We start from the raw sequence: 55,366 nt of genomic DNA on the forward strand, positions 1-55,366 counted from the left end.
CGCGGCCACGGAACTGCCACGCCGCGAACGCGTACGCCGCCAGCAACGCCACCAGCAGCTGCGCGATGCTCGTGCACACCGCCACCACGAAGGTGTTCACCAGCAGTTTCCCGATCGGGAGTACCTGCCAGACGTACTCGTAGCTGGCGAAGGACAGCGGCCACGGCAGCGGGGAGGTGTCGAGGACGTCCTCGGGTGCGCGCACGGACGTCGCGTACATCCAGTAGATCGGGAAGATCGCGAACAGGGCCAGCACGGCCAGCACGACATGGCCGGCCACGGACCGTCGGCGAGTGTTCTCCCCGACGGGCTTCTGTCCCGGCTCGGCCGGTGGTGGCCCCTGCGTGGGTTCGTCGGCCACGGGCTCGGGCGCGGCCAGTACGGCGAGTGGCATGGGGTTCCTCAGTTGTCGTAGAAGCTCAGCTTGTTGGACAGCCAGACGAACAGCGCCGCGACGAGGCCGAAGCCGACGAAGAACACGGTGCCCGCGGCACCGGCGAACCCGGCGTCGAAGTTGCGGAAACCGTACTGCCACAACAGGTAGTAGACGTTCGTCGTGGCACCGTCCGGACCGCCCTGGGTGAGGATGTCGATCAGCGGGAAGGTGATCTGCACGGACAGCAAGGTCGTCGTGAGCACCAGGAACAGCACCGTCGGCGAGAGCAGCGGCAACGTGATCAGGCGCGTGATCTGCCACCGCGAGGCACCGTCGAGCGAGGCGGCGGCCGGATAGTCGTCGTTGATCCCGGCGAGTCCGGCGGAGATCACCAGCGTGGCGAAGCCGAGCAGGCTCCAGCCGGAGATCAGGATGATCGCCCCGATCGCCACGTCCGGGTCGCGCAGGAAGTTCAGCGGCTCGGCGCCCAGCGCCGTCAGTGCCTTGTTCACGGGGCCGCTCGACGGGTCGAGCAGCCACCGCCACACCGCCGCGGCCGCCACCGGGGTCACCAGCGTCGGCGCGAAGATCAGCGCCTGGTACAGCGTGCGGGAGCGGCCGGGCAGCCGCCGGGCCAGGAGCGCCACGGCGGCCGGGATGAGCACCGTGAACGGCAGCAGCGCGAGGATGTAGACCACCGTGTTCCACACGGCCTGGCCGAGTTCGGGCAGGCCGAGCACGCGGGTGTAGTTGTCCGTTCCCGCCGGGGTCATCGGCGAGGTGGGCAGCAGGTTCCAGTTGAAGAACGACAGCTGGAACGTCTGCCCCAGCGGACGGTAGGTCCACAGGTAGAGGAACAGCAGAGCGGGCGCCAGGTACGCGAGCGGGGGCAGCCAGCCGCGCAGGCGGGCCGTGACCGAGGGCCGGGCGGGCCTGCCCTCGGTCACGGCCTGGGCCTCGGGGATCTCGACCAGCACGGGTGGTCAGCCCTCGTGCGCGTAGGCCTCGGCCATCGCGCGCATCTGCTCGGCGTCCATCTCGTACACCACGTCGTCGGCGCCGATCGGCACGGAGGTCGCGATCGCGCTGCCGGCGAACACGTCGATGCGGGTGCAGTGGGCGCCGACCACGCCGCGGATCGACGTCGAGGGGATCAGCACGTCCTGGCTGTAGGCGTTGGCTCCGCTGATCCACACCGGGATGCCCGCGAGCACCCCGGCCGCCGGGTGGTGGGCGTGCCCGCTCACGACGAGCTTGACATCGGTGCCGCCGATGACCTCGCCGAGTGCGTCGGCGTTGCGCAGGCCGAGATCGGTCATGATGGTCAGCGCGGAGGGCAGCGGCGGGTGGTGCAGCGCGAGCACGGTGCCCGCCGGGGCCGGGGTGGCGAGCTCGTCCGCCAGCCACGCGAGCTGCTCCTCGGTCAGCTCGCCGTGGTGGTGTCCGGGCACGGTGCTGTCGAGCACGATGATCCGCAGGTCGCCGACCATACGGCTGTAGTCGTACGGCTCGACGCTCGGTTCCTCACCGAGCAGGCCCACGCGGAACGTGGCTCGCTCGTCGTGGTTGCCCATCATGTACAGCACGGGGATCCCGGCGCGCTCGGTGAACTCGTCCACCTGCGAGCGCAGGCGCCGGTAGGACGGGGCGTCGGCCTTGTCGGCGAGGTCTCCGGTGAGCACGACGGCCTGCACGTCGTCGCCGATCCGCTCGACGGCGGCGAACGCGGCGGCGAGGTTGGCCGTGGTGTCGACCTTGTCGTGCAGCAGCGTGCCTTCGGGGACGATGTGGGTGTCGCTGATCTGGACGACGGTGTGGGTGGGACGGGACATCATTCCTCCGGGTTCTCGACGAGGGCGGTGCGCAGCGCGGCGAGCTCGTCGCTCGTCGCGCCGTGGGCGAGCAGGAATTCGGCCACGCTGCCGTGTCGCTCGTTGACGCGCTCGAGCGTGCTCAGGATCAGCTCGGGCGGGCAGGCGATCGCGTGGTCGCGGACATGCTGTTGGGACAGGCCGAGCGCGGCGATCCGGCGCTCGATGTCGGCGAGGAACTCCGCGCCCAGGTACCGGGACGTGAGCGCGTAGTCCTCGGCGATCACCTCGGGTGCGACCCCGGCGACCGACAGCGCGAGCGCCACCACCACGCCCGTGCGGTCCTTTCCCGCGCTGCAGTGCACGATCGCGGGCAGGGCGCCGGGGCGCGCGAGCGCGCGCACCGCGGCGGTGAGCGCGTCGCCGAAGTCCTCGACCATGTGCTGGTAGATCCGCTCCAGCGGGACGTCGGCCGCGACGGCGAGCCGGTCGGCGAAGATCGGCAGCGAGCGCAGCTCGAGCGTCGCGCCGTCGAACGCGTCAGGCGCGGCCGCGCGTTCGCCGTCCTCGCGCAGATCGAGCACCGTGCGCACGCCCAGTTCGGCGACGGCGGCCAGCGCTGCCTGGTCGAGCCGGTGCAGCGCGTCGGCCCGGATGAGCGTGCCCCACCGGATCGTGCCGCCCGACGCCGTCGGGTAGCCGCCGACGTCGCGCACGTTGTACGTGCCGGCGAAGGAGAGGTGCCGTTGCGGGGTCAGGTTTCCCAGAGTGCTCATGAGGCCGGCATCAGCTCACTGGCGCGGTTGCGCGCCTCGGTGAGGGTGGACGTCGCGTCCTTGCCCTGGAACACCACGTTCTCGACGGCCTGCATCATCAGGTCCCGGATCTGTACGTAGTTGTCGCCGGGGAAGGACACCCACGGTTCGAGTCGCTCCAACTGCTCCAGGTTCGGCCGGATGAGCGGGTTCTGCTCGGCCCACGCCTTCAGCCCGTCCGGGTCGTCGACGAGTCCAGTGCGCAGTGGCAGGTAGCCGATCTCCGACGAGATCGCGGTGTAGGCCTCGGAGCTGGTCATGAACTTGATCAGTTCCCACGCGGCGCGCTGCTTGGCCTTGTCCTCGGAGAAGATGAACAGCGCCGAGCCCGAGTTCGTGGGCACCGGCTCCCGTTCGCCGAAGGACGGCATCGGCGCGGCGCGCAGGTCCCAGTTGCCCTCGGCCTGGGCCTGCAGAGTGCCCTGCAGCGCGCTGGTTTCCAGGAACATACCGAGCTGTCCCCTGCCCATCGCGTCCATCGCCTGCGACTGCGCGAGGTCCGGCATCGCACCGGAGGAGACCATCCGCTGGAACGTCGCGATGGCATCGACGGCGGGCGGCTCGGCGAAGGTCAGGGTCTTGCGGTCTCCGGAGATCACGGTGCCGCCGTTGGACCGCACGAGCGCCTGCATGCACCAGTCCACCGCGACCTTGGTGAGACAGTCGGCGTAGGCGCCGTCGGCTCCGGTGGCCTTCGTGATCGCGTGCGCGTACTCCTCGACCTGTGCCCACGTGGTCGGCGGCCGCTCCGGGTCGAGCCCCGCCTTGCGGAACAGGTCGGCGTTGTAGAACAGCACGGGCGTCGAGAAGACGTAGGGCATCCCGTAGACCTTGCCGTCCATCGCCGCCAGGTCGCGGGCGCGCTCGGCGATCGGGTGCTCGCCGCCGAAGGCCGCCTGCACCTCCTCCTTGCCCGCGACGTCCTCGACGGCCTTGGGCTTGAGCTTGTGCACGGCGTAGTCGAGCTCGCCGAAGGTCAGCTGAGCCACGTCGGGGGCCTTGCCGACCATCAGCTGACTCTGCACGCTCGCGGCGGTGTTGCTGCCCGCGGTGCCGCCGCCCTGGGGCGGTTGGCCGTGCACGGTGATGTTGGGGTGCAGCTCCTCGAACCGCTCCAGCAGACCGTTGATCGTCTTGGTCCAGGTGGCGTTGGCGAGGTTGTAGCTTTCGAAGGTGATCTCGACCTGCTGGCCGGGTTCGAGCTCGGGAACGGGACCGGACGAGGCCGACTCCGCGGTCGTGCTGCCAAGCCCACCGCAGGCGGTGGTCAGCAGCGTGGCGGCGGCGAGCAGTGCACCCGCGCCGTAGCGGCGTAGCGTTTTCACGGGTTCTCCTTGCGGAACTGGGGTTTCTCAGGCAGTGGCGAATGCGGGTTCGGGCTGCCAGACCAGCCGGCGGCCGGACCCGGCGTCGAAGAGGTGGACGCGTTCCTGGCGAGCGGTGAGCGCGACGGTCTCGCCCTCGACCACGCCGAGTGGGCGTGCGCCACGCACCGCGACGGTCGTGTCACCGACGGCGCAGAACGCGATCTCCTCGCTGCCGAGGTTCTCGATCGTGCAGACGGTGCCGCGCAGCAGCGGGCGGGCACCGGGCTCCTCGGTGAGCGGGGCGAAGGTGAGGTGCTCGGGCCTGATCCCGAGCGTGACGTCCTGCTCCGGCGTCTCACCGGTCCACAGTGGAACGTCAACCCCTGCGGCGGTGACGAGCACCCGGCCTTCGTCGGTCCGCACGTGCGCAGGCAGCAGGTTCATCGGTGGGGAGCCGAGGAATCCCGCGACGAACACCGACGCCGGTTCGTCGTAGACCTCCGCGGGTGTGCCGACCTGTTCGAGCCTGCCCGCGTTGAGCAGTGCGATCCTGGTGGCCATCGTCATGGCCTCGACCTGGTCGTGGGTGACGTAGACGAACGTCGAGCCGAGCCTGCGGTGCAATGCGGCCAGCTCGGCGCGAGTCGCCGTGCGCAGCTTGGCGTCCAGGTTGGACAGCGGCTCGTCCATCAGGAACGCCTTGGGATCGCGCACGAGTGCGCGACCGAGTGCGACGCGCTGCCGCTGGCCACCGGAGAGCTCCTTGGGGCGGCGGCGCAGCAGGGCACCGAGTTCCAGCTGTTCGGCCACTTCGGACACCCGGTCGGCGATCTCCGCCTTGGAGCGGCGGCGGACGCGCAGCGGGAACCCGATGTTGCTCGCCACCGTGAGGTGGGGGTAGAGAGCGTAGCTCTGGAAGACCATCGCGAGGTCGCGCCTGCGGGGCGGCACCTCGGTCACGTCCTCGTCGTCGACGAGGATGCGGCCCTCGCTTGGTGGCAGCAGCCCTGCGATCATCCGGAGCAGGGTGGTCTTGCCGCAGCCGCTGGGACCCAGCAGAGCGACGAAGTCCCCGTCCTCGATGTGCAGGCTCACGCGGTCGACGGCGGTCGTCGCGCCGAAGCGGCGGGTGAGCTGGTCGAGTTCAATCCGTCCCACGACTCCTCCTGTGAATCCACGTTCCAGAGATTTCTTCGCCTCTGGTACGCGCTTACACGAGGCAGTGTTGGCGAGGGACGTGAACGGAAGGTGGCCGGGGACCGAGCAACACCCGACGGTCCGGCCAGGACTCGATCAGCGCGGGTGAACCTCAGTCACCGCGCGTGTCCGGCGCCATGACGCGCCAGACCTCCTCCATCACCTCGGCGGCCCGGTCGCCACGGCGGAAACTCGTGGTCAGCTGCAGTGCCACGAGCAGTGCGAGCTGGGTCATCGGCCCGGCCATCACGTCGCGCTCGGCGACGGGCGGCGCGGTGCCGGTGACGAGTGTGAGATCGGCGACGGCGCTCAGCGGGGCCCGCGCGAAACCGGTCACGGCGATCACCGTGGCACCCGCTTTCCGCGCCGCCTCGGCCGCCCGCACCGTCAGCTCGTTGGAGCCGCTGGAACTCACGGCGACGCACACGTCCTCGCCGCCCAGCATCCGCGCCGAGACCCGTTGCAGGATCGAGTCCTGAGGGGCCTGCACGGCGCAACCCGCGGTGGTGAACCGCAGTGCCGCGGCCTGAGCGGGGAACGACGAACCCCCGTTGCCGACGAACAGCAGCATGCGGGCGCCCGCGAGCACGTCGGCCGCCGCCCGCAGCGCCCTCGGCTCCACGGTGCTCATTCCCTCCGCGATCACCGCACTCACCGTCGCGAAGACACCCGCCGCGACAGCCTCCGGCGGATCACCCGGACCGAAGTCCGGGTTCACCGGCTGGACCCCGGCGCCGACATCCTTCGCGAGCAGCAACCGCAACTGCTGAAACCCACGGAAGCCCAGGTGCTGGCACGCCCGGACCGTGGTCGCCGAGGACGTGCTCGCGGCCGCGGCCAGATCGGCGACCGACCAGTCGATCACCTCTGTCGGCCTGGCCAGCACGACCTCGGCGACACGCTGTTCGCTGGGAAGCAGCGACGGCAACGCGGCCCTGATCCGGGCGAGTGTGCTCCCGGTCTGCTGCTCGGGCAAGTCATCCACGGCCTATGCATACCATCCACGTCCTCGTCAGGTACCGCTCCCGGCACGGTCGGTCAGGCCGACGGTGAGTTCGGGCGCAGACGGCGCACCGATGGTCCCCCTGTTCGACGCACCGGCCGGTGAAGGTGACCGGGTCCTAACCGGACCGGTGGCTTGTCGCGTCTCCAGGCGTCGACGATGGCATGCGCCCAGTCGGTGACGCGCCCGGGGAGGCCGTCGGCGGGAACGTGCCGTCCACGGCGACGTCGGACGGCCTCGGGCGAACCTGCGCCGCGGTGGCGGCGGCCTGGCAGGCCCGTTCCGTGAACCGGGTGGCCGCGGCATGACCTCCGTCGAGGCAGGCGTGCAGCGTGGCCCAGGGCCGGGCCGTGGCGTCCTCCGGCAGGCGGCGGGCTCCGCATTCGGGCCAACGGGTCACGTGCACCTCCGTCAGGACTCGGTGCCCTGGCTGGTCTTCGGCATGAGGTAGCCGCTGATGAAGGCGACGAGGCCGAAGACCACGGCGGCGGTGATGCTGGGTGTCAGCAGGGCCTGGGATGCCCAGCTGACCCAGCCGGGCCGCATGAGGACGACACCGGCGAGCTGCGTGCCGACCAGGATTGTGGCGAGGGCCAGAAACACGAGCAGGGTCGTGACGAACGCTGCCCGGCAGACGGTCCTCGCCCGGTTCAGGGTGGTGGTCATGGCGGTTCCTTTCGCGTCGGGGCGGGGTCAGGAGAGGACGGGCAGCACGCCCCAGGCGATCAGGCAGCCGATGAGCATGATCGGGACCATGTAGTAGGCGATCAGGGGCAGGAAGGTCTTCTCCGGTTTGGCGCCGGTGAGCCCGGCCGCGACGAAGATCGAGCCCGAGGCCGGGGGCGAGGCGCCCTCGGTGGAGGCGAACACGAGGATCGCGGTGACGGCCAGTACCGGGTCGACGCCGACCGAGACCAGCGCGAACAGGGAGACCTGCCCCACGGCAGTGAGCGTGGCCGTGGAGGACAGCGGCCCGGCGACGACCGCGACGAGAACTCCTACCAGCAGCGCCATCACGTACTTGTTCAGCTGGAAGTCGGCCAGGATGGCATCGATGTCGCCGGCGAGCCCGAGCTCGCTGAGGATGCCGCTGGCGGCGACGGCGAAGAACAGCAGGGCGCCGATGCTCGTGAAGCGGGGCATCGCCTCCGCGAGCCATCCGGCCCAGGCCCGGGTACCGCGTGGGAGCTCGCGGCGGCCCACGAGCAGGGCGAGCGCGGTGACCAGTACCGGGATCCAGGTCAGGATCGAGATGTCCTCAATGGACTCCCCCAGCGGGCTCGAGGTGGTCAGGAAGTCCGCGAGCGGACCGACCGTGAGCGCGATGGGGACGAGGGCTCCAAGCACGATGATCAGGGCGGTTCCGCCCTCGCGCAGCACGCGCCGCAGCGGCTGGAGTTCCTCGTCGGGCGCGCGCTGGATGCGGTCCCGCCTGACGAAGTAGGCGACGAGCAACACGCGCCAGACGACCTGGTAGATACCGGCGCACAGCAGGGCGAGGTAGATCTGGCCGGTGGTGACCATCGAGCCGGCGAAGCCGATCATGATGACCATGGAGGCGCTCGGCGGTAGCGCGGCGCCGAGACCACCGTTGCCGGCCAGGACGGTGGCGCTGCGTTCCGGGCTCCAGCCGGTCCGCACCATCCAGGGCCCGGTGAAGGCCCCGGTCGCGGCCGTGTTGCCGGAGTTGGATCCGGACAGCGCGCCCATGACGGCGGAGCCCGCGGTGTCGACGAGCGCCGGACCTCCCCTGACCCTGCCGACGAGGGAGTTCAGGATCGCCAGCAGCTTGTGGATGAGGCCGGTGCGGTCGACGACGTAGGCCATGAACACGAACGCCAGCGCCGCGTAGAGCACCTCCTCGTCGAGTGCGCCGCGCAGGCCGCCGAGCAGCGCCTCCGGCGCGTCTGCTCCGGCGAACGCCGCGGTGGTGAGGAGGCCGAGCAGCATGGCCTCGCCCATGTTCCGTTTGAAGACGACGTTCCAGACGATGATCACGGCGATGAACGCGCCGAGCGCGATGAGTGCGGCGGGCATGGGGATTCCCCTCTGCGGCGGTGAAGCGGGGTGGACGGGGGCGGGGTGGTCAGCCGGCGCGTTCGCTGAGGATGCGCTCGTACCGGGCGGCTTCGTCGGCGAGGACGGCGCGGGCGTCGGCGAGGGTGCGTTCGGCGTCGGCCAGTGGCACGACGATGACGCCGTCGGAGTCGGCGACCACGATGTCGCCGCGATGCACGACGACGCCGCCGACGGAGACGTCGGTGCCGATCCGGTAGGGACCCGCCTTGTAGGGACCGGCGGGCGATGCGCCCACCGCCCACACCGGGAAGCCCGCCTCGCGCAGGGCGCCCACGTCGCGCACGGCACCGTCGATGATCATGCCGCGCACTCCGCGGTTGAGTGCGCGGTGTGCGATCAGCTCGCCGATCAGCGCCCGCGAGGGGTCACCGCCGCCGTCGACCACCAGGACGTCGCCGGGTCCGGCCACCGTCAGTGCCTGGTGGATGCCCTTGTTGTCGCCGGGGCGGCACAGCACGGTCAGGGCGCGGCCCGCGAGGCGCGCGTCCGGCCACATGGTGCGTACCCGAGGATCGACCACGCCGAGCCGGTCGCGGGCGTCGCCGATGGCCGCGGTGGGCACCTCGGCGTAGGCGGCCAGCAGCCGCTCCAGGTCGCGTGCGGGCTCGGCACTGAGCGCCCGGTGCCGGTTCGCGACCCCGGTGGTGACCAGGGGTGAGACACCGAGGGAGGCAAGCAGCTCGGCCGCGGCCTCCGACTCGTGGGCGCGCCGCAGGGCGTGCTTGCGCGTGCCCCGGTCGAGCCGGTCGAGAGCCTGGTCGCCGCCGATGAGCGCGCCCGAGATCTGCGCGCGGACCCACTCGACCTCGCCTGCGGCGGCACCGGCGTCCATGGCTTCCGTGATCACCGCGCCGAGTCCCTTCATGAAGACGGTCCGCAGGATCTTGCGGCGCGAGGCGTCTCCGGGCAACCCGCCGATCGCCTCCACGGGAGCGCCGAGAGCGCGGAACGCGGACGCCACCGGCTGCGCGGCCGGGCCGGACACGATCAGCGCGGTCCGTGGTCCGAACTGGGGCACCGAGCCGATCACGGCGACGTCGGCGAAGCGCTCCGCGGCGTCCCCGAGGGCCTCCGCGACGTCCTGTTTCCGTTGCGGTGACGCGGCGTTGAGATCCGCGTACGCGGTCGCGGAGCCGAGGTGCGGTGCCACCTCGGCGGCCACCTCCACCGCGTGCGCCGCGGTGACCAGGCTGAGCACCAGATCCGCCTCACGCACGGCCTCCACAGCACCGTCGGCCCTGGTGACGCCGTAGGGCGTCGGGGCGTCCGCCGGGTCGAAGCCCGTGACGGTGGCACCGGTCGCGGCGAAACCCGCCGCGTAGATCGTCCCGGCTTCCCCCAGGCCCAGCACTGCGATCCTCATCGACCATCCTTTATCACTCTATGATAGCTCAAATCACTTGCTGAGAGTGTTAATCATCCTGCGAGCACAGGTCAAGAGAACGAGCCAAAGATGAGCGAAGTTCTCATACGGTGATAGAGTTCGGCCTCATGGCCACCGCCAACACCAACAGTCCGATGCGCTCGGTTCACCGCGCGTTCGAAGTGCTCAAGGTTCTCGAGCTGGCCCAGCAACCGCTCCGGCTGACCGACCTGGCCCAGCGCACCGGACTCCACGTCGCCACCACCCAGCGACTGGTCAACGTCCTCACCGAGCACGGCTACGCCAGCCGCCACGCCAACGGCTACACCGCGGGGCCCGCGGCGCTGTCCACGGCCCACGCCTTCGCCACCACGAGCCCGCTCCGCCTCGTCGCCCGGCCCGTGCTCGAGGAGATCGCCACCGCCAGCGGGCTCACCGCCTCGCTCTACGTCCGCGTCCAGGACAACCGTGTCCTCATCGACCGGGTCGAGGGAGGTCAGCGCCCCCACTACTCGCTGCCCATCGGGGAGCGGCTGCCGCTCTACCCCGGAGCCGCGGGCAAGGTGTTCCTCGCGTGCGACCCCGGCCACGACCTCGACGCCACCGCGCGGCGACTGCAACCGGTCACCCTCGCCAACGGCACCGTCCTCGACGCCACGGCGATCCGCACCGACCTCGAGGACGCCCGCGAGCACGGCTTCGCGGTCTCGGCCGACGAACGCCAGTTCGGCACCACCGCCATCGCCGCGCCCATCACCGACGCCGCGGGCCGCACCCTGGGCTCGCTCGGCCTCAGCGGCGCCACCCATTCCCTCCGCGACGTCCAGAGCACCGCGTTGCCCGCCGACGTCCGCCGCGCGGCCCACACCATCGGCGCCCGCGTCCCGGCCGCCGGCTGAACCCCGAAGCGCACACGTGAAGCCAGTCTGCAGTGAAGGCCACCTTGCCTGCGTTGAACGCAGGCAAGGTGGCCTTCACTGCAGTGTGCGGAGCGGCACTGAGGCAGCGCGGGTTCGGGGAGGTCAGAACTCCGCGGTGAGGGCGACCTTGAGGCGGCCGGCGGCGGGCTGGGCGTAGGTCTCGTACGCCTCCTGCGCCCGGCTCATCGGGAACACGTGGGTGATGTAGGAGGCCGACAGCTCCGGGTGCTCGTGAACGTAGGCCTCCGCCTCGGCCAGGTAGCGGCGCCAGTCCACTGTGGTCCCCGCCTGCAGGGTGAGATGCTTGCGGAAGAACGGCCGCATCGGCAGGACGTAGTGGTCCTCGGGCAGGCCGAAGACGAACAGGTGTCCGTGCGGGGCGAGCGCGGTGATCGCGTCGGCGACGATCTCCTGCCGGTGACCGATCGCCTCCACGCACACGCTGGGACGTTTGTCGTCGTCCCAGTCGGTGTCGGCCCACTGCCGGGTGTTCGTGGTGACGAGCTCGTCGACGCCGAACGTGGCGGCGACATCGGAACGGTCGACCCGGTCGACACCGATCACACGGTCGGCGCCCCGGCTCTTGAGCGCGTGGGTGAACAGCAGGCCCAGCGGGCCGAGGCCGAGCACCGCGACCCTGGCGCCCCGCACGTCGGGCATCCGGTTGAGCGTGCTCAGCGCCGTCGCGACCGGCTGCACGATCGTGGAGCGCACGTCGTCGAGGCCCCCGTCCAGGCGGTGCAGCAACGACGCCGGGTTGATCAGGTACTCGGCCAGCCCGTGCGAGGTGCGGGCGATGCCCACCACGCGGCATCCCGGGGGCAGCGCGTCCGCACGCGAGGCGACGACCTCCGCGACGATCTCGTGCAACGGCACGCCCACGTGGCCCGTGTACGGGTTGTCCGGGTCGAGATGCCCCAGGAACTTCGGCACGTCGCTACCGCAGATCGCGCCCGCCTTCAGCCGCAGCAGCACCTCACCGTCGCGAAGGTCCCCGGCGGTCGGCGCGGGCACCTCCACGCGCTCGAACCGGCCCGGCCCAGGTTGCCGCAGAGCCCACATCAAACCCACTCCCTTTCCCTTACCGGCCACAGAACATCGGTCGTCACCTCGCGCACCGTCGTCACCCCGCACAGCGCCATCGCCATCTCCAGCTCGGTCCGCAGCACGTCCACGACGTGCCGCACCCCGGCCGCCCCGCCGACCGCGAGCCCGCACAGCGCGGGACGTCCGATCAGGACCGCGCAGGCGCCGAGGGCCAGCGCCTTCAGCACGTCGGTGCCGCGCCGCACGCCGCCGTCCAGCAACACCGGCACCCTTCCGGCGACGGCGGAGGCCACGTGCGGCAGCGCGTCGATCGCCGCCGGGGCCGTGTCGAGGTTGCGGCCACCGTGGTTGGACACCCACACCGCGGCCACGCCGAGCTCGACCAGCCGCGCCGCGTCGTCGCCGCGCAGCACCCCCTTCACCACCACCGGAACCGGACACGCGGCGATCAGGCGAGCCAGGTCCGCCCAGCCGAACCCGGCGTCGAGCGCCGGACGGTGGATGGCTCCTGCCTTCGGCCGCAGCCCCGCGAGCGCACCGAGCATCGGATACGTCAGACCCTCCGGCAGGTCCAGGCCGTTCCACCGCTGCCGGTTCCGGGTACCGGGGACGGGCGTGTCCACGGTGACCACCACGGCGCGCGCACCGAGCGCCGCGACGTCCCGGACGATCCGCTCCTGGAACTCCGGGTCGGGCAACGGATTCAGCTGGAACCACAATGGACCGTCCGTCGCCGCCGCGATTTCGGCGAACGACGTGGTGCTGTAGCTGCTCACCACATAGGCCGCGCCCGCCTGCGCGGCGCCTTCGGCCGTGGCGAGTTCGCCTCGGGGGTGGAACAGCCGGTGCGCCCCGGTGGGCGCCAGCATCACCGGGTGCTCCAGCCGGATCCCCGGCACCTCGGCAGACGTGTCGAGGTGGCGTACATCGGTCAGCACCCTCGGCGCGAGCCGGATGTCGGCGAACCGGCCGGTGTTGGCGCGCAACGTGTGCTCGTCCGCCGCGCCACCCAGCAGGTAGTCGGCGACCGGCCCGGCGAGCCGCTCCAGCGCGGCGCGTTCGTACTCGCCGAGCGTGCGCGGCCCACTCGCCCCGTGCTCCTCCGGGGCGAGCGGGTGCACGGGCCTCACGCGGGGACGCAGGTCAGGCCGGCGTCCTCCAGGATCGTGCGGATCCTGTGCAGGGCCGCGGGATCGTCCACCGGCAGCTTCGGGCGGCGCGGGTAGCCGCCGGGCTGGCCGAGCAGGTTCATCGCGGCCTTCAGCGTGGGCTGCATGCCGCCGAACGCCCAGTTGTAGCCGTCGGCGCGGGCGCCGAGCAGGCCGGCCATCAGGTGCTCGAACTTGTCGACGATCTCGATCGCCCTCACCGTGTCGCCCCGCCACGCCGCCTCGAAGAACTCCGGCATCTCCCGGCCGAGCAGCAGCCCGCTGCCGAAGTGCCCGTCCCCGCCGTAACCGGAGGTGATGAGCGCGAGCCCGAGCCTGCTGAGCAGGTGCCCGAACACGACCAGCCGGTCGCCGACCCGCTCGATCGTGGCGAGCAACTCGCGGGTGTCCGCAGTGGACTGTTTGATCGCCACGACGTTCGGGATGTCGGCGAGGCGGTCGATCATGCTCACGCTGATGTTGTGCGCGTTGTCCTGCGGGAAGTTGTAGAGCCACATCGGCAGCTCGGTCGCCGCCGCCACCTCCTCGTAGTAGGCGACGAGCTCGGCATCGGTCGGCCGAGCCATCGGCGGCGGCGACGACATCACCGATGCGGCACCGGCGTTCGCGGCGTGCCGGGCCAGCCGGGCCGCGTCGTCGGCCCGCGAGCAGGAGACGCCGATCGTCAGCGGCACCCGCCCGGCCACGGCCTCCACCGCGACCTCGGCGACCCGCTCGCGCTCCGCCGTCGTCTGCGCGAACCACTCCCCCGTGCTGCCGTTCACCAGTATCCCGTGCACACCCTCGCCGACCGCGTACTCGATCACCTTGGCGAACGCGGGCTCGTCCAGGCGCCCGTCGGCGGTGAACGGCGTCACGGGAGCCGTCCAGTAGCCCTTCCAGTCCACGTCTTTACGGTCCATGAAACGAAGATCTCCTGTCTTCTCGTGGTTGTGTCTGTCCGAAGTGGTCTAGGAGTCGCCGCGTACGGACCAGCGCAGGGAATCGGCGAAGACCCATTGCACGAGGCGGTCGGTGAGGTATCCGCACGCGCCGAGGCTGATCATCGCCGCGATCACGTAGTCGAGCCGGAACTGGTTGTAGGAGTCGATCAGCACGTAGCCGAGACCTGACTTCGCACCGAGGATCTCCGCCACCACCACGGTGGTCCACGCGATCCCGGACGCCACCCGCAGCCCGGTGACGATGCTCGGCGACGCGGCGGGCAGCGTGACGCGGATCAGGATCTTGCGTTTCGACGCGCCCAGCATCGCCGCCGCCCGCACCAGGTTCGCGTCGGCCAGCCGCACCCCGCTCACCGTGTTCACGTAGACCGGGAAGAACGTCGCGAGCGCGGTCAGGAAGATCGCCGGGCTGTCGCCGATGCCGAACAGCAGCAACGCGAGCGGGATCCAGCCGGTCACCGAGATCGGGCGGATGGCGCTCACCGTGGGGTCGACGAGGCTGCGGCCGATCGAGCTCGCGCCGCTGAGCAGGCCCAGTGCGATGGCGAGCAGCGAGCCGATGCCGTACCCGATGAGGATGCGGAACACCGACGCGCCCATGTGCACGAGCCACGTGCCGGAGTAGATGGCAGACGGGGTGAACGCGTCACTGACCTGCCAGCCGAAGAGCCAGTCCAGCAGCGCCATCACACACGTGGACGCGGCCGGGAACAGCCCGTCGGCCAGCAGCTGCTCGCGTCCGACGTACTCCCAGATCGCGAGCACGATCACGGGCACGACGAACGGCAGCACGAACCGCCGCAGCGCGTTGCCCTTCCGCGCGGGGCGGGTCGCGGTGCGCGCGGGTGCCCGCACCGGTCCCGTCGACGCGGCGGTCTCCGTGGCGGAACTCATGCCGTCACCTCATTCCTTGCCGAGATCGTGGGCGGGTTTGCCGGTCACCTGTTCCAGGAACGAGTAGTCCAGCCGGGCGAGCAGTGCGGGGCCCGTGTCCTCCTTGATGACACCGAGCCGGTGCAGCACCCGCGGGACCGAGCGGATCTGCTCCTCGTCGAGGTGCAGTGAGGGTTTGATGTACTGCTTGGCCAGCGCGTCGACGATGCTCTGCCGGTCGGTGTTGCCGGTCAGCTCGGCGTAGGAGTCGGCCCATTTCGCGGGGTCCGCGGCGAGCTCGTCGAAACGCTCGGTGAACGCCTTCAGGATCGCCCTGGCCTGCTCCCCGTGGCTTTCGAGGAAGTCGACGTTGGCGAGGATGCCGCTGGCGACGGTGAAGGACCCGTCGTACATCCCCGCCTGGATCTCCGGGACCTCCTTGCCACCCGCGGCCACGGCCTGGCCGGACAGCGGCGGGAAGGTACAGATGGCGTCGACGTCGCCGCGCTGCAACGCGAAGTTCAGGTCGGAGAACCCTTGCATGTTGACGAACGTCGAGTCGGTGTTGAGGTCGACGCCGTGGTTGGCCATCGCGGTGGCCAGGTTGACGTACTGGGTGGAGCCGCGGACCGAGCCGATGCGTTTGCCCTTCAGGTCGGCCCACGTCTTGATGCCGCTGTCGGCGCGGGCGACGAACACGGAACCGTGCTCGCTGATGCCGGACACGTACCGCACGGACGGGTCGCTGTCGGCCAGCAGCGCGGCGACGTTGTTGTAGCCCACCGGCGCCAGCTGGATCGCCCCCTGGACGAGCGCGGTGAGGCTGTCGTTGGAGCTCTTGAACGGGACGAGCTCGATATCGACTCCGGTGTCGCCGAGCTTCTCCGAAAGACTCGCCCACGGCGCCCACGACGCGGAGGGCACCCAGCCGATCCGGACGGTGGAGCCGTCCGAGGAGTCCGGGTCGCCGAACGCGGAGGCGCCGCCGACGATTCCGGCGAGCAGGACGACCGCGAGGAACAGCCGCCAGATCCAGCTCTTCGACATGGCTACTCCCCCTCGCCGGTGTGCACGTGCCGTTCCTCGTCGCGCAGCTCGTGGAACAGCCGGTTCTTCAGCTCGACGAACGCGGGGTCGGCCATCGCGTCGTAGGACCGGGGGCGCGGCAGCGGCACGTCGAGCACCGTCTTGATCCGGCCGGGCCGGGCGGACATCACGGCCACGCGATCGCCGAGGAGCAGGGCCTCGTCGATGTCGTGCGTTACGAACAGCACGGTCTTGCGGTCGCGGTCCCACAGTTCGAGCAGCAGCTCCTGCATGGTGATCCGGGTCTGCGCGTCGAGCGCGCCGAACGGCTCGTCCATCAGCAGCACGGGCGGGTCGTTGACGAGCACGCGGGCCAGGCCGACGCGCTGCCGCATGCCGCCGGACAGCTCGTGTGGCAGGTGGTCGCCAAACCCGGCGAGGCCGACCCGGTCCAGGTAGTGCGAGACCCGCTCGTCGAGTTCTCTTCCGGAGAGCCTGCCCTGGACGCTCGGCCCGAACGCGACGTTCTTGGCGACCGTCATCCAGGGAAAGATGTTGGCGTCCTGGAAGACGACGCCGCGGTCCGGGCCGGGCCCGGTCACCGGCCGCCCGTCCACCGCCGCCTGACCCCGGGTCGGCGGCACGAAGCCTGCGATCAGGTTGAGCGCCGTCGACTTGCCGCAGCCACTCGGACCGAGCAGGCAGACGAACTCCTCGCCGGCCACCTCGAGATTGATGTCGTCGAGCACCCGTACCGTCGTCTTCGCCCCTGGCTTGGCGAACTCGACGTCGATGCCGTCAAGCACGATGCCTGCCACCCGCACCTCCCACCTTCCGCTCCTCGATCGCGCTGGTCCGCGGCCCTTTCCGGCTCGCGGGTGGGTCCAAGTTAGGTGTGAGGTGCGATACTCGTCTAATACAGAATCCCGACCGATTGATGCCCTTTATGTCATCAGACTTCACGTTCGGCCAGCTCAGAGCGTTCGTCGCGGTGGCCACGGAGCTGAGCTTCCGGCGCGCCGCCGAGAAGCTGCACACCACGCAGCCGCCGCTGTCGCGCCAGATCAAGGCGCTGGAGGAGACGGTCGGCACGCGGCTGTTCGACCGGGGCACGCGCCGGGTCGCGCTCACGGCGGCGGGCCAGGCGTTCCTGCCCGAGGCGCAGCGGCTGCTGACCAACGCCGACGTCGCCCGCCGGGCGGTCACCGAGGCCGTCACGGGCGAGCGCGGGGTCGTCCGCGTCGGCTACATCGAGCCCGCGGCGTACGACCTGCTGCCCCGCGTGCTGCCGAAGTTCCGCGAGAAGCACCCGAAGATCGACCTCGAGCTGCACGAGATGCACTCCTCCGATGCCGTGCGCCGCCTGCGCGGCCGCGACATCGAGGTGGCACTGCTGCGCCCGCCCGTCGACCAGACCGGCCTGCGGCTGGAGATCGTCTACGCCGACCGGCTGGTCGCCGTGGTCCCGGAACACCACCCGGTGGCGGGCCGTACGATCGCGCTGGCCGAACTCGCCGACGAGCAGTTCGTGAGCTTCACGGCCAACCAGGGCACCGGGGTGCACACGGCGGCCCTGCAGGCGTGTGCGTCGAGCGGCTTCTCCCCCACCATCGCCCACCTGGCGAGCAGCACCCCGATGCTGATGAGCCTGGTCGCCGCAGGGCAGGGCGTCGGCTTGATTCCGGAGCCGTTCAGGATCGCTCCGCGGCCCGGGGTCGGTTTCGCGACGATCATCGACCCCGAGGCCCGCAGTCACGTCGCCATCGCCTGGCGCGAGGACGAGTCCCGCGCCGCCTACCGGACGCTGCGCGACCTCACCCGCGACACGGCGGCCCGCTCAGCCACCCCCGCCGAGCCGCAGTGAAGGCCACCTTCACTGCAGGGTGCGGCGCAGCAAGGGGGTGATGCGGTAGTCGACGAGCTGCCGCATGACCAGTGCCGTGTTGGTGCGCTCGACGCCGGGGATGGCGAGGATGCGGCCCGCGATGCGGTACAGGTCGTCCGCATCGGCCGCGACCACCTGGATCATCAGGTCGACGGGGCCGGAGATGCCCTGCACCTGCAGCACCTCGGGAACGTCGGCGAGTGCGGCGGCGACCTCGTCCAGCAGGCGCTGGGTGACCTGGGCCGTGATGAACGCGGTCAGCGGATATCCCAGCGCGGCCGGGGAGATCCGGTGCTCGAAGGACTCCAGTGCGCCGTGTCGCTCCAGCCGGGCGAGCCGTGACTGGGCCGTGTTGCGGGAGATCCCGACGCGGTCCGCGAGCGCGAGCGTCGTCGCCCGGGGGTGCTCGGCCAGTTCGAGCAGGATCCGGGCGTCGATCGCGTCGACGTTGCCGTCATGGGGCATTGTGCTCGCCTCTCCCTCGCCTGCGCCGCCAGTGATTGAGCAGATTGCTCATTATCGGCCCGACGTGTTGAGCATCAGTCCAGCAGGTTGTTTCACTGTGAGCAACCTGCACCCGGATCGAGGACGGCCAGTGATGACCAAGCCCGCCACCACCACGCCCGGCATCGACGTCCTGCGCGCCGTGGAGGACCGGGTGCTGTGGCTGTCCAGCGCGATGATCCACCACGCGAACCGCGTGCGGCCCAACCCGTCGGGACTCAAGGTGGGCGGGCACCAGGCATCGTCCGCGTCGATGGTGTCGATCATGACCGCGCTGTGGTTCAACCGCCTGCGCTCACAGGACCGGGTGTCGGTCAAGCCGCACGCCTCCCCCGTGCTGCACGCGATCAACTACCTGCTCGGCGAACTGGACGCTTCATACCTGCCGCGGCTGCGCGAGTTCGGCGGCCTGCAGAGCTATCCCAGCCGCACCAAGGATCCCGACCCCGCCGACTACTCGACCGGCTCGGTCGGCATCGGCGCCACCGCCCCGATCTGGGGCGCGGTGTCCCGTCGCTACGTCGACACCGCCTTCGGCGGCGCGGGCACCGGGCGCCAGTACTCGCTGGTCGGCGACGCCGAACTGGACGAGGGCGCGGTGTGGGAGGCCGTGCTCGACCCCGGTGTCGCCGAGCTGGGCGAGATCGTGTGGATCGTCGACCTGAACCGCCAGTCGCTGGACCGGGTGGTGCCCAACATCGCCGCCGCCAAACTGCGCGGGATGTTCGCCGCCGCGGGCTGGCAGGTCATCCAGCTCAAGTACGGCCGCCTGCTGGAGGAGCTGTTCGCGAAACCGGGCGGCTCCGAGCTGCGGCAGCGCATCGACGGCATGACCAACCCCGAGTACCAGCGGCTGCTGCGCTGCGATGCCGCCGAGCTGCGTCACCGGCTGCCCGGCGAGAGCCCCTCCGCCGCGGCGATCTCCTCGCTCGTCGCCGGGCTCGACGACAGCACCCTCGTGGACGCGATCGCCAACCTCGGCGGCCACGACCTGGCCGCACTGGACGACGCGTTCGACGCGATCGACGACACCCGGCCCACGGTGATCTTCGCCTACACCGTCAAGGGCTACGGGCTCGCCACGAAGGGCCATCCGCAGAACCACTCCGCGTTGCTCACCGACGCGCAGCTGCGCGAGCTGGCCGGCCGGGTGGGCGCCGACCCGGACGATCCGTGGCGGGGCTTCACCGAGGGCAGCCCTGAGCACGAGCTGTGCCGGGCCACCGCGCGGCGCCTGCGCAGGCCGGAACTCCCCGCGGTCGCGCCACCGGCGGTGCCCGCGGACTTCGGCCGCACGCCCTCCGGCACCGCCACCACCCAGGCCGCGCTCGGCCGCGCGCTGCTCGACCTCACCCGCGAGGCGCCCGACGCCGCCCGCCGCGTCGTCACCGTCAGCCCCGACGTCAGCTCCACCACCAACCTCGGCGGCTGGGTCAACAAGGTCGGCGTGTGGTCGGTGCAGGAACGGCAGGACTGGTTCGCCGACGACGCCGAGACGATCCTGCACTGGCGGGAGAAGCCGACCGGTCAGCACATCGAACTGGGTATCGCCGAGGTCAACCTGGTCAGCCTGCTCGGTGAGCTCGGCGCGACGTGGAGCCGCTGGGGCCAGGCACTCCTGCCCATCGGGGTGCTCTATGACCCGTTCGTCGAACGCGCCCTCGAACCCTGGTCCTACGGCATCTACGCCGGCGGGCAGTCGATCCTCGTCGGCACTCCGTCCGGGGTGAGCCTCGCCCCCGAGGGCGGCGCGCACCAGTCGATCAAGACGCCCTCGATCGGCCTGGAGCAACCGGGCTGCGTCACCTACGAACCGGCCTTCGCGCTGGACACCGAATGGACGCTGCTCGCCGCACTCGGCAGGTTGGGCAAGCCCGGCGGCACGTCGGCCTACCTGCGGCTGTCCACACGGCCGGTCGACCAGACCCTCGCCGACGTGCCCGGCGACCCCGCCGCCAGGGAACGCCGGCGCCGCCAGGTGGTCGCCGGTGCCTATCCCCTGCGCCGCACCGACGACCCGAAGGTGACCATCGCGGCGATGGGCGCCGTGGTTCCCGAAGCGCTGGACGCCGCCACTCGGCTCGACCAGATCGGCATCCCGGCGGACGTCGTGTGCGTGACCAGCCCCGATCTGCTGTACCGCGCCGTCCGCGCCCGGCAGGGCCACGAACAGGCCGACACCTGGATCCTCGACCAGGTCTTTCCGGCCGACCGGGCGACGCCCCTGGTGACCGTCCTCGATGGACACCCGCACACGCTGTCCTTCCTGGCCACCATCAACCGCGTCGCGACGACCGCGCTCGGTGTCACCCACTTCGGACAGTCCGGCTCACTCGAGGACGTCTACCGCCACCACGGCCTCGACACCGACAGCATCGTCCGCGCAGCCCTGGACGTCGGCTAGGTGAGCACGTCCATCGCCTGTGTTCCGCCAAGCAGGCGCAGCTTCCTCGGACGGCGGGCCGTAATTCCCGTCCGTACGACCTTCACCGAGATGATCAGCGCATGGGAGGAGCAGACCCCAGGCATCCGTGAGCAACTGGTCGCCGCGGCAGCGCTGCGCCGTGGCGCCGAGCAGCCTGTGCCAGGCACTCGGCGAACCGGTGGCCGCGGTGCTCGACGAAGCCGAGCGCAGGGCCACCGCTCCCCGGGCTGACACCCCTCGGCGAGGATCAGCGCTGCACGAAGGCGGGCGTTCCGGCGAGCCTGCCGCCGTCGACCGCCAACACGGCACCCGTGACGAAGTCCGCCGTGGGACCGCACAGCCACAGGATGGTCTGGGCCACCTCGGCGGGCCGCCCGAGCCGCCGCAGCGGCAGGGTGCCGGCGACGAGGGCACGGGCGCGTTCCCCCGCCCGTTCGAGCCGCTCGGTGTGAATGGGTCCGGGAAGAACCGCGTTGACGCGGATGCCGTCGGCCGCGTGGTCGAGCGCCGCGGTGCGGGTCAGCCCGACCACGCCGTGCTTGGCGGCCACGTAGTCGGCGAGCCCCGCGACACCCTGTTCGGCCGCCGTGGAGGCCACGTTGACGATGCTGCCGCCCTCCGTCATCGCCCCGATCTCGTGCCGCAGGCACAGGAACACCCCGCGCAGGCTGACCGCGATCGTGGTGTCGAACTGCCGAGGGGACATCGCGGCGAGGGGCACGGGTCTGGAGCCGTGCGCGGCGGCGTTGTTGACGGCGACGTCGAGCCTGCCGAAGCGGGCGACGGCGACGTCGACCGCGTGGGCGACCGCCGCGTCGTCGGCGACGTCGGTGGGGACGTCATGGGCGGAGCCGCCGCCCTGCGCGATCTCGTCGCGCAGGGCGTGCAGCGCGGCTCCGTCGCGGGACGCGAGCACGGTATGGGCGCCCTCGGCGGCGAACGCGCGCGCGGTCGCCGCGCCGATGCCGCGGCTGGCGCCGGTGATCAGCACGACCCGGCCGGTGAACGGGCCGGTGTTGGGAGAAGTGGTCATGTCCCCGAGCGTGCGCGCCGGAGCGGCCACGAAGCATCGGCCGGCAGGCCATCGCGGCAGACCGCCGCGATGGCCTGCCCTCTCACGGCTGCGTGGCGAGCACCGCGAGTGCCGCCCGCGCGATCGCCACCTGCCCCGCGAGCGTCGGATGCACGCCGTCGTCGCCGACGAGGTCCGGCGCCGCGGGGGTGCCGAGCACGGCGGTCAGGTCGACCAGCGGGCCGCCGAGGTCGCGTATCCCGTCGGCCAGCGCGCGCACGTCGGCGTTGGCCCACGACGAGTGTCCGAACCGGAACGGCGGAAAGGCGCTCACGCGGGCCTCGTCGACGGGCGCGGGCGTCACCCAGATCCACCGGGGCGAGGCCAGCACCCGCGCGATCCGGCGCAGTTCGGCGAGGTTGGCGAGCGACTCGGCCAGGCTCACCTGGGTCTTGCGCGCAGCGGGCCCCACCCGCGCCACGTCGTTTCCGCCCAGTGCGCACACGACCACGTCGGGTTTCACGGCGGTGAGCGTGGCCGGCCACGACCGCAGGATCATGGCCGTGGTGTGGGCGGACAGGCCGCCGTTCGCCAGCCGCACGCCGTGTCCCGGCCGCCGCAGGTCGAGTGCCGCCCTGAGGATCTCGGCCCAGGACTGCAGGTCGTCGGTGAGGCTGTCACCCGCCACGAGCACCGTGGCCTCGCCCCCGGCGGCCCACCGGTCGATCGCCGCGGCCGAGGCCGGGTCGGCCAGCAGCTCCGTGGCACCCTCCCGCGCCGCGGCGGCGAACCGCTCGCGTTCCGCCTCGTACTCCTGTTGGGAGAGCCCGAAGATGGCCGCCTGCGCCGCACGCATGCCCGGCAGGTACCCGTACGACTTCTCCAGGTGCATGTACTGGACGAACCGGGTCCCGTCCAGCATCGTCGCGCTCATCGCGCGCTCGCCTCGCGCTTCGGGGCGCCCGCGAACGGCCCTGGCCCGCCGAGCGGGCTGAACTGGATCGCCGCCAGGCGCCATTCGCCGTGCTGCCGCACCGCCGTGTGGGTCACCCGGAACCGGCCGTCGGCGCGGTTGCCCGCGAACGTCGCCTCCTGTTCCTGGCTGCCCACCACCACGGCCGCGTCGCCGTACACGCGCACCGAGTCGGGCGCCCACTCCAGCCGTTGCATGCTCAGGCCCTGCGGCCCGAACCGGCCGAGCCACTGGGCGCGGTCCAGCACGAAGCCGGCCGGGCCCACGAGGGTGAAGTCGTCCGCGCCGAGCCGGTCGAGCTGCTCGGCGTCGCCCGCCAGTTCCGCGGTCACCCAGCGCCGGCACAGTGCGAGCACGTCCTCCGTCGTCGCCATGATCGTTCCTCCGTCGTCGATGGATCAGCCAACGTGACGACGTTCTCCCCCGGCGCCGCAGGCGGGCATCGGCCAGCTGGCCATCCCGAGCGGGCGGGTGGGTCAGGACGAGCCGGTCTGGTCGCGCAGCAGCGCGGTGAGCGCCGTCCGGTTCGGCACGCCGAGCTTGGCGTACACGTGCGCCAGGTGGGCCTTGACGGTGCTGCGGCTCATGAACAGCCGTTCGGCGATCTCGGGGTTGCTCAGTCCGTGCCCGACGAGCCGCGACACCTCCAGCTCGGTGGGGGTCAGCAGGCCGAGCACGCCCGTGGCGCCGGTGCGCGGACCCCGCCCGCGCACCAGGGCGGGCACCACGACGTCCGGGTCGGCCCGCTGGCCCTCGGCCCACAACCGCTCGAACGTCGCCGCGTCGAGGTCCGTGCGCAGGCGGGCGACCAGTGCCGCATGCGTGCGCGCGTCCACCGGTGGCCGGGGGTGGCCCATCGCCGAGCGGAGCGCGTCGGCGATCGCGCAGAGCCGCACCGCCTCGCCCGGGTCACCGCCGGCCAGCGCGAGCTCGCTGAGTCCGTCCACTGTGGTCGCATTCCCGAGCGGCACGCCGTTGTCCCTTCGCACCACCAGCGCCTGCAGGCGCAGCTCGCGGGCCCGTGCGAGGTCGGCGGAGGCCAGCTGTGCGTGCTCGTCGAGGAGGTCGGCCAGCTCGAACGGGGCACCGAAACCGGTCAGGATGCGGTGGCCGCGCACCGCCCACTCCTCCGCCTCGCTGGTCCGGCCGAGGCGGCGCAGCACACCCACCAGCCCCGGCAGGCACCGGGCGGCGGTCCAGTCCCGTTCGCGGTGCCGCAGCCGGTCAACGCCCCGCTCGAACCAGCCGAGCGCCTCGTCCAGCTCCCCCAGCCACAGGTGGGTCAGCCCCAGCGGCACGACGAACCCGACGGCGTCGGCCTCCTTGGCCCTGGCGAGCGCGTCGACCACGGGCTCGAGCAGCCGCAGGGCACCCGCGAGGTCACCGGACACCGCGAGCGCGTGCGCGGTGTTCCCGGAAAGCGTGCCGGTGGCGAAGTAGTCGCCCAGCGGGGCGGCCAGTTCGAGGGCGCGGCGTCCCGACTCGACCGCGCCGGCCACCCGCCCCCGGGTCAGCTCGGTGTAGATCGCCACCCCGGCCGCGAAGCCGCCGCAGAGCCGGTCGCGCCTGCGCCGCGCGCGCTCGGCGATCCTGCGGGCGAGCGCGTCGGCCTCGTCGTTGCGCCCTCGCGTCACCAGCGAGTAGGCCTCGAGCACGCCCGCCCAGTCGGCCGCGAACGCGTCACCTGCGGCGAGGGCCTCGGCCCTCGCCGCGGCGGCGGTCGCCGCGCACCCGGCGAAGTCCACGAAGAACCGGGAGAACGCGAGCGCCGCGAGACAGCGGGCCCGCGCCCCAGGGTGGTCCGCCTCCCGCGCCAGCGCGGCGCCGCGCTCGGCGGCGTCGGCGACCTCCGGCAGCCGTCCGGCCGCCATCGCCAGCAGTGCCCGCCCCGCCTCCAGCCGCGCGGTCAGGGCCGTGCGCTCACCGGGCCGCGCGGCCAGCGCCCGGCCTATGGCCCGCAGGCCGGGACCGATCTCGCCGCCGACCAGCCACGCCTGCGTCATCGCGGCGGCGAGCCTGCGGCCCCGGTCCGGGTCGGGGCGGCCCAGTCCCCGGTCCAGCGCGGTGCCGAGATCTGCCCGGTGCACCGCGAGTACCGCCCGCCACCGGTCCTGGTCCTCGGCCATGCCCGGTTCCGCGCGCTCCGCCAGTGCGAGGTGGAAGTCCAGGTGGCGGTCGCGGACGGCCTCCGCCTCGCCCGCGGCCTCGAGCAGGTCGACGGCGAACTGCCGCACGGTGTCGAGCATGCGGTAGCGCAGCTCGCCCTCCACCTCCACGGTCAGCAGCAGCGAAGCGTCCAGCAGGCGGGTAACACCGCGCAATGGAGCGGTCGCCTCTCCCTCGCCCGCGACGGCCGCGGCCGCCTCGACGGTGAACGGACCGCTGAACACGCCGAGCCTGCGAAACAGCCGCTGCTCCGGCTCCGTCAGCAGGTCGTGGCTCCACGCCATCGACGCCATCAGGGTCCGGTGCCGGGGCGCCGTGTCGCGCGGTCCCTCGACGAGCAGCTCGAACGCGTGGTCCAGCCCCTCGGCGATCTGGGCCAGCGACAGCGCCCGCACCCAGGGCGCCGCGAGCTCGACGGCCAGCGGCAGGTGGTCCAGTCGCGCGCACACCGCGGCCACGCCCTCGGCGTTGCGCTCACCGTCGAAGTCGGGCAGCACCAGGCTGGCACGCTCCGCGAAAAGCCGCACCGACTCGGCCGGGCGCAGCGGCGGCACTCGCCACACCGTCTCGCCGCCGATGCCCAGCGGCTCCCGCGTGGTGGCCAGCACCGTGATCTCCGGGCACTCGGCGAGCACGGCCGACACCAGTTCCGCCGTGGGCTCCAGCAGGTGCTCGCAGGTATCGAGCCACAGCACCAGCCTGCGCCGGGACAGGGCCGCCACCAGTGCGGCGAGTTCCGCGCCACCCGGCTCCAGGTTCACACCCGCCGCGGCGGCGACGGTGGCGCACACCAGATGCGGGTCGGACACGGGCCCCAGATCCACGTCCACGGCGGGTTCGGGCCAGGTATCCCGCAGCCCGGCGACCAGCCGGGCGGCGAGCCGTGTCTTGCCGCACCCGCCGACACCGGTCAACGTGACCAGCCGCCGTGCCCGCAGCAGCGCGCTCAGCTCCGCCAGCTCCGGCTCCCTGCCGACGAAGCTGGTCAGCTCGCTGCGCGCGCCCCTCACGGGTACGAGCCTGCCACCCGCGCATCACGGCGACGAGGAACGACTCGGTCACGGGCCGCCGGTCCCTGCGCGGTCCGGGGTCAGCCGATCGCCGCCCGGACGCGCTCGCCCAGGTCGGCGAGGCGGTCCACCGGTTCGTTGGCGAACACCAGCCGCAGGTAGTGGTCGCCGCCGAGCCCCATCCGGGACCTCCGCGAGTCGTGCGTTCCCGACCGCGAGTCGTACGTTCCCGACCGCGAGTTGTGCGTTCCCGGATAGTGAACGCACAACTCGCGGTCCCGAGTGCACGACTCGCAGTCCCGAGTGCACGACTCGCGGTCCCGAGTGCACGACTCGCGAGCGTGAGTGCACGACTCGCGCGGCCGTCGGTGGTCCGTTCGTGCGCATACCCGCTCCCGTGGCGCCTGCCGGTGTGCGCTGGGTCACCGCGATCCGGCCTGCTGTTGACTGCCGAACGCGCAGGAGTACCTTGACCATCTAGGTGTGCCGGGAAGCCTGGTCGGCGATGTCGTAGTAGGTCATCGACGTGGAGGGTTGCCGATCGGTCGTTACCGCCGCGGACCCCGGCCGCGGCCGCCGTCTCCCAGCCGTGCCGTCACCGGCCACAGTGGCGGAATCCGTGTGCGAAGTCTCGTGTGGACCGTGCTGTTCCCACGCGGACGCGCCGGCACCACACCTCTCCATCCGAAAGGAACCCAACGCTCGTGGCACCTGCCGCCCGGACCGCGGTCGGTCCGATGACGATCGTCGCGATCGAGCAACACGAACCGGAACCCCTGCTGCGGGACGACCTCGCGGGCAGGTTCCTGCCGCCCGGCGCGAGAGCGATCGCCGCGCTGGCCCGCGTTCCCTTCGTACGCCACGCGATCCGCTCCGCGGCGGAACGCCGGGCCCCCGGCAGCTGGACCGGCGTGCTCGACCGCAAACGGTTCCTCGACGACGACCTCACCACTGCGGTAGGCGACGGCTGCGAGTCGGTGGTCATCCCCGGGGCGGGACTCGACGACCGCGCCTACCGCCTGCCCAGCCTCGCCGGGGTACCGGTCTACGAGGTCGACCTGATGCCCAACATCACCGCGAAGTACCAGCGGCTGCACGCGCTCTACGGAACCGTGCCCCCGTCGGTGACGCTCGCGCCGGCCGACCTCACCGTGCAGGACCTCGGCGACGTCCTCGCCCAGCACGGCTACCGGCCCGAACGGCCCACCTACTTCCTGTGCGAAGCGCTCACCCAGTACCTCGCGGAGGACGAGGTCCGCCGCATGTTCCGCTTCCTCGCCGGCGCGCCCCTCGGCAGCAGGCTCGGCCTCACCTACATCCGCCGCGACTTCATCGACGGCCGCCACCTTCGGTTCGGCCTCGAACCCGAGACCGTGGCCGAGTTCCTGGCTGAGTATGGGTGGTCGGTACGCCAGGATCTCGGTGGCGGCGAGTTCGCGCGGCGCTACGGATGTCCCGCGGACACGGGCCGGTCCCGGTCGGAGCTGGAACGGGTCGTCACCGCGCAACGTCGCTGACGTCCATCCGGGACGGTGTGCCGTGGCGCGCGACGCCCGGCCGGTAGGGTCCAGAACATGCGCCCACCCGCGCTTCCCTTCGCCGTCCACGTCTCCCGGCGCGCCGAGTTCGGCCACCGCTGGGCCCGCGCGCGGTCCGCGCTGCTCATCGCGTTCGTCGTGGCGCCACTCGCCGTGCTCGGCGCGACCGCCGCGGCAGTGGCCGCCGCGAGCGGCGAGGGCCCCGCCGGCACCGGGTCGAGCGTTGTGGCACTGGCGCTCGTCCTGCCGTCGGCGGGCTACCTCCTGTGGTTCCGGGCGAGCGGCCGGTTCCTGGTCCGTACCCGGTACTGGGCGGTGCGGGTGGTCTCTTGTGGACTCGTCCAGCTGCTCGGAACGCTCCCGCTCGCGGTGGTCGCCGGCGGAGTGGCAGGCGTGCTGTGCCCGGCGGTGACCGCGTTCGCCGTGCTGGCCGGCACGGTCGCGGCGGCGCGAGCGCACCGGACCCTGCTGGCCGCGGCCGGTGGCGCGCCCGCGGCGACGAACCTGCCCCTCGAACGGGACCTGCGCATCCACCCACCCAGGCTGTACGGCACGGCGACGATCGGCGCCGACCGCCTCGGCTGGTCGCTCAAACCGCGGGGGCGGTACGGCTTCCCCGGCGCGCTCGTCGCGGGCACGGTGCCGTTCGGCGAGATCACGGGCGTGCGGGTGGAGCAGGTGAACGAGCACGACGCGCCGCTGGTGGCCCCGGGGGTGCCCGCTCCGCCCGGGCCCGTCGTCGTGGTGAGCACGCGCCGCGGCGACGCCGTCGTGGCCGTCAAGGAGGCCGCGGAGTTCGCCGCACTGCTCGACCTCCGGTTGCGGCTGACGGCCGAACCGGGCTGGGCCTGACGCCTCAGCGACCCGCCCGCTCGGCCCGCTCCAGCTCGTCCAGCGCCTGCAGCAGGTCGACGATGACCGCGGAGAGCCTGCTGATCACGACGGCGAGCTTGGTGATCCAGTTCGCGATGTCGATGCCGGCCTTGGCGATCCTGGTGATGATCGTCTTGACCGCGCCGGGTGCGAGCACCACCGTCGCCGCCTGGATCGCGGCGCTCACCAGGCCGCCGGCGAGATCGGCGAGGATGTCTCTGACCGCGGTACGCACCGCGCCCACCACGTCCTTCATCTTCGCCGCCGCCGAGGACACCGCGTCGGCTCCCTGCGCCGCGCCCGCGCACAGCTGGATGGTGCCGACCGCGCTCGCACGATAGGCGTCGCCGCCCTCTCCGGCCCAGTCGCCGGTCTCCTCGGGCACGCGCTTGAGGTAGTCCTCGCCCTGCTCGGCCATCCGGCCCGAGATGTTGGTCCACGTGTCGGCGTAGCCCTGCACCATGTCCGGGTTGCCGGTGAGCTGGTGCAGCACCATGCGCAGCGGCTCGACGTGTTCCAGCATCCAGCCGATGAGCTGGCCGGCTACGGCGCCGATCGGGTCGGCGACCGCGCCGAGGACATCGGAGGCCAGTGCGCTCCCGCTGGCGAGGGCCGAGGCCCAGTCGCCGCTCTTCACCTGGTTCACCGCGTCGATGACGGTGGACACCGACGTGCCCTGCGCCAGCTCGGTGCCGCTGCCCAGGTTGTCGAACTGCCCGGTGGCGGCTCCCAGCGGCACCGTCACCGCGAGGGCGGCCGGGCTGAGGCTGCTCGCGACCAGCGCGAGCCCCGCGGCGGCGCTCGCGTCGCTCTGGAGCATGTCGTACTGGTTGGTCGCGTCCGTCTTGCCGTCGACGAGCGGGTTGTCCGACGACGGGTCGTCGCTGACGATCGAGGAGGACATCAGCGACCCCCCAGCTTCGGAGCATCGCCTGCCTTGTCGAGCGACTCCGCCAGCTCCTTGAGAAGCTCGATCACCTTGGCCTCCGCCTCGTCGTACCGTTTCGCGGCGTCACCGAGTTTGTGCTGGTCCTCGCCGAGCTTGGCGCCGACCCGCTGGATCATCGCGGTGACCCGTTCCTGCGGTCCGCGCAACATGTCCGGCAGGCCCATGCCCTGGCAGATCCAGCCGTAGGCGTCGTTGAGCGAGGCGACGTGACCGCCGGCGTCGGCCGCCTCGTCCACCCCGCTTTTGATCCCACCGACACTGCCGGCGTGCATCCGGAGCTTGTCCGGGTCGACCTGGAAGCCTTCCCCCATCGAGCTGTCCCCCTTCGTGCTCAGCGCAGTACCGGACCACCGAAGTCGTCGTCTCCGTCGTCCTCGCGGTTCGGACGGCGCCGGGGCTGCCGCGGTTCCCCGTGCCGCGCCGTGTCGTCCTCGATGCCGCCGACGTCGAAGGTCGGCGGCTCGACGGCTGGCTCGTCGGCGGGGTCGGGGAAGCGCTCGCGATACTGGGCGACGATGTCGTTGCCGGGACCGTCGTCGCCGACGGTCGCGCTCGTCAGTTCCGACACGCGCTCGCGCAGCTGCGCCTGGGCGCGGTGCATCGTGCTCATGAGTGCGGCCGAGAGGGCTCGCGGATCGCCACCTCTGCCGCGCTCGGTGATCGCGAGCTCGGTCGGCACGCCGGTGGAGTCCACCGTGACGCGCACCGTGCCGTCCGGCGACTCGGCGGTGACGCTCGTGCGGTCGAGTTGCTCCTGCAACTCCCCGTAGCGTTGCGCCTTCTGCTCCAGGCCCTGAGCCCAGCGCGTCAGGTCCTCGGCGAACTTCATCGGGTCCGGCGCGCTCATGTATCCCCCCAAAACGGTCGTCTCACGCGGAACGACGCTAACACGGCACCCTGCGTGGCCGAGCCCGATCACGCGAGAAACCGATGCATTCCATGCATGGATCCGGGCTCAGCTTCGTTTGATGCCCCAGGTCAGGGCTACCTAGTGTCGGCGGTGTTCTGATCCGCCTCGGACGAAGGAGTCCGCCTAGTGAGCAGGCGCAGCATCCATCTCGACGACTTCTCGCACGAGAACCCAGTCCCGGCGGCGAGCCGCATCGATGGCCTGGTCGCCACCGGCGCAGTGCACGGCGGCGGCAAGGGAAGCGCTCCGGAGGAGTTCCCGCCGGACTTCGGTGAGCAGGCCGCCCGCATGTTCGACCGGATCGCGGCGATACTGGCCGCGGCAGGGGGAAGCCTTGACGACGCACTCAAGTTCTCCGTGAGGCTCTCCGCGCCGGAGCACCGCGACGAGCTGAACAGGCAGTGGTGCGCTCTGTTTCCCGATCCGGACTCCCGACCCGCGCGGCAGGTGAACATCGGCACCACCCGGCCGCACATCCTCGTCCAGTGCGAGGTACTCGCCGTGGTCACCGGGAACGGAGGCCGGGATGCCTGAGCGGCCCAGCTACGCCCTTTTCGACCCGTCGCCGCGCGAACCCCGGCTGGCCATCCCGCACGGGGCGTGCGACAGCCAGGTGCACATCTTCGGAGAAGCACAGCGCTTTCCGACCAAACCGGACGCAGCGTACGTCGTGTACGAGGCGACCGTGGAGGAGATGCTGCGCATGCACAAGACGCTCGGCGTCGAGCGCGGCGTCATCGTGCAGTCCACCGCCTACGGCACCGACCACAGTGCACTGATCGAGGCCCTGCGTATCGCGGGACCCTCCTACCGCGGCTGCGGCGTCGTCGACGACTCGGTGGACGACGACCAGCTACACCGCATGCACGAGGCGGGCGTCCGTGGCGCGCGCTTCAACTTCCACCCGAAGCTCAAGAACGCGCTGCCCACGCCGGAACAGGTGCGGCGGACCGCCGAGCGCGTGGTGCCACTGGGATGGCACCTCAAACTGCACATGAACGGCATCGACCCGCGCGAGATCACTCCCCTGCTCGCCGACGTCGAGACCGACGTCGTGATCGACCACATGGGACCGTTGCAGTACGGCCACGGACTCGCTGACCCGCATTTCCGGCACGTACTCGACCTGCTGGAACGGGGAAACTGGTGGGTCATGCTGTCCAATGGGGACCGTCGGTCGGTCGCCGGGTACCCGTGGGACGACGCGACGGCCTACGCCCGCGCCTACGTGGAGCGAGCGCCCGATCGCGTGCTGTGGGCCACGGACTGGCCTCATCCGCTGCATCCGGGACCGGTGCCCAACGACGGCGAGCTGCTCGACCTGCTGGCCCGTTATGCGCCCGATGCGGAGGCACGTCACCGGATCCTGGTCGACAACCCACAGCGGCTCTTCGGGTTTCCCGGCGGTGAGCACAATGAGTGAGCCTCACGTGACGGCGGCGGCCGCGCCGCGAGCAGAGCGGCTGTCGCCGGCCCACCGCAAGGCCCTCGGCGCGGCGGTGCTCGGCTGGACGGTCGACATGTACGACCTCCTGGTGATCTTGCATGTCGCGTCGTACGTGTCGACGGCGTTCTTCCCCGCGGAGGCCGGTTCGCTGGTCGGCCTCACCGCCACGTATGCCGCGTTCGCGGTGAGCCTCGTCGTCCGGCCGCTCGGCGCGCTGGTGTTCGGTTCCTTCGCCGACCGGGCGGGCCGCAGGCCGGCGATGGTGCTGGCCGTGATCGGCGCCGGGGTCTCGACGGCGCTCATGGGCGTGCTGCCCGGGGTGGCGACGCTCGGGATCGCCGCACCGGTGCTGCTGATCGCACTGCGCATCGTGCAGGGAATGTTCGTGGGAGGCATCACGGCTTCGACCCACACGCTCGCCACGGAGACCCTGCCAGAACGCTGGCGCGGCATGGCGGCAGGCCTCATCAAGGGCGGCGGCGCGAGCCTGGCCGTCGTGGTGATCAACCTGCTGGTGATCGCCCTGGTCGCGCTGCTCGGCCAGGAGGCGTTCGCGGACTGGGGCTGGCGGGTCCTCTTCGTGGTCGCCCTCGCCGGGTCGCTCGTGAACTACCTCGTGCTTCGCAGCGTCGAGGAGTCCCCGGCCTGGGTCGCCCGGCACACGGCGCGCGATACCGCCACACCGACGGTGCGGCCCGGTCGCGCGCTGTTCTCCCGCCGCTGGCGTGCCGTCACGCTGGCCAGCGTCGCCATCGTGTTCACCGCCTCGGCGCCCTACTACCTCACCACGGGCATCCTTCCCACGGTCTACAAGCAGGTGCTGGAGATGTCACAGGACGCCGCGAGTCTGTTCTTGATCGTCAACGTCGTCCTGTCCGCGGCCGTCGCCGTGACCTGCGGGCATCTGAGCCAGCGCGTGGGGCGCCGGCGCGTGTTCCTTGTCTCCGGTGTGGCGTGCCTGGTGTTGATCCCGGGCCTCTACCTGGTGATGTCGACCAGGCCGGCCGACTGGCTGCTGCTGGTGTGCGGCGCGGTCATGGTGATGGCGTCGGGGGCGATCAGCGCGCCGCTGATCATCTTCGTCAACGAGCTGTTCCCCACCGAGATCCGCTCCACCGCCACCGCGTTCTCGTGGAATGTCGGCTACGGCCTGAGCGGCCTGCTGCCCACGGTGGTCACCGGTGTCAGCGCGGGCGTCTCGTCGATCATCCCGACGCTGATCGTGCTGAGCGCCGCGCTGTCGGTGGTCTTCCTGGTCCTGATAGCGCGAGCACGGGAGACGCGCGGTGCCCTCAACACGGCCTGACGGGCGGCGCGAGCCAGCCCTGCTCGCGCGCCGCACGCTGGAGGGTCTCGGCGAACAGCACCACCGAGGGGTCCGCGTCCTGCCGGTGCACGAGCCGCACGGGCAGGTGGGCGAAGTCGTCCACGACCGGCACGAAGGCGATACCGGAGGGATGTGTGAGCGCCGCCGAGGCCGGGAGCAACGCCACGGCGTTCTTCTGCCGCTGCAAAGCCATGATCCGGTTGCCCGGCACCGTGTTGCGCACCGTGTGCGGCACGAACCCGGCCGCGTCGAAGACGTCGTCGAGCAGCGCCTGGTAGCCGGGCGCGAGCGAGACCGGCGTGGTGACGAACCGTTCGCCGCGCAGCTCGGCCAGCTTCACCTCGCTCCGTCCCGCGAGCGGATGGGTCTCCGGCATGGCGACGACCAGCGACTCGTGCCGCAGCAGCAGCGCCGTGACGTCCGGATGGTCCGGGTCGTAACGGACGAGGCCCGCGTCCCAATCCCGCCGCAGCACACCGGAGAGCACATCCGACTCCCAGAGCTCGACCGCCTCCACGGTGACGTCGGGCAGCGCCCGTTCCAGGTCGCCGAGCAGCACCGGCAGCGTCTCGTAGCCGACGCTGAGGGTGTAGGAGAGCCGGACGGTTCCGCGCGTTCCGGCGGCGGTGCGGACCGCGCGCCCGACGGCCGCGTCCAGACGGCGCAGTACGTCACCCACCTCGACGGCGAACTCCTGCCCCGCCGGGGTGAGTCGCACGTTGCGACTGTCCCTGACGAACAGCTGCACACCCATCCGCTGTTCCAGCCGCTTGATCCGCTGACTGAGCGCGGGCTGCTCGATGTGCAGACGCGCGGCGGCGCGGGCGAAATGCAGTTCGTCCGCGAGCACGACGAAAGACCGCAGCACCGCCACGTCCACGTCCATCCCGCGATCGTAACCACCCCCGAGAGGAACACTTGATGGCTGACCTGACGACCCGCCTGCGTGGCTCCATCGCCCCGCTGGTGACGCCGTTCCACGCGGACGGCGGGCTCGACCTGCCCACGCTGCGCCGCCTGATCGACCACCATGTCGAGGCCGGCAGCCACGGCGTCTCGGTCACGGGCACCACCGGCGAGCCGGGCGCGCTGACCCTCGACGAGCGGCTCCGGATGATCGACGCGGCCTCCGAGGCCCTCGACGGCAGGCTGCCGTTCGTCCCGGGCACCGGAACACACCAGCTACCCGAGACGATCGCGATCACCCGGCGCGCCGCCGAGGCGGGTGCCGACGCCGCGCTCGTGATCGTGCCCTACTACGCCCGGCCCACCCAGGAGGGTCTCTACGCGTGGTACCGCGACCTCGCCGAGGCCGTGGACATCCCGGTCCTCATCTACAACATCCCCTCCCGCACCGGCGTCGAGATCGCGCCAGAGACGGTGGGACGACTGTGGCGCGACGTGCCGAACATCGTGGGCATGAAGGAGGCGAGCCCGGACTTCGCCCACGCCAACTTCGTGCTCCGGGAGACCGGGCCGGAGTTTCTGCTTTTCTCCGGGCTCGAGGCGCTGTGCTTCCCGCTGTTGGCCATCGGCGGCGCCGGGTTCATCAGCGTCACCGCCAACCTCGTGCCCCGGGAGATCGCCCGCCTGTACGACGCCGTCGCCGAAGGTCAGTGGGACGAGGCGCGCGAGCTGCACTTCCGGCTGCTCGACCTCAACGACGTGGTGCTGACCGAGACCAACCCGACCGCCGTCAAGTGGCTGATGTCGCAGGCAGGGCTGATCGGCCCGGCGTTGCGCGCACCGCTCGTGCCCCTGTCGGAGCCGGGGAGGCGCCGGGTCGGCGCGGCGGCCGAGGCATGGGGCCTGCTGGAGGGCGTGCGATGACCACGACGACCTTCACCCCGGTTCCCGCCCACGTCGAGCGGCTGCTGGGCGGCGTCAGCACCGCCACGGTGGCCAGTCAGCTGCTGAAACGGGGGCTGCGGGACCAGTTCCTCATGGGGGTGCGCCCACTGCGCCCCGGGCAACGCCTGCTCGGCGCGGCGTGGACGCTGCGGACGATCCCCGCGCGGGAGGACCTCGACGGCCTGCTGCCCGGCACCCGCCCCACCCCCGGGCTGTCGCTGTTCGACGCGATCGAGTCCACGCCGGACGGCGCGGTGCTCGTCGTGGACGGCCGTGGGCAAAGCCGCACCGCCACCGGCGGGGACATCCTCGTCGAGCGGCTCCGGGTCCGCGGCGCGCGCGGACTCGTGACCGACGCCGGGCTACGCGACGTCGCCGGGCTCGCCGGCACCGGGTTGCCGTGCTACTCGGCGGGTGCCACGGCCAACGTCAGCAGGGCCTACCTCCGCGTCGTGGAGCAGGACGTGCCGATCGGCTGCGGCGAGGTCGCCGTGTATCCCGGTGACGTTCTCGTGGGCGACGACGACGGCGTGATCGTGGTGCCGAGGGAGTACGCCGAGGACGTCGCCGCCGGCGCGGCGGAACAGGAAGGGCTCGAATCGTTCATCGGTGAGAAGGTGCGCGCGGGCGCGTCACTGCGGGGCCTGTACCCCGCGCCGTCGGAACTGCTGGCCGAGTACCGCGCGAACGGGCAGGTGCGCCGATGACCACGGTACTGCCAGGTTCGCTCACCCCCGAGCAGACCTACCGGCTGCTCACCGGCGTCGTCGTGCCGCGCCCGATCGCGTGGGTCACCACGCTGTCGGGCGACGGCGTGGTGAACCTCGCCCCGTTCAGCTGCTTCACGTTCGTCTCCAACGCCCCGCCGATGCTCGGGGTCAACGTCGGCCGCAAGGCCGGACACCGCAAGGACACGGGGCGCAACATCCACGACCGCGGCGAGTACGTGGTGCACATCCCCGACGAGTCGATGGTCGAGGCCGTCCACCTCAGCGCGGTCGAGCACCCGCCCGACACGAGCGAGGTCGACGTGCTCGGGCTCGACACCGCGAGCTGTGACGTGGTCGCGGTGCCCCGCCTGGCGCGGGCGGCGATCGCACTCGAATGCCGCCTGCACTCGGCGACCGAGTACGGCCGGACCGGAGCGGAGTTCATCGTCGGTGAGGTGATGGCGTTCCACGTGCGCGACGGCCTGCTGCACAACGGAAAGATCGACACGTTGGCGCTGGCGCCCATCGCCCGCCTCGGCGGACCCAACTACGCCGGACTCGGGTCCGTCACGACGATGACCGCCATCGGGCAGACACCGAAGTCGGTGCTGCCCGAGACCGGCGTCACCCCGTGATGCCGAACCGTGCCCGGCGTGCCGGTGAGCGCGGTCAGTACCCCCTTCAGCCACCCGTCCCGTGTCCACCTCGGTTCCCGGGCCTGCGCCGCCTTGACCCTCCCGCCACCACTTGACACAACCTGCAGTGCGCGCTATAGAAAAAGTACGCGTGGTCCATGACCTGGTGTCGAACGCAGTCGTTGCCAGGAGGTGGTCGACGATGCCGGAGCCGACCCGCCGTTCCGGGACGACCGGAGAGTTCGCCGAGCTGCTGTGCGCGGACCCCGACTGGGTGCGCGCCGAGTTCGACGCGATCGTGGCCGCCAACTTCGACCACGTCACCCCGCAGCCGCCTGCCCGGCCCGGGCCCGCTCGGCCGCCCGCCGGCGAGGATCGTTGCCGCCCGGACGCCGCCGACCTGACCGGCGCTTTCCAGGCCGCACGGCTCAGACCTTGGCGGCGACAGCGCTCCCCTCCGCTCCGGACGACGAACCATGCCCATGTTCCGCCGGAAGGAAGGTGATAGCCAGCGACATCGGAACAGGACGGCACACAACCGTTGCATCCCTTCGACCGCGGCCCGGCCCCCGGCCTTCCAGGGAGGCCGGGCCGCCGCGAAGCCCAGCCGCGACCACGGAGACCTCCATGTTCGACGCGATTCCCGTTCACGATGTCGCCGACCAGCGGCGTCCCGCCCACGACGCCGACGACTCCCCCGGCGCCTGGCCCGGTGACGCCCTCGCGCTGGAGGCCGACCCGGCCGACGTCGCCGACCAGCTCAGCACCGTCCCGCTACCCGACGACGAGCCGTGGCCCTGAGCCGCGACCCGCTCAGCCCCGTTTCCTGAGCACGCGGAGCGCTCGCGGACACCCGATACTGTCGGCATGTTCGTGCGCGAGGCGACCGCCGCCGACTGGCCCGGGATCTGGCCCATCTGGCACCGGATCGCCGTCGAAGGCGAGACCATCGCGTGGCGCGCGGACACCGGCTACGACCAGGCACGGGCGAGCTGGCTGCTCGACCCGCCGGGCCGCACCTACGTCGCCCACGACGGCGGGCGGATCATCGGCTCGGCACAACTGAAGCCGCACTACGGCCCGTCCAGTCACGTCGCCAACGCCTCGTTCATCGTCGACCCGGACCGCCGGGGTCAGGGCATCGGCAGAGCGCTCGCGCACCACGTGCTCGGCCGCGCCCGCGACGAGGGCTACCGGTCGATGGTGTTCAACGCCGTCGTCGAAACCAACCACGGAGCCGTCAGGCTGTACCGGTCACTGGGGTTCCGGATCCTGACGACCGTTCCCGACGCGTTCGCGCACCCGCGTCACGGGCTCGTCGGCATGCACGTCATGTACCTGCCGCTCGAGGATCGTCGCTGAGCCAGCATGCGGCGAGGAGGCCGGACGCGGCGGTGAGCACTGCCGCGGCGACGACGGTGGCGTTGAGACCGAGTGCGTCGGCGAGGACACCGGCGACGAGTGCGCCCGCGGCGTAGCCGAGGTCGCGCCAGAAGCGGTAGACGCCGAGTGCGTTGGCGCGCCAGCCAGGGTGGGCGTGGTCGGACACCGAGGCGATGAGCGCGGGGTACACCAGCGCGGTGCCGACGCCGAGCGCGATGGCGGACAGGATGCCGGCGAGCAGGGGCCACTCCAGCAGTGCCAGGGCGAGGACGAACCCGCCGGACTGGACGAGCATGCCGGTGACGATGAGCGGTTTGCGGCCGATGCGGTCGGACAGATGCCCGGTGGGGATCTGTCCGAGGCCCCACAGCAGCGGGTAGAGACCTTTGATCAGTCCCACGGCGGCCAGCCCGAGGCCGTGGTCGGTGAACAGCAGGGGGAACACGCCCCACGTGAGGCCGTCGTTGAGGTTGTTGACCAGCCCGGCCTGGCTGGCTCCCCGGAGCGAGCGATGCCGCCACGACGTGCGGGCGAACGTGGTCGCCAGCCCGGCCGAGGCGGTGGGCGCGGGTGTCGGGTGCTGGGCCAGTTCGAGGGCGACGTGGGCGGCGGTGTCGCGCACGATCAGGGCCAGGCCGAGACCCGCGGCGACGAACACGGCACCGAGCAGCTCCGGGGCGGGCCGCAGGCCGTAGACGGTGGCGAGGTAGCCGGTGAGCAGTGCGGTGGCGCCGACGGCGACGTAGCCCGCCGCCTCGTTGAGCCCGGTCGCCAGCCCCCGGCGCGCGGGGCCGACGAGGTCGATCTTCATGTTGACCGTCATCGACCAGGTCAGCCCCTGGTTGAGGCCGAGCAGGACGTTCGCGGCGACGATCCAGCCCCAGGACGGCGCCCACGCGAGCGCGAACGGCACGGGGATACCGATCAGCCAGCCCGTGACCAGCAGCTGCTTGCGGCGGAACCGGGCGGTCAGCGCCCCGGCGGCGAGGTTGGTCAGCGCCTTGGTGACGCCGAAGGCGATGATGAACGAGAACACCGCGAGGTCGCTGGTCAGGCCGAACACCTCGGTGCCGAGCAGGGGAACGGTGGTGCGTTCGAGACCCACCAGCCCGCCGACGCAGACGTTGACGACGACGAGCAGGGTGAACTGCCACCGGTTCTCGCGCAGGCCGAGCCGGACAGGCGGGGACGGCGAAGCGGACGGGCTCGCGGGCTGCCCCCGGCGGGCCGGCCGTGCCCGACGCTGTCCCATCCCGTCAATGTACGAACCGCGCGGGCCGCCGGCCCGTCAGTGCCGCGTGTCGTCGCGCGACGGGAACGCCGGTGGCCTGCGCTCGGCGAACGCGGCCAGCCCCTCACGGGCGTCGGGCGAGGTGAACGCCTTCTGCCCGTACAGGGCCTCCGAGTGGAACGCCTGGTCCTGCGGGAGGTCACCGAGGCGGAGCACGGCCTCCTTGATGGTCTCCAGTGCCGTGCCGCTGCGGGCCGCGAGCCGGTGGGCGCGCTCCACCGCGGCGTCGAGCACCTGACGCGCGGGGACGACCTCGTTGAGCAGGCCGTACCGCAACGCCTGGCTCGCCGGGATCCGGTCGCCCTGCAGCATCAGCTCCATCGCCCACACGTACGGGATCTGCCGCGTCAGCCGGGTGAGCGTGCCCCCGGCCGGTACGACGCCGACGCCGCTCTCCGGGAGGCCGAACTCGGCGGTGTCGGCGGCGACCCGGAGGTCGGTGGAGAGCATGATCTCGAACCCGCCGCCGAGGCAGAGGCCGTTGACCGCCGCGATCACCGGTTTGAACAGCGTGGTGTGCTTCTGGTGCGCGGCATCCCATTCCGAGATGTCGAATCGCCCCTGCGCCAGCGCCGGGATGGACTCGGTGAGGTCGGCGCCGACGCAGAACGCGCGGTCTCCGCTGCCGGTGAGGACGGCGACGGCGAGCGAGTCGTCGTCGCGGACCTCCGCGAACGCCGCACCGAGTTCCTCGTACATCGCCAGCGTGAGCGCGTTGAGCTTGTCCGGGCGGTCGAACCGGATGATCGCGACCGCGCCGTCCCGGTCGAGGCCGATGTCGCCCATCAGATGACGCCCTTCTCCCGCAGCAGGGCGATCGACTCCTCGTCGAGATCGGTGAGTGCCCGCAGCACGGTGTCGGCGTGCTCGCCGACCTTCGGCGCGAGCCCGCGCGGCTCGGCGGGGGTGCCACCGAGCTTGATGGGCGAGCCGAACATCCGCAGCTCGCCGAACTCCGGATACTCGACGTCCACGACCATGTCCCGCGCGGCGATCTGCGGGTCCTCGACGACCTCGGCGATGTTCTTGATCGCGCTCAGCGGCACGGCGTCGCCGACGATCTCCTCCAGCTCCGTCTTCGTCTTGTCCTCGAACCACGTGTGCAGCAGCGGCCGGACCCGCCGCTCGTAGACCTCGGGGTCGAACCGCTTGGCCATCGTGTCGATCTCGGGATCGTCTGCGAGCTCGGGCTGTCCGAACAGGTGGCAGGACAGGCGCCAGAACTTGTCGGTGTAACCCCCGAAGAACACGAACCCGTCCTTGCACGGGTAGAGCTCGTAGGGCTTGACGAAGGGATGTTCGTTGCCCAGCGGCCCGGGGACCTTGCCGTCGACGGTGTAGGACACCACGGCGTTCTCGGTCAGGCTGAGCACCGAGTCCTGCTGGGACACGTCGACCAGCTGCCCCTGCCCCGTCTTCTCCGACTCCCTCAGCGCGGCGAGTGTGCCGATGACGGCGTAGAACGTCGCGGACAGGTCGCCGATGATGGTGCCCACCCGCGACGGCGGCCGGTCGGGGAACCCGTTCATCGACCACAGGCCACCCGTGGCCTGCGCGCTGTTGTCGTAGGCGGGCCGCCTGCGGTACGGGCCGGTCTGCCCGTAGCCGGAGATCGCCGTGTAGACCAGGCGCGGGTTCTCTCGGCGCAGCACGTCGTAGCCGACGCCGAGCTTGTCCATCGTGCCCGGCCGGAAGTTCTCCACCAGAACGTCGGCGCGCCGCACGAGCTTCCTCAGCAGGTCCGCTCCGTCCTCTGTGGACAGGTCGATGGTCAACCCGAACTTGTTGCGGTTGTACTGCGCGAAGAACCCGCTGAACTCCTCGCCGGACCCGGCCCGCAGCTTCGGCGGGAAGTCCCTGGCGTAGTCCGGATCCCTCGGGTTCTCGATCTTGATCACGGTCGCGCCGAGGTCGGCCAGCAGCATCGAGCAGAACGGGCCAGCCACGACCCGGGTGATGTCGAGGACCACGATGCCGCGCAGGGCGCCCTTGGACAGCCCGCCGGGCAGCATGCCGGCGAGATCGCCGTCGTCGTTGATCGTCATGGTCGCCTTTCAGCTCGCGGACGCGTCCACCCTGACACGGGCCTCCAGGAGAGTGCCGCAGGAGGGACTGTAGAACTCGTCGATCAGCACCCGACCACCCTCGGTGCGCGGGCGGACACGGACGCCGTGCTCGGCGAGCCGGTCGGCGGCGACGTGGGTGACCGTGCGCGCCTCGTCGCGCCAGTCGTCGCCGGTGCCGAGGCGCGCCCCGCTGGCCGGCACGTACCAGCCGTCGGCGTCCCGGCGCGGGGCGGACGACCTCGCCGGGGACGTCGGCGGGACCTGCTGGGCGGGCGTGTCGCCGTCGAGCCGTTCGCTGCGCAGGGCGGCGCGGGCCCGCTGAGTGGCGGCCTCGTCCGCCGTGCCGTCGGCGATGACCACGCCGTAGGTGCGCCGCGCGGTCTCGGCGGTCACGTAACCGTCCCGGACGTCGGCGGCGACGAGCCGCGGGTCGCGCAGCAACGGGTCGCCGTAACCGCCTCCGCCCGCGATCCACTGCACCAGCACGTCCCCGGCGCGGATGGCGACCGACTGCTGGTTGATCTCCAGCAGCTCCCGCTCCTCCGCACCCAGGGTGTCGCGGGTGGGCACCCGGCCGTCGGCGAGCAGCCGCGCGACGTCGGTCCCGCGCCAGACCTCGTGGCCGCTGCCTCCGCCGGGCAGGCCGCCCCCGAAGCCGTCGGCGACCACCTGGGCGTTGGGCGCGAACACGGTCTGCGTGACCTCCTGGGCGCCGTGCAGGGTCCAGGCGAAGCGGAGACCGAGGCCGCCGCGATGGGCGCCGTGGCCCGCGCTGTCGATGTTGAGCTGCTTCCACAGGTACAGCACCGGGTAGAGCATCTCGTTCATCTCGACGTCCGGCAGCATGTTGTTGACCTGCGTCATCATCCCGGCGCAGTCGAGCCCGTCGCGGTCCGGCTGGGCACCGGCGCCCATGCCGCCACCGTCCATGTTGAACAGCACGAAGTACTCACCGGCGTCGGTGGTGCCCGCCGAGATGCCCCCGGTCCACGAGTCGCCCCACACGCCCTGGGTGCGGTCGCGGACGGTGTCGTCCCCGCTGCCCCGGCACGCCTCGTTCATGAGCTTGGTGACGACACGGCTGACGCGGGCACCCGTGGTGAGGTGCCCGTTGCTGATCGGAGCCGGGGGCCGGGGGTTCACGATCGAGCCGGGCTCGGCGACGATGTCGAACGCCGTCATGACGCCCTCGTTGAACGGCACGTCCCACGCCAGGATCGGGACGATCGCGGTCGCGACGCTGCCGACCAGCGCACCGTAGCTGCAGTTGACGAAACCGTCGGTCTGCTCGCTGGAGCCGGTGAAGTCGAAGGTGATCTGGTCGTCGCGTTTGGTCATCGTGCACGCGACGCGGTACAGCTCGTCGACGTGTCCATTGTGCTCGGTCCACTCCTCGGCGGTGTAGGTGCCGTCGGGGATGCGGGAGATCCGGTCGCGCACCACCTGCTCGGCCAGCTGGAAGGACAGCCTCGTGTAGTCGCGGAACTGCTCCAGCCCGAACTCGTCGATGGTGGACAGCAGCCGCCGGATGCCGGTGTTGTTGCTCGCCACCAGGCTGCGCACGTCGTTCCAGAACAGCGCGGGCACCCGCACGTTGTTGAGCAGGATCCGGCGCACCCATTCGACCGGCTCGCCCCGCTCGAAGATCTTGACGCCGGGCGGCAGCCGCAGCGCCTCGGCGTAACAGTCGTGGGCGCCAGGAGCGAACCCGCCCGGCGTCATGCCGCCGACGTCCACCAGGTGGGCCTGCGACTGAGCCCAGCCGATCAGCTCGTCGCCGTGGAAGATCGGCGAGATCACGTTGGTGTCCGGCGGGTGGCTCGCGCCGGCGGTGTGCGGGTCGTTGCAGATGAACGCGTCCCCGGGTGCGAGCGGCTCGCCCTCGATGGCCTTCACCAGGTTCTGCACGGCGACGCTGCCCGAGCCGATGTGGAACTGGACGTAGTCGGAATAGGCGTAGATCCGGCCCGTGGGATCGAACAGCGCGGTGTTGAAGTCGCCGGCCTCGGTGATCACCGGGGAGCCCGACGAGCGGATCATCGCGATGCCCATCTCCTCCACGATGGAGTCGAGCCGCATGCGGATCACTTCGAGCGTGACCGGGTCGAACCCGTCGGGCAGGGTGTTCGGGGTGGTGGTCATGAAGTCGTCTCCTTTGACGGCGCGGGGTCAGCGGTCGGCGAGGCTCAGCAGGAAGTCCCCGCCGGGGATGAGCTCGACGGTGGCGCCGGTGGGCACGTACACGGTCGTGTCGGGTTCCTCCAGCAGGCACGGGCCGCTCGCCCGGCCCAGCGCGCCGAACCCGCGGTGGACGTCGACCGTCACGCGCTCGCCGGTGAGCGGCTCGAGCACCTCGCGGCGGGACAGCTCGTGCCGCTCCTCGTCGCTGCCAGCGAGGAGCTCCACGTTCTGCACGTCGCTGCGGCCGATGGCCCGGACGCGGGAGTTGACGAGCAGGATCTCCGCCTCGGTCCACGCGGTGCCCGCTCCGAACTCCTCCTCGTAGTCGGCGACGAACCGCGCGCGCAGCGCGTCCTTGTCCGACTCGCCGAACGTGCCCTCGGGCAGGCGGGTGGTGACCTCGAAGATCTGACCGACGAACTTCATGTCGGCCTCGCGGTACAGTTCGCGGCGATCCTCGGGAATCCCCTCGGCCTCGAACCACGCCCTCGCGCGTTCCTCCAGTGCCGAGAACTCGCGGTCCAGTGCGGCCGCGGGCTGAGCAGGGGTCCACGGGCTCGTCTGCACCGCGGAGAACACCGAGTCGGCGTGCATGAGCCCGTGCGCCGAGAACACGGCGGCGTTGCGCGGGATCACGACCTCGCGGACCCCGGCCTCGGCGGCGATGGCGGCCGCGAACAACCCGCAGGCACCACCGAAGCCCACGAGGGTGAACTCCCGCGGGTCGTGTCCCCGGTTCACGGTGATCTTGCGCAGCGCGTTGGACATCTGCGACGTCGCCAGGCGGTACACGCCCTCGGCCGCCGCGTCCTCGGTGCTGCCCAGCGGCTCGGCCACGTGCTTGCGCAGCGCGGCCCGCGCCTGGTCCTCGTACAGGGGAACGGTGCCGCCGAGGTAGTAATCCGGGTTGATGAGGCCCAGCACGAGCGCGGCGTCGGTGACCGCGGGGCGGGTACCGCCCTTGCCATAGCACGCGGGACCGGGTGTGGATCCCGCGCTGTGCGGGCCGACGCGCAGCAGGTTCCGCCCGTCGACCCAGGCGAGGCTGCCGCCGCCCGCACCGATGGTCTCGATGTCCACGGCCGTCAGGCTCGTGGGCAGGCCGCCGATCTCGGCGCGGGGAAGCAGCCGGAACTCGTCGTCGATGATCGCCGCCGCGTCGAGGCTCGTGCCGCCCATGTCCGCGGTCAGCACCCGCCTGCGGCCGAGCTGCTTGCCCAGCAGCCGCGCCCCCGTCACGCCACCGACCGGTCCCGAGTTGAACATCGAGATCGGCGCCTTGCCGGTCTCCTCCACCGACAGGAACCCACCGTGCACCTGCATGATCTGCACCCGGGCCCGCAAGCCCCTGCTCCGCAGCTCGTCGGCGAGGTGGTCGAAGTGCGACGCGACGATCGGCTTCACCGCGGCGTCCAGCGCGGTGGTGACCATGCGCTCGTACTCGCGGTAGACCGGCGTCAGCTCGCTGGACAGCGTGTACGGCACGTCCGGGTGGTGCTTGTCGAGGTACTCGCCGATCGCCTTCTCGTGGGCGGGGTTGCGGAACGACCACAGTAGACAGACCGCGATCGCCTCGGCCCCGGTCGCGAGCACGGCGTCCACGGCCGCGGCGATCTCGCCGTCGGTGAGCGGGACCAGCACGGTGCCATGCGCGTCGACGCGCTCGGCGACCTCGACGATCCGGCGGCGCTCCACGATGTCCGGTGGCGCCGCCATCTTGTGGGGATCGCGCTCGTCGGTCCGCGCGGACCGGGCGATGCGCAGGGTGTCGCGGAAGCCCTGGGTGGTCAGCAGCCCCACGGCGGCGTACTTCTGCTCGTCCACGGCGTTGGTGACGATGGTGTTGCCCAGGACGAACCGGTCGACCGCGGCGAAGAACTCACCCTCGGTCATGCCCGCGCGCTCCCGCAGCACTCCCAGCGCGCCGAGGATTCCGGTGGTGACGTCCTTGGTGGAGAACGCCTTGCCCCGGATCGCGCGCCCGTCGACGATCGCCACGGCGTCGGTGAACGTGCCACCGACGTCGATGCCCACGTGAAGCGTCATGCTCGCTGTCTCCCTTGACTGCGTCGGTTCTGGCCGGTGCTGGTCGGTGCTGGGCTCCGTCTCACCCGCGGTCAGGACTGTACGAGCAGCAAGCCGCCCGAGCTATGTATCGTTCGTCCAGTATGCCTTTGGCATCACTGGGTAATCGGCACATCGAAGCTAGGTGGACCATGACGGACTCGATTCCCGTCGGGATCGTCGTCGATCTCCTGCAGGCGGCATCCGCCGAGCACGAGGTCGATGTGGACGAACTGCTCGCGGGAATAGCACTCCGGGACCAGGACACGGCGCGGGTCGGCTACGAGCTGCGGCGCCTGCGCGCGACCTCGGACCGCTGGCGCCGCCGCGGCCAGGAACTGGCCGCGCTGTTCTCCTCCGCGCGGGAGCTCGCGCAGCTGCGGGACGTCGACGAGCTGCTGGGCCGGCTCGTCGAACGAGCGCACGACCTGGTGGGCACCGACGTCACCTACCTGTCCGAATTCGACGCGGAGACCCGGGAGCTGCGGGTGCGCACCACGCTGGGCACGGTCGCGCCGTCGTTCCTCGGGCTGCGGGTGCCGCCCGGCATGGGCCTGGCCAGCCAGGTGGTCGAAGGGCGCCGCCCCTGCTGGACGTCCAAGTACGCCACCATGACGCAGGCGCCCCACGACTCCGGCATCGACGCCGCCGTGGCCGCCGAGGGTCTCGTGTCGCTGCTGGGCGTCCCGCTGCTCGCCGGCGACGAGGTGATCGGGGTGCTGTTCGCCGCGAACCGGGTCGAGCACGCGTTCTCCCCCGACGAGATCTCGCTGCTGTCGGCCTTCGCCGACCACGCCGCCATCGTGCTCCAGACCGCCCGGCTGCTCGCCCGCACCCAGGCGGCGGCCGACGAGACCCGCCGCGCCTACGGCGAGCTCGCCCGGCACGTCGAGGCGATGGAACGGGCGAGCGAGGTGCACACCGACCTGACCAGCCTCGTGCTCGAAGGCGGTGAGGCGCCGGACGTCGCGACCGCGCTCGGGCGCGCGTTGAAGTGCCGGGTCACGCACCTCGACACCGACGATCTCGAGGACACCGTCGCCGAAGCCGTGGACCGCAGCCGCCGCAGCGGGCGGTGCGCACCCGCGGGCGGCGGCAGGTACGCCGTGGCGGTGCTCGCGGGCCCGACGCTGCTCGGAGCCATGCTGCTGGAGCAGGGCGACGTCGAGTTCGGGCCGGTCGAGCTGCGCACCGCGGAACGGGCGGCCCAGATCACCGCGCTGCTCAACCTCAAACGGGACGCCATGATCGAGGCCGAGCAGCGGGTCCGCGGTGACCTGCTGGCCGATCTGCTCTCCGACGATCCCGACCGGCGCGCCGACGTCGCGGCCCGCGCCCGCGCGCGGGGAGTGCACCTCGACGAGCTGCGGTCCGTGGTCGTCGTCTCGGCACCCGCCGAGCTGCGCCGCGAGACCGTCCGCGCGCTGCGCCGCACCGGCGGACCGGTCGGTGAACACGCCGACCGGGCCGTGGCACTCACCACCGAACCCGACCCGGCCGCCGCGAGCTCGTCCGTGCACGCCACCGTCAGCCGCGCCGTCCGGGCGCCGGTGCTGACGGTCGGCGCGAGCATCGCCGACGCCGACGCCGACCTGAGGGCACAGGTCGCGGGGGCGCTGGCGTGCGTGCGGATCCTGCCGGCGCTCGGCCTGCACGACGCCGCCGTCACCGCCGACGAGTACCTGCCGTACACGGCACTGTTCGGCCCCGGCGAGGCACGCGTGGCGGCGTACGTGCGGCGCGTGATCGGGCCCGTACTGGACTGGGACGCCGAACACGCGGGCAGGCTGCTGCCCACGCTCGCCGCGTACCTCGGCAACCGGATGAGCCCGGTCGCGACGGCGCGCGCACTCCACCTGCACAAGAACACCGTGCTCCAGCGCCTCGAACGCACGGCACAGCTACTCGGGGACGACTGGCAGGAGCCCGACCGGCTGTTCCGGGTCACCGTCGCCGTCCGCCTCGCCCACCTGACCAAAAGCCCGTCGGCGAAGGGTGATCAGTAGACGTTCGGTCCGTTCCCGGGTGCCGCCGCGCGGGCTAGCGTCCCTCTCGTCACGCAGCCACACCGAGGTGGGAGGGGCGCCATGCCGCGCACCAGTCGTATCCAGGGTCTCCGGGACCTGTCCGTGGAAGCCCGGCGCAAGGCGGTCGCCGAGGCCGCAGGCGTCGACCCCGGGTCGCTCGCCGCCTTCGACCCCGCGCACGGCCTCGGAACCGGGCTGGCCGACCACCTGATCGAGAACGTGACCGGGCTCCTCGGCGTCCCGCTCGGTGTCGCGACCAACTTCGTGGTCAACGGCGCCGACGTGCTGGTACCGATGGCGACCGAGGAGGCCTCGGTCGTCGCGGCGGCGAGCAACGCCGCCAAGATCGCGCGCGTACGGGGCGGGTTCACCACGTCGTCGACGTCGCCGATCATGCAGGCCCAGGTCCAGATCGTCGGCGTCGCGGACCCCGAGGCCGGCCGGGTGCGGCTGCTGGAGGCCCGCGAGGAGCTGATCGGGCTCGCGAACGCGCAGGACCCGAAGCTCGTGGAGTTCGGCGGCGGGGTCCGCGACCTCGCCGTCCGGCTGGTTCCTTCCCGGGCCGGGACCTACGTGGTGGCGCACCTGCAGGTGGACGTCCGGGACGCGATGGGCGCCAACGCGGTCAACACGATGGCCGAGGCCATCGCCACCAGGGCCGCCGAGATCGCGGGCGGGACGAGCCTGCTGCGGATCCTCACCAACAAGGCCGATCTCCGGCTTTCCCGTGCCCGCGCCGTGTTCGACGCGGCCGCGCTCGGCGGCGCCGAGGTCGTCGACAACATCATCCACGCCGCCGCGCTCGCCGAGGCCGACCCGTACCGGGCGGCGACCCACAACAAGGGCATCATGAACGGCATCACCGCCGTCGTGCTCGCCACCGGCAACGACACGCGTGCCGTCGAGGCGGGCGCCCACTCGCACGCCATCTCCCCCGCCGGGCTCTACAGCTCGTTGTCCCGCTTCGAGAAGGACGCCGACGGCAACGTCGCCGCCACCCTCGAACTGCCCATGCCCGTCGGTCTCGTCGGCGGCGCCACCAAGGTCCACCCGGTCGCGCAGGCCGCGATCACCCTGCTCGGTGTCGGCACGGCCGCCGAGCTCGCGGAGATCATCACCGCCGTCGGGCTCGCCCAGAACCTCGCCGCCGTCAGGGCGCTCGCCACCGAGGGAATCCAGCGCGGGCACATGTCCCTGCACGCCCGCAACATCGCCTCCGGGATCGGCGCCACCGCCGAGGAGGTGCCGGCCGTGGTCGCCCGCCTCATCGCGGACGGGAAGGTGCGGGCCGACCACGCGGAGCGGGTCCTCGCCGACCTGCGGGCCGGACGCTGAGCGACCGTCACCACCATCGCCTGGTCACGCTCGGTCGGTGATCAGCTCCTTGAGTGCCGTCCCCGGGTCGGCGGCCGGGTCGGGGGCGATGGTCTTTCCCTTGCCCAGCGCGCGTTTGACGGCCAGGAAGTCCGCGGGCCGGTTCACCGACTCGGCGGCGATCAGCGCGCCGCCGCGGTAGTACAGGACGGTCAGGCCGGCGACGGAGCCGTCAGTCCGCACCACGTACCGGTCGTACCCGCTCGCGATGCCCGCGATCTGCAGCTTCAGCTCGCGCTGATCGGACCAGAACCACGGCACGGGTGTCCGCGGCGGCTCGGCCCCGGCGAGGGCCGCCGCGGCGGCCCTCGCCTGATCGTTCGCGTTCTGCACGGACTCGACGGCGATCAGCTCACCCGGCAGGTGCGGGTGGGGCCGCACCGTGCAGTCCCCGACCGCCCACACCCCGGGGTGGCTGGTCCGGCAGGCGGCGTCGACGACGATGCCGCGCCGCACGTCGAGCCCCAGCTTCTCGGCCAGTGTGGTCTCCGGTACCGCCCCGATCCCCACCAGCACGAGATCAGCGGGCAGCAGCCGCCCGTCGGCCAGGCGAACGTCCTGGACGCGGTGACCGTCGCCGACGAGCTCGCGGACGTCGGCGGCGAGTTCGAACTCCACGCCCCACTCGCGATGCCGCCCGGCCAGGAACTCCGGCAGCGGAGCGGCGCTGACCCGGCTCAGCAGGCGGTCCTCGCGTTCGACCACCGTGGTCGCCAGACCGCGCGCGCTGGCGAGCGCGGCGGCTTCCAGGCCGATGTACCCGCCACCGACGATCACGACCCGGCCCGCCGTGGCCAGCCGGTCGCGCAGGCGCTCCGCGTCGTCGACGCCGCGCAGGACGCACACGCCGTCCAGGTCACCGCCGTCGGCCGGGAGCGGACGCGGCCGCGCACCGGTCGCCAGGACGAGCCGGTCGAACTCGACGGTGTCCCCGCCCTCGCACATCGCCGTCCCCGCGCCGGAGCCGTCCACCTCGACGTCCGTCACCCGCCGGCCGGGACGCACGTCGATGCCGGCGTCGCGGAAGAACTCCGGGGTGCGCAGGGCCAGGTCGGCGTGGACCGCCTTGCCGTCGAGAAACGCCTTGGACAGCGGGGGCCGCTGGTAGGGCTGGTGCGGCTCGTCGCCACAGAGCACGATCGGCCGGTCGTAGCCGAGTTCGCGCAACGTGGTCGCGACGCGGACGCCGGCCTCGCCGGCTCCGACGACGAGCACACCGGCTCGCCCGCGGGCACGCTCGCTCATCATTGCTCCGGCGCCACGGTCACCTCGATGCCGTCCAGCTCGTCCGTCATCGGGATCTGGCAGGACAGCCTGCTGTTGGCCGTACGCTCGGCGGCCGCGTCGTCGAGCATCTCGTCCTCGAACTCTCCGACCTCGCCGGTCAGTGGCAGGTAGTCGTCGGCGACGTAGACGTGACAGGTCGCGCAGGCCATCGCGCCGCCGCACTCGGCGACGATCCCGGGGACTCCCGACCTGGTCGCCGTCTCCATGATCGAAGCGCCGGTGCGGGCCTCGACGATCTGCTGGGAACCATCGGCACGGTTGAACACGATCTTGGGCATGGGCAGGTCTCTTCGGTCGGGGCTCAGAACAGCTCGAAGTACTCGCGGTGCTCCCAGTCGGTCACCCCGTTGACGTAGGTGTCCTGATCGGGGTGGTCGGCGACCCAGGCTTCGTAGCGGGAGATCTCGCTGCGCTTCATCGTCACCAGGTAGTCCACGAAGGTGTCGCCGAACTGCTTGCGGAAGAACTCGTCGGCGTGCAGGACGTCGACCGCGTCGGCGAGCGTGGTCGGCAGGTGCGGCACCTCGGCCGCGTACGGGTCCTCGCTGAGCGGTCCCGGCGAGGTCTCGTTGAGGATGCCGTCCAGCCCGGCCACGGCCTGGGAGGCGATGTAGAGGTACGGGTTCGCGGCGGCCTCGCCGACCCGGTTCTCCACGTGGGAGGCCTTGTCCCCGGGCGCGCTGATCACGCGCATCATGGCCGCGCGGTTGTCGTAGGCCCACGTCAGCCGGTCCGGCGCCAGCGAGTACGGCCGCCGCCTGCGGTAGCCGTTGACCGTGGGCGTGGTGAACACCGACGCCGGCGCACCGTGCGCCAGCTGCCCTCCCACGTAGTGCTGCCCCAGCGGGGACAGGGCCTCGTCCTTGCCGGGCACCATCAGGTTCTCGCCGGTCGTCGCGTCGGCGATGGAGGTGTGCAGATGCCAGCCGCTGGCGTAGAAGCCCTCGATCGCAGGGGTGCACATGAACGACGCGAGGAACCCCCGGCGTTTCGAGATCTGCTTGACCGCCATCTTGAACAGGATCGCCGCGTCGGCGGCCGCCATGCCCTCCAGGACGTCGAACGTCGTCTCGACCTGGCTCGGCGCCCACTCGTCGTCGAACGAGCGCAGCGGAAGTCCCATCGCCAGCAGCGCCTCCCGGATCGGGAGCAGGGCGTGGTCGATCTCGTCGAGGTGGTCGAGCAGCAGGTAGTTGTAGCCGCGGGCGACGGGGGCGACGGTCGGTGGATCCGCCGGGCTGCCGGGCGCGCCGAGCGAGCCCTTGCCAAGCAGGTCGTCCACGACCCTGGTCAGATACCACTCCATCTCGATCCCGGACACGAGGGTGTAGTTGTGCTCGGCCAGCCGGTTCAGTGCCTCGCGCAGGATCGTGCGGGGAGCGAGCGGAAACGGTGTCCCGCTGGTCAGGTACAGATCCGCGAACACCACCGCGGTCTTCGGCGCCCAGGGCAGGATCGTGAACGTCTGCGGGTCGGGCACCATCGTGACGTTCGGGCTGCCGCCGAGCCCCTCGATCTCGAAGCCCCCGTCGGCGCTGAAGGGGTTGAGCACGATCGCGTTCGCCGGGTCGAAGAAGAACGGCGCCATCGTGATCTCGTTGCCGGACTCCAGCGCACTGAAGTACGCGGGTGCGGTCAGTGCCTTGCCGCGCATCAGGCCGTGCTGGTCGGGCCACACCAGGCGGATCATCTCGATACCGTGCTGTTCGACCAGTGAGCGGGAGCGCGCTGCCGCCTCGGCCTGTTCCGGGGTGTGGAGGCCGTGGCGTTCGATGAACTTGGCTTTGCTGGGCATTGATCTCTCCTTTGAAATCAGCGGGAAAGTCGGTCGAACCACCGGTTCAGCAGGGTTCGTGAGTCGTCGGCACCGTCGGCGAAGTACCGTTCGGCGTCGCGTCGCATGGTCGCCACGTCCACGCCGAACCGCTCGAGTTTCGGGCCCTCGACGGCGAGGAGACCGCCGATGCCGCGCATGGTGATCTCGGGATGGAACTGCACCGCGAGGGCCGATCCTGCCGACCAGGCCTGCAGGTAGCGGTCCGATCTCGCGAGGATCTCGGCGTACTCGGGCGGGGTGGCGGAGTCGGAGTGGAACGAGAAGAACTCGCCGGCGACCTCCGTCGTGGCTCCCTCGGCGGGCTTGACCGTGATCATGCCCGCCTCCAGGCCGCTGTCCCCCGGCTCGGCCGAGCCGCCCAGGGCGCGCGCCAGCAGCTGGGAGCCGAGACAGATGGCGAGGACGGCAACGTCGTCGCCGACCGCGGCGGCGAGATAGCGTTGTTCCTCCCGCAGATAGGGATGATCGTCGTACGCGCTCTGCGGGCCGCCCATCGCCACCACCGCCCCGACCCGGTCGAGCGGGGGCAGCTCGTCGCCCCGGTAGGGCCGGACGAGTTGCAACGCGATGCCGCGCTCCCTGGCGAGCTCGGCCACAAGTCCCACGTCGGCGCGGTCGACATGGGTGATCACCGCGATCGGTTTCATGGTCGCGGCCTCGGCTCGATCGTGGTGCCCCACGGGTTCCAGTGGTCGATGTGGGCGAGCGCGCCCATCAACGCCGTGGCCTTGCCGCGATCGACCGCGACCCAGCTCTCGTCCGGACCGATCTGGTACGGGGCGAAGTCCCAGAAGGCGAGGTGCTTGACCTGCTCGACCAGCGGGGCGACGCTCGCCAGTTCGCGTTCCAGCCGTGCGGCCCTCCGGCGCAGCAGGGCGTTCTCCCGCCGGAGCGCGTCGAGTTCGTTGTCGTCGGCCATTCAGAACACCAGCGTCAGATTCTCGTGGAGCTGGTCGGAGTCGAGCAGGTTCACCTGCTTCAGCCTGATGCGCCAGCCGTCCGAAGAGGACCGGAGCACGTGCCCGTACCACCCGGGGTAGGCCTTGGTGACACCGGCCCGGAACTCGTGCACGACGACGTTGGAGCGCACCAGCAGGTCCCCGGTCGAGGGATCGACCGTGGTCTCCACGTTCCCGATCACCCGCCGCGTCCTGGACGCGGGGATCTGGCAGAAGGCCAGCCCCGTCCGCAGCCAGTAGACCCGGTCGGTGAGCCGGCGCCGGTCGTCGAACGCGTGCGACACCTCGACGGTCGGTTCCCCGCCGCCCGGGGTCACCGGAACCCAGTAGAGGCAGTCGTCGGTGAACAGTTCGAGCCAGTCGTTGAAGCGGCCCTCGTCGATCAGCCGCGCTTCCCTGGTGAGGAACGACGTCGCGCGGGACAGTTCGTCCGATGTGGACTCCGGCCAGTCCTCCCTGAGCAGCTCGGACTGGCGGCTCAGCTCACGATAGTAGTCGTTGCCGATGTGGTACGACCACGACGACGTGTCGGCGAACCGCGCGGGAATCTCGGTGCTCATCGGGCCCCTCCCGAGGTCATCAGGTCGAGCCAGGTCGCGTAGTAGTGCCGCATGTGCAGCTCGTCGGTCGCCGTGCTCGACACCACGCCGTCGGGGCCGACCTCCTGCCAGCCGGGGACGTTCAGCCCGCGGTTCGCGAAGACCCATTCCGCCTCCGGCGCCGCGAGACCACGCTGGACCTCCTCGAAGTTGGCCTGGTCGTCGGGCTCGCCGAACGCGGGAAAGTCCTCCTGCGTGCGCATCCTGATCGTGTTGATCTCCGGGGGAACACCGCCGATCGACGTGGCGTGCCAGCTCAGCTGCGTGCTGTCCACGGCGAGCGGTTCGACGACCTGGATCTGGTTTCCGATGATCAGCAGGTTCGGGAAGATGCTGAGATTGATCTGCGAGCCGACACAGAGGTCCAGGAGCCGGTCGGCGTCGGCACCGTACTCGGCGCGGATGTACTCCTCGACCCGCTCCCGGCCCGGCTGTGGCCGCTGGTTGGCCCAGAAGCTGCCAGGGCCGTCATAGTTGGGCCGCTGGTCGATCACGCTGTGCCCGTTGCCGAGCATGTAGGTGCGCATGGGGCCCTCGTCCGGCGACCGTCCGAAGTAGGCCATGTCCTTGCTTTCTCCCATGCGCGAGGCCATCTCCAGCAGCGACCGGTGGGAGAACGCCGGGTGGTAGCCGTCGCCGGCGTTGTCGTAGGCGAGCTTCCAGTTGCCGCGGTAGCCCATGCGGTGCACCCCGCTGCGAACGAGGACCTCGCCGCCGGGCGCACGGTCGATCCAGTAGTCGAGCCATCCGGTCGCCGGGCCGAGCCAGTCCGTCAGGGCAGGTGCCGACTCGTTGAGGGTGGCGAAGACGAACCCGCGGTAGGACTCGACCCGGGAAACCTTGTGCAGGCCGAACTCCGTGCGGTCGAAATCCTCTCCGTAGCCCTGCGGCCACGGCGTCCCGACCAGCTCGCCGGTGTTGCGGAAGGTCCAGCCGTGGTACGGGCACTGGAAGCTCTTGGCGACACCGCTCTGCTCACGGCACAGCGTGGCTCCCCGGTGACTGCAGCGATTGAACACCGCGTGCAGCACGCCCGCCCGGTCGCGGGTCACGATCACCGGTCGTAGTCCCATTCGGACGGACAGGAACGAGTTCGGCTCCGGCAGCTGCGACTCGTGGGCCAGGTAGACCCACGATCGTCCGCCGAAGATCTTCACCATCTCCTCGGCGAAGATCTCCTGGTCGGTGTACAGGGTCCGGTGGACCCGGTCGTCGCGGACCAGGGCGTGGAGATCGGGCCGGACCGCGGCGGGCCGTCCGGCCACCGCGTCGTGCTGGAGGGTCATGCGGACCTCCGGCCGGGAAAGCGCGAAACGTGTTTCGGCGCTCTCATTTCGGAAACCGACGTCATCGCCATTCCGGTTCACTCCTAGCAACACCATTGGGCCGGACTGCTTTCGAACGCGCGGCGCGTTCTGGGTACTATCGTCGGCCGGTGCCGTCAGCGAGTAAAGGCAAGGATTCTGACATTTCGAAGCGTGGCCGGAGCCTTCAGCGCTGCGCGGGCGGCTCGATGCCGCACAGGTCTCCAGCCAGTTCGAGATGACGCTGCATGGCGCCACGTGCCAGGATCGGGTCGCCGTCCACCACCGCCTGCCGGACGTCGTCGATGTGGGCGAGGACGTCCGCCGGATCGAAGTCCTCGATATCCACGCCGCAATCCTGAAAGGCGATGATCGTGGAGCTCACGAATGCCACGATCATCGGATTGTGCGAACATTCGGCCAGTTTGCGGTGGAATGCGAGGTCGTAACGGAGAGCCGACTGCCGGGTCCACGAACCCGCGTCGCCGGCCGGGCGCAGCCGCTCCAGATCGGCCAGCGCCTCGAGATCCTCCGCGGTGCGCCGTTGTGCCGCGGTCCGCGCCGACAGCAGTTCGAGTTCGAACCGGACCTCGACGATGTCGCGGTAGCTCATCCGCTCGGCGCCGATCGCGAGTGTCATGTACTGACCCATTCCGAGCGCGAAATGCTCCATGGACAGGTCGGAAACGCAATGCCCGCCTTTGCGGCCCCTCGTCGCGATGATCACCCTGGCCTGCTTCAGCGTCCGCAGCGCCTCACGCACGGTCGGCCTGCTCACCCCGAAGTTCTCGGCCATCTCCTCTTCCGAGGGAAGGCGGGACCCCGGAAGCAGGCTGCCGTCCAGAATGG

55 protein-coding genes (2 of these 55 running past the window's edge) are annotated in these 55,366 nt (G+C 71.4%); 17 read left to right on the forward strand and 38 right to left on the reverse strand.

Annotated features, from left to right (window positions below; genetic code table 11):
• From BA062_RS15095 to BA062_RS15125, 7 genes are all read right to left on the reverse strand, one after another.
• A protein-coding gene (locus BA062_RS15095) for a carbohydrate ABC transporter permease (protein WP_110336722.1) crosses the window boundary here: on the reverse strand, positions 1-394 show its beginning. The gene continues 509 nt to the left of window position 1, outside the view; 394 of the gene's 903 nt are visible here — the first part of the coding sequence; it begins with the start codon at positions 392-394; the stop codon falls past the left edge of the window.
• Positions 395-402: 8 nt separating this feature from the next.
• Positions 403-1,353 (reverse strand): carbohydrate ABC transporter permease, encoded by a 951-nt coding sequence (locus tag BA062_RS15100; protein ID WP_110336724.1) that lies wholly within the window; start codon positions 1,351-1,353, stop codon positions 403-405.
• A 6-nt stretch (positions 1,354-1,359) separates the two neighbouring features.
• Positions 1,360-2,208: a metallophosphoesterase gene (locus BA062_RS15105; protein WP_110336726.1), complete on the reverse strand. Its 849-nt coding sequence runs from the start codon at positions 2,206-2,208 to the stop codon at positions 1,360-1,362.
• Positions 2,208-2,963: a tyrosine-protein phosphatase gene (locus BA062_RS15110; protein ID WP_110336728.1), complete on the reverse strand. Its 756-nt coding sequence runs from the start codon at positions 2,961-2,963 to the stop codon at positions 2,208-2,210. Before BA062_RS15110 ends, BA062_RS15105 begins: the two co-directional genes overlap by 1 nt.
• Entirely contained in the window at positions 2,960-4,327 is a 1,368-nt protein-coding gene (locus tag BA062_RS15115; protein ID WP_110336730.1) for an ABC transporter substrate-binding protein, read from the reverse strand. Before BA062_RS15115 ends, BA062_RS15110 begins: the two co-directional genes overlap by 4 nt.
• 27 nt (positions 4,328-4,354) lie before the next feature.
• Positions 4,355-5,467 carry an ABC transporter ATP-binding protein gene (locus BA062_RS15120; RefSeq protein ID WP_110336732.1) on the reverse strand — a complete coding sequence of 371 codons (1,113 nt, stop codon included), beginning with the start codon at positions 5,465-5,467 and terminating at the stop codon, positions 4,355-4,357.
• 151 nt (positions 5,468-5,618) lie between these two features.
• Complete coding sequence (locus BA062_RS15125; RefSeq protein ID WP_110336734.1) at positions 5,619-6,491, reverse strand: MurR/RpiR family transcriptional regulator; 873 nt, start codon at positions 6,489-6,491, stop codon at positions 5,619-5,621.
• A 182-nt stretch (positions 6,492-6,673) separates the two neighbouring features.
• Between BA062_RS15125 and BA062_RS39845 the strand changes: the two genes are divergently transcribed.
• Entirely contained in the window at positions 6,674-6,817 is a 144-nt protein-coding gene (locus BA062_RS39845; protein WP_168213965.1) for a hypothetical protein, read from the forward strand.
• A gap of 103 nt (positions 6,818-6,920) precedes the next feature.
• On the opposite strand, the gene BA062_RS15130 is transcribed toward BA062_RS39845, so the two are convergent.
• From BA062_RS15130 to BA062_RS15140, 3 genes are read right to left on the reverse strand one after another with little or no spacing between them, the layout of a single operon-like run.
• Complete coding sequence (locus BA062_RS15130) at positions 6,921-7,175, reverse strand: hypothetical protein (RefSeq protein ID WP_110336736.1); 255 nt, start codon at positions 7,173-7,175, stop codon at positions 6,921-6,923.
• 27 nt (positions 7,176-7,202) lie between these two features.
• Entirely contained in the window at positions 7,203-8,546 is a 1,344-nt protein-coding gene (locus BA062_RS15135; RefSeq protein WP_110336738.1) for a TRAP transporter large permease subunit, read from the reverse strand.
• A 49-nt stretch (positions 8,547-8,595) separates the two neighbouring features.
• Positions 8,596-9,951: an RraA family protein gene (locus BA062_RS15140; protein WP_110336740.1), complete on the reverse strand. Its 1,356-nt coding sequence runs from the start codon at positions 9,949-9,951 to the stop codon at positions 8,596-8,598.
• Positions 9,952-10,079: 128 nt separating this feature from the next.
• On the opposite strand from BA062_RS15140, the gene BA062_RS15145 reads away from it, so the two are divergent.
• Positions 10,080-10,850 (forward strand): IclR family transcriptional regulator, encoded by a 771-nt coding sequence (locus BA062_RS15145; RefSeq protein ID WP_110336742.1) that lies wholly within the window; start codon positions 10,080-10,082, stop codon positions 10,848-10,850.
• A 123-nt stretch (positions 10,851-10,973) separates the two neighbouring features.
• On the opposite strand, the gene BA062_RS15150 is transcribed toward BA062_RS15145, so the two are convergent.
• The 6 genes from BA062_RS15150 to BA062_RS15175 are packed head-to-tail and all read right to left on the reverse strand — an operon-like array spanning position 10,974 to position 16,748.
• Positions 10,974-11,933, reverse strand: coding sequence for a zinc-binding dehydrogenase (locus BA062_RS15150; RefSeq protein ID WP_110336744.1), 960 nt, complete (start codon positions 11,931-11,933; stop codon positions 10,974-10,976).
• Positions 11,933-13,048: an alpha-hydroxy acid oxidase gene (locus tag BA062_RS15155; RefSeq protein WP_168213966.1), complete on the reverse strand. Its 1,116-nt coding sequence runs from the start codon at positions 13,046-13,048 to the stop codon at positions 11,933-11,935. The genes BA062_RS15150 and BA062_RS15155 overlap by 1 nt, the downstream gene beginning before the upstream one ends.
• Positions 13,045-13,989: a dihydrodipicolinate synthase family protein gene (locus tag BA062_RS15160; RefSeq protein ID WP_110336746.1), complete on the reverse strand. Its 945-nt coding sequence runs from the start codon at positions 13,987-13,989 to the stop codon at positions 13,045-13,047. The genes BA062_RS15155 and BA062_RS15160 overlap by 4 nt, the downstream gene beginning before the upstream one ends.
• Before the next feature lie 48 nt (positions 13,990-14,037).
• On the reverse strand, positions 14,038-14,925 hold the full coding sequence (locus BA062_RS15165; RefSeq protein WP_110336748.1) for an ABC transporter permease: 888 nt from the start codon (positions 14,923-14,925) through the stop codon (positions 14,038-14,040).
• A gap of 9 nt (positions 14,926-14,934) precedes the next feature.
• Positions 14,935-15,951, reverse strand: coding sequence for an ABC transporter substrate-binding protein (locus BA062_RS15170; RefSeq protein WP_110336750.1), 1,017 nt, complete (start codon positions 15,949-15,951; stop codon positions 14,935-14,937).
• A 2-nt stretch (positions 15,952-15,953) separates the two neighbouring features.
• The gene (locus tag BA062_RS15175; RefSeq protein WP_168213967.1) at positions 15,954-16,748 is read right to left on the reverse strand and encodes an ABC transporter ATP-binding protein; all 795 of its coding nucleotides are present in this window, start codon (positions 16,746-16,748) and stop codon (positions 15,954-15,956) included.
• Between the two features lie 128 nt (positions 16,749-16,876).
• On the opposite strand from BA062_RS15175, the gene BA062_RS15180 reads away from it, so the two are divergent.
• A complete protein-coding gene (locus BA062_RS15180) occupies positions 16,877-17,794 on the forward strand; it encodes a LysR family transcriptional regulator (protein WP_168213968.1) in 918 nt (305 codons plus the stop codon).
• 9 nt (positions 17,795-17,803) lie between these two features.
• Here BA062_RS15180 and BA062_RS15185 read toward each other — a convergent pair whose 3' ends face one another.
• On the reverse strand, positions 17,804-18,280 hold the full coding sequence (locus tag BA062_RS15185; protein WP_110336756.1) for an Lrp/AsnC family transcriptional regulator: 477 nt from the start codon (positions 18,278-18,280) through the stop codon (positions 17,804-17,806).
• A 133-nt stretch (positions 18,281-18,413) separates the two neighbouring features.
• Between BA062_RS15185 and BA062_RS15190 the strand changes: the two genes are divergently transcribed.
• A complete protein-coding gene (locus BA062_RS15190) occupies positions 18,414-20,723 on the forward strand; it encodes a transketolase-like TK C-terminal-containing protein (protein ID WP_110336758.1) in 2,310 nt (769 codons plus the stop codon).
• Positions 20,724-20,991: 268 nt separating this feature from the next.
• On the opposite strand, the gene BA062_RS15195 is transcribed toward BA062_RS15190, so the two are convergent.
• From BA062_RS15195 to BA062_RS15210, 4 genes are all read right to left on the reverse strand, one after another.
• Positions 20,992-21,777 carry an SDR family NAD(P)-dependent oxidoreductase gene (locus tag BA062_RS15195; RefSeq protein WP_110337393.1) on the reverse strand — a complete coding sequence of 262 codons (786 nt, stop codon included), beginning with the start codon at positions 21,775-21,777 and terminating at the stop codon, positions 20,992-20,994.
• Between the two features lie 82 nt (positions 21,778-21,859).
• On the reverse strand, positions 21,860-22,690 hold the full coding sequence (locus BA062_RS15200; RefSeq protein WP_168213969.1) for an SGNH/GDSL hydrolase family protein: 831 nt from the start codon (positions 22,688-22,690) through the stop codon (positions 21,860-21,862).
• Entirely contained in the window at positions 22,687-23,103 is a 417-nt protein-coding gene (locus tag BA062_RS15205) for a nuclear transport factor 2 family protein (protein ID WP_110336762.1), read from the reverse strand. Before BA062_RS15205 ends, BA062_RS15200 begins: the two co-directional genes overlap by 4 nt.
• A gap of 102 nt (positions 23,104-23,205) precedes the next feature.
• Positions 23,206-25,905: a LuxR C-terminal-related transcriptional regulator gene (locus BA062_RS15210; protein WP_110336764.1), complete on the reverse strand. Its 2,700-nt coding sequence runs from the start codon at positions 25,903-25,905 to the stop codon at positions 23,206-23,208.
• A 704-nt stretch (positions 25,906-26,609) separates the two neighbouring features.
• On the opposite strand from BA062_RS15210, the gene BA062_RS15215 reads away from it, so the two are divergent.
• Positions 26,610-27,422, forward strand: a complete 813-nt coding sequence (locus BA062_RS15215) for an SAM-dependent methyltransferase (RefSeq protein WP_281271639.1) — start codon at positions 26,610-26,612, stop codon at positions 27,420-27,422.
• A 57-nt stretch (positions 27,423-27,479) separates the two neighbouring features.
• Positions 27,480-28,295, forward strand: coding sequence for a hypothetical protein (locus tag BA062_RS15220; RefSeq protein ID WP_110336766.1), 816 nt, complete (start codon positions 27,480-27,482; stop codon positions 28,293-28,295).
• A 4-nt stretch (positions 28,296-28,299) separates the two neighbouring features.
• Here BA062_RS15220 and BA062_RS15225 read toward each other — a convergent pair whose 3' ends face one another.
• The 3 genes from BA062_RS15225 to BA062_RS15235 are packed head-to-tail and all read right to left on the reverse strand — an operon-like array spanning position 28,300 to position 30,112.
• Positions 28,300-29,220 carry a hypothetical protein gene (locus BA062_RS15225; RefSeq protein WP_110336768.1) on the reverse strand — a complete coding sequence of 307 codons (921 nt, stop codon included), beginning with the start codon at positions 29,218-29,220 and terminating at the stop codon, positions 28,300-28,302.
• Complete coding sequence (locus tag BA062_RS15230) at positions 29,220-29,576, reverse strand: type VII secretion target (protein ID WP_110336770.1); 357 nt, start codon at positions 29,574-29,576, stop codon at positions 29,220-29,222. The genes BA062_RS15225 and BA062_RS15230 overlap by 1 nt, the downstream gene beginning before the upstream one ends.
• A 20-nt stretch (positions 29,577-29,596) precedes the next feature.
• Positions 29,597-30,112: a YbaB/EbfC family nucleoid-associated protein gene (locus BA062_RS15235; protein ID WP_110336772.1), complete on the reverse strand. Its 516-nt coding sequence runs from the start codon at positions 30,110-30,112 to the stop codon at positions 29,597-29,599.
• Positions 30,113-30,301: 189 nt separating this feature from the next.
• Between BA062_RS15235 and BA062_RS15240 the strand changes: the two genes are divergently transcribed.
• The 3 genes from BA062_RS15240 to BA062_RS15250 are packed head-to-tail and all read left to right on the forward strand — an operon-like array spanning position 30,302 to position 32,928.
• Positions 30,302-30,709 carry a RidA family protein gene (locus tag BA062_RS15240; protein WP_110336774.1) on the forward strand — a complete coding sequence of 136 codons (408 nt, stop codon included), beginning with the start codon at positions 30,302-30,304 and terminating at the stop codon, positions 30,707-30,709.
• On the forward strand, positions 30,702-31,598 hold the full coding sequence (locus tag BA062_RS15245; protein WP_110336776.1) for an amidohydrolase family protein: 897 nt from the start codon (positions 30,702-30,704) through the stop codon (positions 31,596-31,598). The genes BA062_RS15240 and BA062_RS15245 overlap by 8 nt, the downstream gene beginning before the upstream one ends.
• Positions 31,591-32,928 carry an MFS transporter gene (locus BA062_RS15250; protein ID WP_168213970.1) on the forward strand — a complete coding sequence of 446 codons (1,338 nt, stop codon included), beginning with the start codon at positions 31,591-31,593 and terminating at the stop codon, positions 32,926-32,928. Before BA062_RS15245 ends, BA062_RS15250 begins: the two co-directional genes overlap by 8 nt.
• Here the strand turns inward: BA062_RS15250 and BA062_RS15255 are convergent.
• Positions 32,915-33,835, reverse strand: a complete 921-nt coding sequence (locus tag BA062_RS15255; protein WP_110336780.1) for a LysR substrate-binding domain-containing protein — start codon at positions 33,833-33,835, stop codon at positions 32,915-32,917. The two genes, BA062_RS15250 and BA062_RS15255, sit on opposite strands and share 14 nt — an antisense overlap.
• 35 nt (positions 33,836-33,870) lie before the next feature.
• Between BA062_RS15255 and dapA the strand changes: the two genes are divergently transcribed.
• The 6 genes from dapA to BA062_RS15280 all read left to right on the forward strand — a co-directional run bounded on the left by dapA (position 33,871) and on the right by BA062_RS15280 (position 37,507).
• Positions 33,871-34,779: a 4-hydroxy-tetrahydrodipicolinate synthase gene (gene dapA, locus BA062_RS15260; RefSeq protein ID WP_110336781.1), complete on the forward strand. Its 909-nt coding sequence runs from the start codon at positions 33,871-33,873 to the stop codon at positions 34,777-34,779.
• Positions 34,776-35,507 (forward strand): RraA family protein, encoded by a 732-nt coding sequence (locus tag BA062_RS15265; RefSeq protein WP_110336783.1) that lies wholly within the window; start codon positions 34,776-34,778, stop codon positions 35,505-35,507. The genes dapA and BA062_RS15265 overlap by 4 nt, the downstream gene beginning before the upstream one ends.
• A complete protein-coding gene (locus BA062_RS15270; protein WP_110336784.1) occupies positions 35,504-36,145 on the forward strand; it encodes a flavin reductase family protein in 642 nt (213 codons plus the stop codon). Before BA062_RS15265 ends, BA062_RS15270 begins: the two co-directional genes overlap by 4 nt.
• Before the next feature lie 202 nt (positions 36,146-36,347).
• A complete protein-coding gene (locus BA062_RS15275) occupies positions 36,348-36,650 on the forward strand; it encodes a hypothetical protein (protein ID WP_110336786.1) in 303 nt (100 codons plus the stop codon).
• Between the two features lie 122 nt (positions 36,651-36,772).
• Positions 36,773-36,946 (forward strand): hypothetical protein, encoded by a 174-nt coding sequence (locus tag BA062_RS39850; protein ID WP_168213971.1) that lies wholly within the window; start codon positions 36,773-36,775, stop codon positions 36,944-36,946.
• A gap of 66 nt (positions 36,947-37,012) precedes the next feature.
• Positions 37,013-37,507, forward strand: coding sequence for a GNAT family N-acetyltransferase (locus BA062_RS15280; protein ID WP_110336788.1), 495 nt, complete (start codon positions 37,013-37,015; stop codon positions 37,505-37,507).
• On the opposite strand, the gene BA062_RS15285 is transcribed toward BA062_RS15280, so the two are convergent.
• From BA062_RS15285 to BA062_RS15305, 5 genes are read right to left on the reverse strand one after another with little or no spacing between them, the layout of a single operon-like run.
• Positions 37,476-38,780: an MFS transporter gene (locus BA062_RS15285; RefSeq protein ID WP_110336789.1), complete on the reverse strand. Its 1,305-nt coding sequence runs from the start codon at positions 38,778-38,780 to the stop codon at positions 37,476-37,478. The two genes, BA062_RS15280 and BA062_RS15285, sit on opposite strands and share 32 nt — an antisense overlap.
• 36 nt (positions 38,781-38,816) lie before the next feature.
• Positions 38,817-39,605, reverse strand: coding sequence for an enoyl-CoA hydratase/isomerase family protein (locus BA062_RS15290; RefSeq protein ID WP_110336791.1), 789 nt, complete (start codon positions 39,603-39,605; stop codon positions 38,817-38,819).
• Positions 39,605-40,864 carry a CaiB/BaiF CoA transferase family protein gene (locus tag BA062_RS15295; RefSeq protein WP_110336793.1) on the reverse strand — a complete coding sequence of 420 codons (1,260 nt, stop codon included), beginning with the start codon at positions 40,862-40,864 and terminating at the stop codon, positions 39,605-39,607. The genes BA062_RS15290 and BA062_RS15295 overlap by 1 nt, the downstream gene beginning before the upstream one ends.
• A gap of 9 nt (positions 40,865-40,873) precedes the next feature.
• Positions 40,874-43,027: a hydantoinase B/oxoprolinase family protein gene (locus BA062_RS15300; protein ID WP_110336795.1), complete on the reverse strand. Its 2,154-nt coding sequence runs from the start codon at positions 43,025-43,027 to the stop codon at positions 40,874-40,876.
• A gap of 27 nt (positions 43,028-43,054) precedes the next feature.
• A complete protein-coding gene (locus BA062_RS15305; protein WP_110336797.1) occupies positions 43,055-45,112 on the reverse strand; it encodes a hydantoinase/oxoprolinase family protein in 2,058 nt (685 codons plus the stop codon).
• 170 nt (positions 45,113-45,282) lie between these two features.
• Between BA062_RS15305 and BA062_RS15310 the strand changes: the two genes are divergently transcribed.
• Together BA062_RS15310 and BA062_RS15315 are read left to right on the forward strand one after the other, a co-directional pair.
• Positions 45,283-47,136: a helix-turn-helix domain-containing protein gene (locus tag BA062_RS15310; RefSeq protein ID WP_110336798.1), complete on the forward strand. Its 1,854-nt coding sequence runs from the start codon at positions 45,283-45,285 to the stop codon at positions 47,134-47,136.
• 81 nt (positions 47,137-47,217) lie between these two features.
• Positions 47,218-48,492 carry a hydroxymethylglutaryl-CoA reductase, degradative gene (locus BA062_RS15315; protein WP_110336800.1) on the forward strand — a complete coding sequence of 425 codons (1,275 nt, stop codon included), beginning with the start codon at positions 47,218-47,220 and terminating at the stop codon, positions 48,490-48,492.
• 24 nt (positions 48,493-48,516) lie between these two features.
• Here the strand turns inward: BA062_RS15315 and BA062_RS15320 are convergent, their stop codons facing one another.
• The 8 genes from BA062_RS15320 to BA062_RS15355 all read right to left on the reverse strand — a co-directional run.
• Entirely contained in the window at positions 48,517-49,776 is a 1,260-nt protein-coding gene (locus BA062_RS15320; protein ID WP_210406851.1) for an NAD(P)/FAD-dependent oxidoreductase, read from the reverse strand.
• Positions 49,776-50,096, reverse strand: coding sequence for a 2Fe-2S iron-sulfur cluster-binding protein (locus BA062_RS15325; protein ID WP_110336804.1), 321 nt, complete (start codon positions 50,094-50,096; stop codon positions 49,776-49,778). Before BA062_RS15325 ends, BA062_RS15320 begins: the two co-directional genes overlap by 1 nt.
• A gap of 23 nt (positions 50,097-50,119) precedes the next feature.
• Positions 50,120-51,613, reverse strand: coding sequence for a glutamine synthetase family protein (locus tag BA062_RS15330; RefSeq protein ID WP_110336806.1), 1,494 nt, complete (start codon positions 51,611-51,613; stop codon positions 50,120-50,122).
• Between the two features lie 17 nt (positions 51,614-51,630).
• A complete protein-coding gene (locus tag BA062_RS15335; protein WP_110336808.1) occupies positions 51,631-52,302 on the reverse strand; it encodes a type 1 glutamine amidotransferase in 672 nt (223 codons plus the stop codon).
• Positions 52,299-52,574: a hypothetical protein gene (locus tag BA062_RS15340; protein WP_110336810.1), complete on the reverse strand. Its 276-nt coding sequence runs from the start codon at positions 52,572-52,574 to the stop codon at positions 52,299-52,301. Before BA062_RS15340 ends, BA062_RS15335 begins: the two co-directional genes overlap by 4 nt.
• Entirely contained in the window at positions 52,575-53,174 is a 600-nt protein-coding gene (locus BA062_RS15345) for an aromatic-ring-hydroxylating dioxygenase subunit beta (protein ID WP_110336812.1), read from the reverse strand.
• Entirely contained in the window at positions 53,171-54,499 is a 1,329-nt protein-coding gene (locus BA062_RS15350) for an aromatic ring-hydroxylating oxygenase subunit alpha (protein ID WP_110336814.1), read from the reverse strand. Before BA062_RS15350 ends, BA062_RS15345 begins: the two co-directional genes overlap by 4 nt.
• 205 nt (positions 54,500-54,704) lie before the next feature.
• Positions 54,705-55,366 carry the 3' portion of a FadR/GntR family transcriptional regulator gene (locus BA062_RS15355; protein WP_168213972.1) on the reverse strand. It continues 76 nt past the right edge of the window, so 662 of the gene's 738 nt are visible here — the last part of the coding sequence; the start codon falls outside the window, past its right edge; the stop codon is at positions 54,705-54,707.

Source organism: Prauserella flavalba (assembly GCF_003202235.1).
In the GTDB taxonomy this organism is placed as follows: Bacteria; Actinomycetota; Actinomycetes; order Mycobacteriales; family Pseudonocardiaceae; genus Prauserella_A; species Prauserella_A flavalba.

Excerpts from the sequence above, each read along its gene's own strand:
- BA062_RS15135 (WP_110336738.1), bottom strand. The coding sequence starts at position 8,546 with ATGCCCGCCGCACTCATCGCGCTCGGCGCGTTCATCGCCGTGATCATC.
- BA062_RS15195 (WP_110337393.1), bottom strand. The coding sequence starts at position 21,777 with ATGACCACTTCTCCCAACACCGGCCCGTTCACCGGCCGGGTCGTGCTG.
- BA062_RS15150 (WP_110336744.1), bottom strand. The coding sequence starts at position 11,933 with ATGTGGGCTCTGCGGCAACCTGGGCCGGGCCGGTTCGAGCGCGTGGAG.
- BA062_RS15230 (WP_110336770.1), bottom strand. The coding sequence starts at position 29,576 with ATGGGGGAAGGCTTCCAGGTCGACCCGGACAAGCTCCGGATGCACGCC.
- BA062_RS15310 (WP_110336798.1), top strand. The coding sequence starts at position 45,283 with ATGACGGACTCGATTCCCGTCGGGATCGTCGTCGATCTCCTGCAGGCG.
- BA062_RS15220 (WP_110336766.1), top strand. The coding sequence starts at position 27,480 with ATGCGCCCACCCGCGCTTCCCTTCGCCGTCCACGTCTCCCGGCGCGCC.
- dapA (WP_110336781.1), top strand. The coding sequence starts at position 33,871 with ATGGCTGACCTGACGACCCGCCTGCGTGGCTCCATCGCCCCGCTGGTG.
- BA062_RS15160 (WP_110336746.1), bottom strand. The coding sequence starts at position 13,989 with ATGGACCGTAAAGACGTGGACTGGAAGGGCTACTGGACGGCTCCCGTG.
- BA062_RS15295 (WP_110336793.1), bottom strand. The coding sequence starts at position 40,864 with ATGACGATCAACGACGACGGCGATCTCGCCGGCATGCTGCCCGGCGGG.
- BA062_RS39845 (WP_168213965.1), top strand. The coding sequence starts at position 6,674 with ATGCGCCCAGTCGGTGACGCGCCCGGGGAGGCCGTCGGCGGGAACGTG.
- BA062_RS15305 (WP_110336797.1), bottom strand. The coding sequence starts at position 45,112 with ATGACGCTTCACGTGGGCATCGACGTCGGTGGCACGTTCACCGACGCC.
- BA062_RS15105 (WP_110336726.1), bottom strand. The coding sequence starts at position 2,208 with ATGTCCCGTCCCACCCACACCGTCGTCCAGATCAGCGACACCCACATC.
- BA062_RS15235 (WP_110336772.1), bottom strand. The coding sequence starts at position 30,112 with ATGAGCGCGCCGGACCCGATGAAGTTCGCCGAGGACCTGACGCGCTGG.
- BA062_RS15350 (WP_110336814.1), bottom strand. The coding sequence starts at position 54,499 with ATGACCCTCCAGCACGACGCGGTGGCCGGACGGCCCGCCGCGGTCCGG.
- BA062_RS15110 (WP_110336728.1), bottom strand. The coding sequence starts at position 2,963 with ATGAGCACTCTGGGAAACCTGACCCCGCAACGGCACCTCTCCTTCGCC.
- BA062_RS15285 (WP_110336789.1), bottom strand. The coding sequence starts at position 38,780 with ATGGGACAGCGTCGGGCACGGCCGGCCCGCCGGGGGCAGCCCGCGAGC.
- BA062_RS15170 (WP_110336750.1), bottom strand. The coding sequence starts at position 15,951 with ATGTCGAAGAGCTGGATCTGGCGGCTGTTCCTCGCGGTCGTCCTGCTC.
- BA062_RS15180 (WP_168213968.1), top strand. The coding sequence starts at position 16,877 with ATGTCATCAGACTTCACGTTCGGCCAGCTCAGAGCGTTCGTCGCGGTG.
- BA062_RS15340 (WP_110336810.1), bottom strand. The coding sequence starts at position 52,574 with ATGGCCGACGACAACGAACTCGACGCGCTCCGGCGGGAGAACGCCCTG.
- BA062_RS15130 (WP_110336736.1), bottom strand. The coding sequence starts at position 7,175 with ATGACCACCACCCTGAACCGGGCGAGGACCGTCTGCCGGGCAGCGTTC.
- BA062_RS15345 (WP_110336812.1), bottom strand. The coding sequence starts at position 53,174 with ATGAGCACCGAGATTCCCGCGCGGTTCGCCGACACGTCGTCGTGGTCG.
- BA062_RS15225 (WP_110336768.1), bottom strand. The coding sequence starts at position 29,220 with ATGTCCTCCTCGATCGTCAGCGACGACCCGTCGTCGGACAACCCGCTC.
- BA062_RS39850 (WP_168213971.1), top strand. The coding sequence starts at position 36,773 with ATGTTCGACGCGATTCCCGTTCACGATGTCGCCGACCAGCGGCGTCCC.
- BA062_RS15145 (WP_110336742.1), top strand. The coding sequence starts at position 10,080 with ATGGCCACCGCCAACACCAACAGTCCGATGCGCTCGGTTCACCGCGCG.
- BA062_RS15315 (WP_110336800.1), top strand. The coding sequence starts at position 47,218 with ATGCCGCGCACCAGTCGTATCCAGGGTCTCCGGGACCTGTCCGTGGAA.
- BA062_RS15280 (WP_110336788.1), top strand. The coding sequence starts at position 37,013 with ATGTTCGTGCGCGAGGCGACCGCCGCCGACTGGCCCGGGATCTGGCCC.
- BA062_RS15275 (WP_110336786.1), top strand. The coding sequence starts at position 36,348 with ATGCCGGAGCCGACCCGCCGTTCCGGGACGACCGGAGAGTTCGCCGAG.
- BA062_RS15250 (WP_168213970.1), top strand. The coding sequence starts at position 31,591 with ATGAGTGAGCCTCACGTGACGGCGGCGGCCGCGCCGCGAGCAGAGCGG.
- BA062_RS15320 (WP_210406851.1), bottom strand. The coding sequence starts at position 49,776 with ATGAGCGAGCGTGCCCGCGGGCGAGCCGGTGTGCTCGTCGTCGGAGCC.
- BA062_RS15185 (WP_110336756.1), bottom strand. The coding sequence starts at position 18,280 with ATGCCCCATGACGGCAACGTCGACGCGATCGACGCCCGGATCCTGCTC.
- BA062_RS15300 (WP_110336795.1), bottom strand. The coding sequence starts at position 43,027 with ATGACCACCACCCCGAACACCCTGCCCGACGGGTTCGACCCGGTCACG.
- BA062_RS15140 (WP_110336740.1), bottom strand. The coding sequence starts at position 9,951 with ATGAGGATCGCAGTGCTGGGCCTGGGGGAAGCCGGGACGATCTACGCG.
- BA062_RS15200 (WP_168213969.1), bottom strand. The coding sequence starts at position 22,690 with ATGAGCGCGACGATGCTGGACGGGACCCGGTTCGTCCAGTACATGCAC.
- BA062_RS15335 (WP_110336808.1), bottom strand. The coding sequence starts at position 52,302 with ATGAAACCGATCGCGGTGATCACCCATGTCGACCGCGCCGACGTGGGA.
- BA062_RS15290 (WP_110336791.1), bottom strand. The coding sequence starts at position 39,605 with ATGGGCGACATCGGCCTCGACCGGGACGGCGCGGTCGCGATCATCCGG.
- BA062_RS15330 (WP_110336806.1), bottom strand. The coding sequence starts at position 51,613 with ATGCCCAGCAAAGCCAAGTTCATCGAACGCCACGGCCTCCACACCCCG.
- BA062_RS15205 (WP_110336762.1), bottom strand. The coding sequence starts at position 23,103 with ATGGCGACGACGGAGGACGTGCTCGCACTGTGCCGGCGCTGGGTGACC.
- BA062_RS15325 (WP_110336804.1), bottom strand. The coding sequence starts at position 50,096 with ATGCCCAAGATCGTGTTCAACCGTGCCGATGGTTCCCAGCAGATCGTC.
- BA062_RS15270 (WP_110336784.1), top strand. The coding sequence starts at position 35,504 with ATGACCACGGTACTGCCAGGTTCGCTCACCCCCGAGCAGACCTACCGG.
- BA062_RS15255 (WP_110336780.1), bottom strand. The coding sequence starts at position 33,835 with ATGGACGTGGACGTGGCGGTGCTGCGGTCTTTCGTCGTGCTCGCGGAC.
- BA062_RS15190 (WP_110336758.1), top strand. The coding sequence starts at position 18,414 with ATGACCAAGCCCGCCACCACCACGCCCGGCATCGACGTCCTGCGCGCC.
- BA062_RS15165 (WP_110336748.1), bottom strand. The coding sequence starts at position 14,925 with ATGAGTTCCGCCACGGAGACCGCCGCGTCGACGGGACCGGTGCGGGCA.
- BA062_RS15265 (WP_110336783.1), top strand. The coding sequence starts at position 34,776 with ATGACCACGACGACCTTCACCCCGGTTCCCGCCCACGTCGAGCGGCTG.
- BA062_RS15245 (WP_110336776.1), top strand. The coding sequence starts at position 30,702 with ATGCCTGAGCGGCCCAGCTACGCCCTTTTCGACCCGTCGCCGCGCGAA.